Source organism: Myceligenerans salitolerans, assembly GCF_017349295.1.
GTDB lineage: Bacteria > Actinomycetota > Actinomycetes > Actinomycetales > Cellulomonadaceae > Myceligenerans > Myceligenerans salitolerans.
In genome coordinates this window covers 114433-172103 of record NZ_JAFMPK010000044.1, presented here as the reverse complement: position 1 = coordinate 172103, position 57671 = coordinate 114433, and the positions used below count along the sequence as shown (strand labels likewise).

47 protein-coding genes and 1 riboswitch (2 of these 48 only partly in view) are annotated in these 57671 nt (G+C 71.8%); of the genes, 29 read left to right on the top strand and 18 right to left on the bottom strand.

The window, feature by feature from the left end; all coding sequences use genetic code 11:
* Positions 1–2296, top strand: the 3' portion of a protein-coding gene (gene clpB, locus J0911_RS11845; RefSeq protein ID WP_207275644.1) for an ATP-dependent chaperone ClpB. The gene continues 323 nt to the left of window position 1, outside the view; the window shows 2296 of its 2619 coding nt (coding positions 324–2619); its start codon lies beyond the left edge, outside the window; the stop codon is at positions 2294–2296.
* A gap of 105 nt (positions 2297–2401) precedes the next feature.
* Here clpB and pyrE read toward each other — a convergent pair whose 3' ends face one another.
* From pyrE to J0911_RS11830, 3 genes are all read right to left on the bottom strand, one after another.
* Positions 2402–2977, bottom strand: a complete 576-nt coding sequence (gene pyrE / locus J0911_RS11840; RefSeq protein WP_207275643.1) for an orotate phosphoribosyltransferase — start codon at positions 2975–2977, stop codon at positions 2402–2404.
* 50 nt (positions 2978–3027) lie between these two features.
* The gene (locus tag J0911_RS11835; protein ID WP_207275642.1) at positions 3028–3795 is read right to left on the bottom strand and encodes an SDR family NAD(P)-dependent oxidoreductase; all 768 of its coding nucleotides are present in this window, start codon (positions 3793–3795) and stop codon (positions 3028–3030) included.
* Between the two features lie 105 nt (positions 3796–3900).
* Positions 3901–4347, bottom strand: coding sequence for a rhodanese-like domain-containing protein (locus tag J0911_RS11830; protein ID WP_207275641.1), 447 nt, complete (start codon positions 4345–4347; stop codon positions 3901–3903).
* Between the two features lie 70 nt (positions 4348–4417).
* Between J0911_RS11830 and J0911_RS11825 the strand changes: the two genes are divergently transcribed.
* The 7 genes from J0911_RS11825 to fbaA all read left to right on the top strand — a co-directional run bounded on the left by J0911_RS11825 (position 4418) and on the right by fbaA (position 12566).
* Complete coding sequence (locus J0911_RS11825) at positions 4418–5392, top strand: helix-turn-helix domain-containing protein (RefSeq protein ID WP_207275640.1); 975 nt, start codon at positions 4418–4420, stop codon at positions 5390–5392.
* Positions 5393–5496: 104 nt separating this feature from the next.
* Positions 5497–6363 carry an exodeoxyribonuclease III gene (locus tag J0911_RS11820; RefSeq protein WP_207275639.1) on the top strand — a complete coding sequence of 289 codons (867 nt, stop codon included), beginning with the start codon at positions 5497–5499 and terminating at the stop codon, positions 6361–6363.
* 129 nt (positions 6364–6492) lie between these two features.
* On the top strand, positions 6493–8733 hold the full coding sequence (locus J0911_RS11815; RefSeq protein WP_207275638.1) for a septum formation family protein: 2241 nt from the start codon (positions 6493–6495) through the stop codon (positions 8731–8733).
* 113 nt (positions 8734–8846) lie between these two features.
* Positions 8847–9575 carry a type III secretion system chaperone family protein gene (locus J0911_RS11810; RefSeq protein WP_207275637.1) on the top strand — a complete coding sequence of 243 codons (729 nt, stop codon included), beginning with the start codon at positions 8847–8849 and terminating at the stop codon, positions 9573–9575.
* Positions 9576–9668: 93 nt separating this feature from the next.
* Positions 9669–10622 carry a DUF368 domain-containing protein gene (locus J0911_RS11805; RefSeq protein WP_207275636.1) on the top strand — a complete coding sequence of 318 codons (954 nt, stop codon included), beginning with the start codon at positions 9669–9671 and terminating at the stop codon, positions 10620–10622.
* Positions 10612–11322: a TrmH family RNA methyltransferase gene (locus J0911_RS11800; RefSeq protein ID WP_207275635.1), complete on the top strand. Its 711-nt coding sequence runs from the start codon at positions 10612–10614 to the stop codon at positions 11320–11322. The genes J0911_RS11805 and J0911_RS11800 overlap by 11 nt, the downstream gene beginning before the upstream one ends.
* Positions 11323–11546: 224 nt before the next feature.
* Entirely contained in the window at positions 11547–12566 is a 1020-nt protein-coding gene (fbaA, locus tag J0911_RS11795; RefSeq protein WP_207275634.1) for a class II fructose-bisphosphate aldolase, read from the top strand.
* 66 nt (positions 12567–12632) lie between these two features.
* Here the strand turns inward: fbaA and J0911_RS11790 are convergent, their stop codons facing one another.
* Positions 12633–14831 (bottom strand): ATP-binding SpoIIE family protein phosphatase, encoded by a 2199-nt coding sequence (locus J0911_RS11790; protein ID WP_207275633.1) that lies wholly within the window; start codon positions 14829–14831, stop codon positions 12633–12635.
* Between the two features lie 408 nt (positions 14832–15239).
* On the opposite strand from J0911_RS11790, the gene J0911_RS20345 reads away from it, so the two are divergent.
* Positions 15240–15668, top strand: a complete 429-nt coding sequence (locus J0911_RS20345; protein WP_307865050.1) for an STAS domain-containing protein — start codon at positions 15240–15242, stop codon at positions 15666–15668.
* Positions 15669–15708: 40 nt separating this feature from the next.
* Here the strand turns inward: J0911_RS20345 and J0911_RS11780 are convergent, their stop codons facing one another.
* Entirely contained in the window at positions 15709–16104 is a 396-nt protein-coding gene (locus J0911_RS11780) for an STAS domain-containing protein (protein WP_207275631.1), read from the bottom strand.
* 117 nt (positions 16105–16221) lie between these two features.
* On the opposite strand from J0911_RS11780, the gene J0911_RS11775 reads away from it, so the two are divergent.
* The 3 genes from J0911_RS11775 to purD all read left to right on the top strand — a co-directional run bounded on the left by J0911_RS11775 (position 16222) and on the right by purD (position 19415).
* A complete protein-coding gene (locus tag J0911_RS11775) occupies positions 16222–16710 on the top strand; it encodes a DUF3151 domain-containing protein (protein WP_207275630.1) in 489 nt (162 codons plus the stop codon).
* Positions 16711–16796: 86 nt separating this feature from the next.
* Positions 16797–18095, top strand: a complete 1299-nt coding sequence (locus tag J0911_RS11770; protein WP_207275629.1) for an adenylosuccinate synthase — start codon at positions 16797–16799, stop codon at positions 18093–18095.
* A 24-nt stretch (positions 18096–18119) separates the two neighbouring features.
* Complete coding sequence (gene purD, locus J0911_RS11765) at positions 18120–19415, top strand: phosphoribosylamine--glycine ligase (protein ID WP_207275628.1); 1296 nt, start codon at positions 18120–18122, stop codon at positions 19413–19415.
* 139 nt (positions 19416–19554) lie between these two features.
* Here the strand turns inward: purD and J0911_RS11760 are convergent, their stop codons facing one another.
* The gene (locus J0911_RS11760) at positions 19555–21351 is read right to left on the bottom strand and encodes a glycoside hydrolase family 6 protein (protein WP_307865049.1); all 1797 of its coding nucleotides are present in this window, start codon (positions 21349–21351) and stop codon (positions 19555–19557) included.
* A 175-nt stretch (positions 21352–21526) separates the two neighbouring features.
* Positions 21527–22669: a LacI family DNA-binding transcriptional regulator gene (locus tag J0911_RS11755; RefSeq protein WP_207275627.1), complete on the bottom strand. Its 1143-nt coding sequence runs from the start codon at positions 22667–22669 to the stop codon at positions 21527–21529.
* Between the two features lie 61 nt (positions 22670–22730).
* On the opposite strand from J0911_RS11755, the gene J0911_RS11750 reads away from it, so the two are divergent.
* From J0911_RS11750 to J0911_RS11735, 4 genes are read left to right on the top strand one after another with little or no spacing between them, the layout of a single operon-like run.
* Positions 22731–25061, top strand: coding sequence for a substrate-binding domain-containing protein (locus J0911_RS11750; protein ID WP_207275626.1), 2331 nt, complete (start codon positions 22731–22733; stop codon positions 25059–25061).
* Between the two features lie 39 nt (positions 25062–25100).
* Positions 25101–25385 carry a phosphoribosylformylglycinamidine synthase subunit PurS gene (gene purS / locus J0911_RS11745; RefSeq protein WP_207275625.1) on the top strand — a complete coding sequence of 95 codons (285 nt, stop codon included), beginning with the start codon at positions 25101–25103 and terminating at the stop codon, positions 25383–25385.
* Positions 25385–26098 carry a phosphoribosylformylglycinamidine synthase subunit PurQ gene (gene purQ / locus J0911_RS11740; RefSeq protein WP_207275624.1) on the top strand — a complete coding sequence of 238 codons (714 nt, stop codon included), beginning with the start codon at positions 25385–25387 and terminating at the stop codon, positions 26096–26098. Before purS ends, purQ begins: the two co-directional genes overlap by 1 nt.
* Positions 26099–26153: 55 nt before the next feature.
* The gene (locus tag J0911_RS11735) at positions 26154–26681 is read left to right on the top strand and encodes a GNAT family N-acetyltransferase (RefSeq protein WP_207275623.1); all 528 of its coding nucleotides are present in this window, start codon (positions 26154–26156) and stop codon (positions 26679–26681) included.
* A 52-nt stretch (positions 26682–26733) separates the two neighbouring features.
* On the opposite strand, the gene J0911_RS11730 is transcribed toward J0911_RS11735, so the two are convergent.
* Positions 26734–27357 (bottom strand): TetR/AcrR family transcriptional regulator, encoded by a 624-nt coding sequence (locus J0911_RS11730; protein ID WP_207275622.1) that lies wholly within the window; start codon positions 27355–27357, stop codon positions 26734–26736.
* A 114-nt stretch (positions 27358–27471) separates the two neighbouring features.
* On the opposite strand from J0911_RS11730, the gene J0911_RS11725 reads away from it, so the two are divergent.
* Both J0911_RS11725 and J0911_RS11720 read left to right on the top strand, forming a co-directional pair.
* Complete coding sequence (locus J0911_RS11725) at positions 27472–28377, top strand: SDR family NAD(P)-dependent oxidoreductase (RefSeq protein WP_207275621.1); 906 nt, start codon at positions 27472–27474, stop codon at positions 28375–28377.
* Entirely contained in the window at positions 28377–28790 is a 414-nt protein-coding gene (locus J0911_RS11720; RefSeq protein WP_207275620.1) for a nitroreductase/quinone reductase family protein, read from the top strand. The genes J0911_RS11725 and J0911_RS11720 overlap by 1 nt, the downstream gene beginning before the upstream one ends.
* A 20-nt stretch (positions 28791–28810) precedes the next feature.
* On the opposite strand, the gene J0911_RS11715 is transcribed toward J0911_RS11720, so the two are convergent.
* The 4 genes from J0911_RS11715 to J0911_RS11700 all read right to left on the bottom strand — a co-directional run bounded on the left by J0911_RS11715 (position 28811) and on the right by J0911_RS11700 (position 35204).
* Positions 28811–29665 (bottom strand): MBL fold metallo-hydrolase, encoded by an 855-nt coding sequence (locus tag J0911_RS11715; protein WP_207275773.1) that lies wholly within the window; start codon positions 29663–29665, stop codon positions 28811–28813.
* A 318-nt stretch (positions 29666–29983) separates the two neighbouring features.
* Positions 29984–33283 carry a S8 family serine peptidase gene (locus tag J0911_RS11710; protein WP_207275619.1) on the bottom strand — a complete coding sequence of 1100 codons (3300 nt, stop codon included), beginning with the start codon at positions 33281–33283 and terminating at the stop codon, positions 29984–29986.
* A 182-nt stretch (positions 33284–33465) separates the two neighbouring features.
* Positions 33466–34728, bottom strand: a complete 1263-nt coding sequence (locus J0911_RS11705) for an O-succinylhomoserine sulfhydrylase (RefSeq protein ID WP_207275618.1) — start codon at positions 34726–34728, stop codon at positions 33466–33468.
* Complete coding sequence (locus tag J0911_RS11700; RefSeq protein WP_207275617.1) at positions 34725–35204, bottom strand: rhodanese-like domain-containing protein; 480 nt, start codon at positions 35202–35204, stop codon at positions 34725–34727. The genes J0911_RS11705 and J0911_RS11700 overlap by 4 nt, the downstream gene beginning before the upstream one ends.
* Before the next feature lie 216 nt (positions 35205–35420).
* Positions 35421–35536, top strand: a riboswitch (SAM riboswitch).
* 30 nt (positions 35537–35566) lie between these two features.
* On the opposite strand from J0911_RS11700, the gene J0911_RS11695 reads away from it, so the two are divergent.
* The 3 genes from J0911_RS11695 (at position 35567) to J0911_RS11685 (ending at position 39101) form a co-directional block, all read left to right on the top strand.
* The gene (locus tag J0911_RS11695; RefSeq protein ID WP_207275616.1) at positions 35567–37033 is read left to right on the top strand and encodes an aminotransferase class V-fold PLP-dependent enzyme; all 1467 of its coding nucleotides are present in this window, start codon (positions 35567–35569) and stop codon (positions 37031–37033) included.
* 153 nt (positions 37034–37186) lie between these two features.
* A complete protein-coding gene (locus J0911_RS11690) occupies positions 37187–37927 on the top strand; it encodes a mechanosensitive ion channel family protein (protein WP_207275615.1) in 741 nt (246 codons plus the stop codon).
* A 190-nt stretch (positions 37928–38117) separates the two neighbouring features.
* Positions 38118–39101, top strand: a complete 984-nt coding sequence (locus J0911_RS11685; protein ID WP_207275614.1) for a helix-turn-helix domain-containing protein — start codon at positions 38118–38120, stop codon at positions 39099–39101.
* Between the two features lie 33 nt (positions 39102–39134).
* Here the strand turns inward: J0911_RS11685 and J0911_RS11680 are convergent, their stop codons facing one another.
* Positions 39135–41279, bottom strand: a complete 2145-nt coding sequence (locus J0911_RS11680; protein ID WP_207275613.1) for an acyl-CoA dehydrogenase family protein — start codon at positions 41277–41279, stop codon at positions 39135–39137.
* Positions 41280–41338: 59 nt separating this feature from the next.
* Positions 41339–41926 carry a TetR/AcrR family transcriptional regulator gene (locus tag J0911_RS11675; RefSeq protein ID WP_372434871.1) on the bottom strand — a complete coding sequence of 196 codons (588 nt, stop codon included), beginning with the start codon at positions 41924–41926 and terminating at the stop codon, positions 41339–41341.
* Positions 41927–42181: 255 nt separating this feature from the next.
* On the opposite strand from J0911_RS11675, the gene J0911_RS11670 reads away from it, so the two are divergent.
* The 3 genes from J0911_RS11670 to J0911_RS11660 are packed head-to-tail and all read left to right on the top strand — an operon-like array spanning position 42182 to position 45941.
* Complete coding sequence (locus J0911_RS11670; protein ID WP_207275611.1) at positions 42182–43519, top strand: acetyl-CoA C-acetyltransferase; 1338 nt, start codon at positions 42182–42184, stop codon at positions 43517–43519.
* A gap of 56 nt (positions 43520–43575) precedes the next feature.
* Positions 43576–44919, top strand: coding sequence for a 3-oxoacyl-ACP reductase (locus J0911_RS11665; protein ID WP_207275610.1), 1344 nt, complete (start codon positions 43576–43578; stop codon positions 44917–44919).
* Positions 44916–45941, top strand: a complete 1026-nt coding sequence (locus tag J0911_RS11660; protein WP_307865048.1) for a MaoC/PaaZ C-terminal domain-containing protein — start codon at positions 44916–44918, stop codon at positions 45939–45941. The genes J0911_RS11665 and J0911_RS11660 overlap by 4 nt, the downstream gene beginning before the upstream one ends.
* A 27-nt stretch (positions 45942–45968) precedes the next feature.
* Here J0911_RS11660 and J0911_RS11655 read toward each other — a convergent pair whose 3' ends face one another.
* Together J0911_RS11655 and J0911_RS21120 are read right to left on the bottom strand one after the other, a co-directional pair.
* On the bottom strand, positions 45969–46301 hold the full coding sequence (locus J0911_RS11655; protein ID WP_207275609.1) for a hypothetical protein: 333 nt from the start codon (positions 46299–46301) through the stop codon (positions 45969–45971).
* A 311-nt stretch (positions 46302–46612) separates the two neighbouring features.
* Positions 46613–47365, bottom strand: a complete 753-nt coding sequence (locus J0911_RS21120) for a DUF2599 domain-containing protein (protein ID WP_207275608.1) — start codon at positions 47363–47365, stop codon at positions 46613–46615.
* 103 nt (positions 47366–47468) lie between these two features.
* Between J0911_RS21120 and J0911_RS11645 the strand changes: the two genes are divergently transcribed.
* A complete protein-coding gene (locus J0911_RS11645; RefSeq protein WP_207275607.1) occupies positions 47469–48107 on the top strand; it encodes a DUF222 domain-containing protein in 639 nt (212 codons plus the stop codon).
* Here the strand turns inward: J0911_RS11645 and J0911_RS11640 are convergent.
* Complete coding sequence (locus tag J0911_RS11640; RefSeq protein WP_207275606.1) at positions 48056–48820, bottom strand: T6SS immunity protein Tdi1 domain-containing protein; 765 nt, start codon at positions 48818–48820, stop codon at positions 48056–48058. The genes J0911_RS11645 and J0911_RS11640 overlap by 52 nt on opposite strands.
* 365 nt (positions 48821–49185) lie before the next feature.
* Between J0911_RS11640 and purL the strand changes: the two genes are divergently transcribed.
* Both purL and J0911_RS11630 read left to right on the top strand, forming a co-directional pair.
* Entirely contained in the window at positions 49186–51507 is a 2322-nt protein-coding gene (gene purL / locus J0911_RS11635) for a phosphoribosylformylglycinamidine synthase subunit PurL (RefSeq protein WP_207275605.1), read from the top strand.
* Between the two features lie 152 nt (positions 51508–51659).
* Complete coding sequence (locus J0911_RS11630) at positions 51660–53354, top strand: RNB domain-containing ribonuclease (RefSeq protein ID WP_207275604.1); 1695 nt, start codon at positions 51660–51662, stop codon at positions 53352–53354.
* Positions 53355–53392: 38 nt separating this feature from the next.
* Here the strand turns inward: J0911_RS11630 and J0911_RS11625 are convergent, their stop codons facing one another.
* Positions 53393–54508: an endonuclease/exonuclease/phosphatase family protein gene (locus J0911_RS11625; RefSeq protein ID WP_207275603.1), complete on the bottom strand. Its 1116-nt coding sequence runs from the start codon at positions 54506–54508 to the stop codon at positions 53393–53395.
* A 37-nt stretch (positions 54509–54545) separates the two neighbouring features.
* Between J0911_RS11625 and J0911_RS11620 the strand changes: the two genes are divergently transcribed.
* Entirely contained in the window at positions 54546–54914 is a 369-nt protein-coding gene (locus tag J0911_RS11620) for a sterol carrier family protein (RefSeq protein ID WP_207275602.1), read from the top strand.
* A 271-nt stretch (positions 54915–55185) separates the two neighbouring features.
* Positions 55186–57671, top strand: partial view of an ExeM/NucH family extracellular endonuclease gene (locus tag J0911_RS11615; protein ID WP_307865047.1) — the 5' portion only. The gene runs 1552 nt beyond the window's last position; only the first 2486 of its 4038 coding nucleotides appear in the window; the start codon lies at positions 55186–55188; its stop codon lies off the right edge, out of view.

The following is a 57671-nucleotide window of genomic DNA, read 5'->3' as shown; positions in this document are numbered from 1 at the left end:
CGAACACCTGCTCATCGGCATCGCCGCCGGGCAGTCACCCGCCGCCCAGATGCTGTCCGACGCCGGAGCGGGCGCGGACGCCCTGCGCGCCGCCCTCCCCGCCGTGCGCGGCTCCGGCCGCGTCACCAGCCCGAACCCCGAGGGCACCTACAAGGCGCTGGAGCAGTACGGCACCGATCTCACGCGGCGCGCGCGGGACGGCGCCCTCGACCCGGTGATCGGCCGCGACGCCGAGATCCGGCGTGTCGTCCAGGTCCTGAGCCGCCGCACCAAGAACAACCCCGTGCTGATCGGCGAGCCCGGCGTCGGCAAGACCGCCGTCGTCGAGGGACTTGCCCAGCGCATCGTCGACGGCGACGTGCCCGAGTCCCTCAAGGGCAAGCGCCTCGTCGCCCTCGACCTCGCGGGCATGGTCGCCGGCGCGAAGTACCGCGGTGAGTTCGAGGAGCGGCTCAAGGCCGTCCTCGAGGAGATCACCGCCTCCGACGGCGAGGTCGTCACCTTCATCGACGAGCTGCACACCGTCGTCGGCGCGGGAGCGGGCGGCGAGGGCGCCATGGACGCGGGCAACATGCTCAAGCCCATGCTCGCCCGCGGCGAGCTCCGGATGGTCGGAGCCACCACCCTCGACGAGTACCGCGAGCACATCGAGAAGGACCCCGCCCTGGAGCGGCGGTTCCAGCAGGTGTTCGTCGGCGAGCCGTCCGTCGAGGACACCGTCGCGATCCTGCGCGGTCTCAAGGAACGCTACGAGGCGCACCACAAGGTGACCATCGCCGACAGCGCACTCGTGGCCGCCGCGGCGCTCTCCGACCGCTACATCACCGGCCGCCAGCTCCCCGACAAGGCGATCGACCTGGTCGACGAGGCCGCCTCGCGCCTGCGCATGGAACTCGACTCCTCGCCGGTCGAGATCGACGAGCTGCAGCGTGCCGTCACCCGGCTGGAGATGGAGGAGGTCGTGCTCTCCGACTCCGAGGACGCCGCCTCCCGCGACCGGCTCGACAAGCTGCGCGCCGACCTCGCCGACAAGCGGGAGGCGCTCGCGTCGCTGACCGCACGCTGGGAGGCGGAGAAGTCCGGCCGGAACCTGATCGGCGACCTGCGGGCCAAGCTCGACCAGCTGCGCACGGACGCGGACCGCGCCGAACGCGAGGGCCGCTACGAGGACGCCGGCCGCCTGAGGTTCGGCGAGATGCCGGTCGTGGAGCGGCAGATCGCCGAGGCCGAGGCCGTGGAGGCCGAGGAGACGGCCGAGGGCGCCGCGCACGCCGAGGCGCCGCTCGTCGCCGACAAGGTGTCGGCCGACGAGATCGCCGAGGTCGTGTCCGCGTGGACCGGCATCCCCGCGGGACGCCTGCTCCAGGGCGAGCAGGAGAAGCTCCTCCACATGGAGGAGGTGCTCGGAAGGCGCCTGATCGGCCAGAGGTCTGCCGTCGCCGCCGTGTCCGACGCCGTCCGGCGCTCGCGGGCGGGGGTCGCCGACCCCGACCGTCCCACGGGCTCGTTCCTGTTCCTCGGGCCCACCGGCGTGGGCAAGACGGAGCTGGCCAAGTCGCTCGCGGACTTCCTGTTCGACGACGAGCGCGCCATGGTGCGCATCGACATGTCGGAGTACGGCGAGAAGCACTCGGTCGCGCGCCTCGTCGGCGCGCCCCCGGGATACGTCGGGTACGAGGAGGGCGGTCAGCTCACCGAGGCGGTCCGGCGTCGTCCCTACTCCGTCGTGCTCCTGGACGAGGTGGAGAAGGCGCACCCCGAGGTCTTCGACATCCTGCTCCAGGTGCTCGACGACGGGCGCCTCACGGACGGTCAGGGCCGCACCGTGGACTTCCGGTCGGCGATCCTGGTGCTGACGTCGAACCTCGGATCGCAGTTCCTGGTGGACCCGACGCTCGACGAGACGGCGAGGCGGGACTCCGTCATGACGGCCGTCCGCGCCGCGTTCAAGCCGGAGTTCCTCAACCGGCTGGACGACGTCGTCATCTTCGACGCGCTCACTCTCGACGAGCTGGGCCACATCGTGGACCTGCAGGTCGACGCCCTGGCGAAGCGCCTGGCGGACCGGCGGATCCTTCTGGAGGTCACCCCGGCGGCCCGCGAGTGGCTGGCGCTCGAAGGCTACGACCCGGCCTACGGCGCCCGGCCGCTGCGCCGGCTGGTGCAACGAGAGATCGGCGACCGCCTGGCGAAGCGCCTGCTGGCCGGGGACGTCGCGGACGGCGACACGGTCGCCGTCGACCGCGTCGACGGCGAGGACGGGCTCGGCCTCACGACCGCACGGGTGCCCGCCTGAGCCGACCCCAGGGCTGCCGGCGAGCCGTGGGTCCGTCGGCAGCCCGTGGCCGGCGGTCCTGCGTCGGCCGGCGAGCGGCCACCGGCCTTCGCCGGTGCACCGTGCTCATGCCAGGCCCAGGTCCTCCAGGCCGATCGGGAAGTGGTACCCGAGGCCGAGGGCCTCGATCTTCTGCTTGGCGCCGGTGTCCCGGTCGACGAGCGTGGCGACGCCGGCCACCTCCGCGCCCTCGGCCCGCACCGCGTCGACGGCTTGAAGCAGGGACCCGCCCGTCGTGGTCGTGTCGTCGACGACGACGACCCTGCGCCCGGCGATGCCCGGACCCTCGATGCGCCTCCCCGTGCCGTGCGACTTGGCCTCCTTGCGGATCACGAACGCGTCGAGGTCCTGCCCGCGCGACGCCGCTGCGTGCAGCAGCGCGGTGGCGATCGGATCCGCGCCCATCGTCAGCCCGCCGACGGCGTCCACCTCCGCCGTCCCGAGGCCCGCCTCCTCCAGGTGGTCCAGCAGCACGTGCCCGATCAGCGGGGCGGCTCGGTGGTGGAGCGAGACCCGGCGCAGGTCGACGTAGTAGTCCGCCTCGCGACCAGAGCTCAGGGTCACCTTGCCGTGCACGACGGCGAGTTCCCTGATCAGCTCGATCAGCTGCTCGCGGGGAGTGGGGGAGAAATCAGCGCTCACGGGAGCAAGCCTACGTGGCGGCGCTCCCGGCAGTACCACCGGTCAACGCCTCAGCGGACCTTGCCCACCGCCCGGACCGCCCAGCGCGGCGCGGCGCGCAGCAGCGCCGACGCCACCTTGTAGCGGACCGAGGGAGTCGAGATCACGACCCCGCGACGCACGTCGGCGAGTGCCTGCTTGACCACCGGCGGAGCGTCGAGCCAGGCCCAGTCCGGGATGGCGGTCTCAGGGATGCCCGCGCGCTCGTGGAACTCGGTATGCGTGAAGCCGGGACACAGCACCGTGGCGGTGACGCCTGTCCCCTTCAGATCGACGGCGAGGCCTTCGGTGAACGACCGGACGTAGGCCTTCGCGGCCGCGTAGGTGCCGCCCGCGGTGAGCGCGGCGACGGAGGCGACGTTGAGGATCGCTCCGCGTCCGCGTGGCACCATCTGGTGGACGGCGGCGTGGCTGAGGCGCACCAGCGCACGGATCATGACGTCGATGCCCCGCAGCTCGCTGCTCGCCCGGCCGCGCGTGAAGTCGCCGGGGGTCGCGAACCCCGCGTTGTTGACCAGCAGGCCGACGGGAGCCGGTCCTTCGTGGGCCCCCGTGGCGGCCAGGCGGTCGGCCACGCGCTCGACGTCGTCGGGGACCGCCAGGTCCGCGGGCAGGACCTCGACCTCCACGCCGGCCACGGTCCGGATGTTCTCCGCGATCTGGTTCAGCCGTTCCTCGTTCCGCGCCACCAGCACCAGGTCGTGCCGCGCCGCGGCGAGCTGCCATGCGAACTCGAGTCCTAGCCCGGCGGACGCGCCGGTGATCAGTGCGGTACCCATGAGGGGCAGCGTAGATGCTGTGGCCGAGGAGGGCCGGAGCGTGCGGTCATACGGGTTCGTCACCTGCCCCGCCGGCCGCACGACCCGTCCTGGTGCGCCCGGGCCTCAGGCCGGGTGCGGTGGGGCGCTCAGGGGGTCGGGGTCTGGCTCGACGCGGCCGGTTGCCGTGTCGTACGCGAAGCCTTCGCGGACCCAGTACTCGAAGCCGCCGAGCATCTCCTTGACCGCGTAGCCCTGCTGCGCGAGTTCGTGGGCGGCCTTGGTGGCGGCGTTGCAGCCCGGGCCCCAGCAGTAGACGACGACGGGCCGGTCGCGGGGGACGGTCTGCTCGGCACGCAGGCGGATCTTGCCGCCGGGCAGGTGCACGGCGCCGGGGAGATGCCCGGCGTCCCAGGCTTCCGGGGGCCTGACGTCGACCAGCGTGAACTCCGTGCCGCCGTCGAGCGCGGCGCGGACGTCGGCCACGTCCGTCTCGAAGGCGAGCCGGGCGCCGAAGTGCGCGACGGCGGCCGTGCTGTCGTAGGTGGCGGTGAGGTCCGCGGTGATCGTCATGCCTCGATCCTCACACCGGGTCGCCCGCGGTGGGAGGGGCAGGAATGACTGGTATCGCTAAGATCCTGCCATGGACGCCGTCGCCGCCCCGGCTCGCCCGCATCGTGTCGCCACCCTGGTCACCGAGGGCATGGCGCCGTTCGAGCTGAGCTCCGTGGTGGAGGTGTTCGGACTGCCTCGTCCCGAGGTCGAGGGCTCCTGGTACGCGCTGGACGTGTGCAGTGACCGGCCGGGCGTTCCGCTGCCGATGACGGGCGGCTTCTCCCTGTCGGCGCAGCACGGTCTCGACGTGCTCGCGGGTGCGGACACCGTGATCGTTCCCGCCGTGGTCGATCCGCGCTCCGGCCCCGGGGACGAGGTCGTCCAGGCGATCCGCTCGGCCCACGCACGCGGGGCTCGGGTGGTCTCGATCTGCTCGGGTGCGTTCGCTCTCGCGGCGGCCGGCCTGCTCGACGGGCGCGAGGCGACCACGCACTGGCGGTACGCGGGACTCCTCGCCGAACGCTTTCCCGCCGTGTCGGTGCGCCCCGACGTGCTCTACGTGGACCATGGGGACGTCCTGACCAGCGCCGGCAGCGCAGCCGGCCTCGATCTCTGTCTTCACCTGGTGAGAACGGACCACGGCCCGGCGGTGGCGAACACCGTCGCTCGCCGTCTCGTGGTCCCGCCGCACCGGGAGGGCGGCCAGGCTCAGTTCATCGAGTCGCCGGTGGTCCCCGTCGAGGCGCGCGACGACGTCGGTGAGGTGCTCGTCTGGGCGCTCGACCACCTGGCGGAGCCCATCACCGTCGACATGCTCGCCGAGCGGGCTCACCTGGCACCGCGCACGTTCGCGCGGCACTTCACGCGCCGCACGGGGACGTCACCGATGCGCTGGCTCATCACCCAGCGGGTCCAGGCGAGCCTTCCGCTCCTGGAGGCCGGGGAGTCGGTGACGCGGACGGCCGCGCTGGTCGGTTTCGAGAGTCCGGTGACGTTCCGCCACCACTTCACGCGCGCGATGGGCACCAGCCCGGCCGGGTATCGCCGGGCGTTCCACGGGTAGGTATTCCGCCACCGTCGGCCGGTCCGGTTCCGGTTCCGGTTCGGTTCGGTTCGGGGCAGGATCGTTCCGGGGCCTGGTGCCGCCGGTCGCGTAACCTGGCCCGCGTGCGGATCGCCACGTGGAACGTCAACAGCCTTCGCGCGCGGATCGACCGCACCCTCGCGGTTCTCGAACGCTGGGACCTCGACGTCCTGGCGATCCAGGAGACGAAGTGCCGCGACGAGCAGTTCCCCGTCGGCGCCTTCGCCGACGCGGGGTACGAGGTGGCGCACACGGGCCTGAACCAGTGGAACGGCGTCGCGATCGCCTCCCGGGTCGGGCTGACGGATGTCGCGACGTCCTTCCCCGGCCAGCCAGGATTCCTGAAGCCGGAGCCGGGCGGACACGGAGACCAGGACGCCGAGCTGCCCGCGGCTTCGGCCCCGTCCGCGCCCCTGCTGGACCTGGAACCGCCGCCCGAGGCTCGCGCCATCGGCGCCACCTGCGGGGGCGTGCGCGTCTGGAGCCTGTACGTGCCCCACGGCCGCGCGCTCGACGATCCTCACTACCGGTACAAGCTCGGCTGGTTGGAGCGGCTGCGGGACGCCGCGCGAGGCTGGGCGGCCGAGGAAGGCGCCCAGGTCGCGCTCCTGGGCGACTGGAACGTGATCCCGCGGGACACGGACGTGTACGACGTCGCCGACTTCGCCGGGAAGACCCACGTCTCCCCGCTGGAGCGCGCCGCGTTCGAGGCCTTCGCCCCGGCGGGGTACACGGAGGTCACGCGCGAGCACGTACCGGCCGAACACACCTACACCTACTGGGACTACCAGCGCCTCGCCTTCCCGCGGAACAAGGGGCTTCGTATCGACTTCGCCTGGACGACGTCGACCGTGGCGCAGCGGGTCCGGGGCGTGTGGATCGACCGTGAGGAACGCAAGGGCAAGGGCGCCAGCGACCACGTGCCCGTGGTTCTCGAGCTGGCCGACTGACAAACAGGCGACTGCCGCGGGGCCCGCCACGGCCGCGCCTCGCAGCGGCCATGGGGAGATCTGGTGTGATGTGGCGGGAGTCACCCGTAGATTCACCCGATCGGAGCGGAAATCGATAGGTTGGCCCCCATGACGTCGCCCGACCAGCCCGAGGTCAACGAAGAGGTCAACGAACCGGAGGAGCCGACTTCGGCCGGCGATCCGGTCGAGGCTGCGGGAACGAGCCGGACGGAGACCGGCGAGGAGGCCGGCGACCAGGTCGACGGGGACGACGCCGGGGACGAAGCCGTCTCGGCGGCTGTGACGGAGCCTCACGAGGACACGGACGGTGCCGGCTCGGCAGCGGACGGCGAGGGCCCGGGAGCCGCCGCGCCGTCGGACACCGATGCGACGGAGTCGGCCGTCGACGCCGTCGTGCGTGCCGATGCCGACGGCGTACCGAGCGCCGGCGAGGGCACACCCGCTCCCGGGGAACGGGCCGACGGCGCACCGCCCGCCCGGGCACGGCTGTCGGCACGACGTCCCGGCGGCACCGCCGGGCGGCCGCAGCCGCGGGTGGAGTCGGAGCCGCGGGTGGAGCCGCAGCCTCACGCGGAGCCGCAGGGCGAGGCTCAGCCCGCGCCCGATGCCGACGCGCCGGGGGGCGCGGCGGCCGCGGAGCCCGGCTCCGGGCGGGCGGGTCAGGCCGCCGCCTCCTTCGAGGATCTCGCCCTGCTCGCCATCTCATCGGCACATGGCTCCGGCTCCGGTCCCCGCACGGTCGCGCAGCCCACCGACGGCGACGGCAGGCCGCCGGAGCCCGAGGGCTCTCCCGCCGGGACTCCGGAAGCCGACGCGGCGGACGCCGGCGGACACGGTACCGAGGGCGAGGACTCGCCCCAGCCCCGGCTCCAGCCTGAGACCGGGGCGACGTCCGAAGCGGGGCCCGAACCCCGGGGTGCGACCACGCCCGGGGCCGAGACCGGGACAGCGGCCGAGACCAAGCCCGGACCCGGGCCCGTGGCCGCACCCGGGACCGAGGTCGAGAGCGAGGCCGAGCCTGCGACCGAGGTCCGGCCTGAGCCGCGAACCGCGACCGAACCCGAGGCCGAGGCGAAGCGCACCGGGGCCGAATCCGATTCCGGGACCACCGGTGCCAGGGCCGGAACCGATTCCGAGACCACCGGTGCCGGGGCCGAATCCGACTCCGACCTCACCGGTACCGCGGCTGAACCCGAGGCCGAGTCCCGGGCCGCGACGGAAGCCGGAAGCGGCTCCGGTTCTCGGCCCCAGCCGGAACCGGGGCCGAAACCGCGAACGGCACCCGCATCCCATGGTGCAGCGACACCCGAGCGGTCCGCGGATGACCAGCCCGCGGTGGCGGCGGAACCGCCGGCCACCGGCATCTCCACCGAACCGAGCGAGCCCACCGGACCGGCCGAGCCGGCCGAGCCCACCGCATCGGTCGAACCGGGCGAGCCGGCCGAGCCCGCCGCACCGGTCGCACCGGCCGAGCCCACCGGACCGGCCGAGCGGGCCGAGCCTGCCGAGCCACCGGCGCGGTTCGGGACGCCGCCGCCTCCCCCCGTCGCGCCCGGCGAGCCGGAGTTCGCGCCGCCGAGCGGCCCGTGGCCCGTGGCTCGGCCAGGTACGCCGTCCCCGTACGCGCCCGTACCTCCGGCCGGGCAGGTGCCACCACCGCCACCGCCCCGGACCTCGCCGCCACCGGCACCACCCGGACAGCCGTCGTTCCCGTCCACCGACGCGGGCGCTCCGCCGTCGCCCGGCGCGTTCACCCGGCAGACCGAGTTCCCGCCGACATGGGACCAGTCGCAGGACTACGCGTCCGGGACCTCGTACGCGGGGTGGTACCCGGCCGACATCGCCGCCGCCAAGAAGCGCCGGCGGAGGAGGCTGGGACTGGTCGGCGCGGGCGCCGCGGTCGTGGTGGTGATCGCCGTCGTCCTCACGGTCATCGGGAACACCGTGACCCAGCGCGGGTGGGAGCCGGTCGCGCCCGACATCGCCCAGGCCCGGGAGGTGAACTCGGTGCAGCTCGTCCTCGGGTCGTGCATCGACAAGATCCCGCTCGACGGGGAGGTGGACAAGGTGCACGTGGTCCCCTGCGACACACCGCACGAGGCTCAGGTCGTGGGCCGCACCGACTTCGGCCAGGATGCCCTGTGGCCGGGCGACGGGACCGCGGGCCGGAAGGTCGCCCAGGTCTGCGGTGCCAAGCAGCTGAACGCGGAGGTACGCGGGAGCGAGCAGGTGCAGCGGCTGCGCTACGTGGTCTGGACCCCGACGGAGTCCTCCTGGGACGACGGCGACCGGGTCGGCCTGTGCGTCGCGGTGAGCGACACGGCTCTCACGCGGTCGTTGCTGGACTGAGGCCTCGACGGCGTTTGTCGAGGCCCTACAGCCGCGCGTGACGTACGTGGAGGACCTGCACTGATATTGCCGCAGGTGAGGACATGGGACTCGCTTGACGATACATTTACGCCATGGAGCCTTTTGTCCTATTCCTGGCCGTGGCTGTGGTGCTCGTCGGCGGCATCCTGATCACGCGGCCGCTGCGCGATCGTCGTCGTGTGAAGGACATCGCGGAATGGGCCGACATGAACGGGTGGGAGCGGCCGGAGGCCGAGTCCGACCCGGACCTGCCGCGCCGCTGGCAGGGCGGGCCGTTCCTGCAAGGTGTCTCCCAGCCGGCCACGGATGTGCTCTACGGCGAGGTCTCGGGGCACCGCATGATCTCGTTCACCCATACGTGGCGGACGGGCACCTCGGAGTCGAGGTTCTCCCGCAAGCGCTACGCTCACGTGATCGCGCTCGACGAGGAACCGTCGGAGCCACGCCTGGAACTCACACCCGAGGGCTGGCGGGACAAGCTGCAGAAGGCGTTCGGCGGTCAGGACGTTCAGGTGGGCAACCCGGCCTTCGACGACGCCTGGCGGGTTCGCGCGTCGGACGACGGGTTCGCACGCCGCGTGCTCGACCCGCGCTTCATGTCGATGCTGATGCTGCCCGACTACCAGACCACCCGGATCCGCGTGGACGGCCCGTCGGTGATGCTGTGGACCTCGGGACGCACGAGCGCGGAGAACCTCGCCCAGCTGTCGACCCGGCTCGTCGAGGTCGCCCGCCTGACGGTGCCCTTGGAGAAGGGGCAGCCGGTTTTCGAGCAGGGCGGGGACATCGATCTCCCCGGGATGGGCTTCGAGAAGATCTGAGAGCCGCTCCGGAGCCGGGTTACCGGCGCCCCACGACCGCGCGGGGCAGGTCTTCCACCCTGGGTGTCGGACGAGGCCAGTACGCTGCGTGTCGTGACTACCCAGCACGAGGCATCGTCCCCTCGCCACGCCACCTCGTCCACGAGCCGTGCCACCTCGTGGTCGTCCGCTCCGTGGAACGCGGTGCGCGGAGGGCTCGTCGGCGCCGCCGAGTCGGTCCCCGGCATCTCGGGCGGCACCGTCGCGCTCGTCGTCGGCCTGTACGACCACCTCATCGACGCGGCGAGCCAGCTCGTCCACGCCGTCCGCGAACTCGTCACCGGGATCTTCCGCGGGCGTGGTGCGGGCGCCGGGCTGCGTGCGCTCAAGGAGATCAACTGGGCGCTCCTGGTTCCCGTGCTGATCGGCATGGTCGTGGTGCTGCTGCTGTCCCTCAAGCTGATCGCCCCCCTGCTCGAGTCGAACCCGGTACCGACACGTGCCGTGTTCTTCGGCATGATCGCGGTCAGTATCGCGGTGCCGCTGCGCATGATGCCGCGCCGGTTCGGCCCTCTCGAGGCCGCACTCTTCCTCGCGGGCGCCGTCGTGGCGTTCGTGCTGACCGGTCTGCCGGAAGCGCAGGTCGGCGAACCCGAGCTCTGGTACGTGTTCATCGGCGCGGCCCTGGCGATCAACGCCCTGGTGCTCCCGGGCGTCTCGGGTTCCTTCCTGCTGCTGGTGATGGGCCTGTACGTCCCGGTTCAGCAGGCGCTCGAGGCGCGCGACCTCGGGTTCGTCGGGGTCTTCCTCCTCGGCGCCGTGGTGGGACTCGGCAGCTTCGTCAAGGTGCTGCGCTGGCTGCTGCACCACCGCCGCCAGGGCACGATGGCGGTCCTGGCCGGCCTGATGCTGGGCTCGCTGCGTTCCCTCTGGCCGTGGCAGAGCGAGTCCAACGAGCTCCTCGCGCCGACGGGGTCGGTCGCCGGCCCGCTGCTGCTCGCGCTGGCCGGTGCGGGCATCGTGCTGGTCGCGGTGCTGTGGGAGTCCCGGGTGGCTCGTGACGCCTGACCCGGCGGGCGCGGCGTCCGCCGAGGGTGCCGCGGACGGGCCCGCCGCCGTCGGCGTCGGGCCGTGGCCCGGCGGCCCCGAGGCGTGGCCCACGGTGGACGACGGCGACGGGCCACGCCCTGACCCCCGCTACGACCCCGAGCTGCTCGCCGCCGGCGACCGGCGGAACGTCGCGGACCACTACCGCTACTGGACGGTCGACGCGATCGTCGCGGACATGGACGCCCGCCGGCCGGCGGACCGGCAGCTCCACGTCGCGATCGAGAACTGGTCCCACGACCTGAACATCGGGTCGGTGGTGCGGACCGCCAACGCGTTCAACGCCGCCGGCGTGCATGTCGTGGGACGACGGCGGTGGAACCGCCGCGGGGCGATGGTCACCGATCGCTACCTGCACGTCCACCACCACCCCGACGCGCGCACCCTGGCCGGCTGGGCGGCCGGTCCGGAGCCTGCCCGCGGCTCCCGCCTCCCGGTCATCGGGATCGACAACGTCCCGGGGTCCGTGCCGATCGAGGGGCATCCCCTGCCGCCGCGTTGCGTCCTGTTGTTCGGACAGGAGTCCACGGGACTGACCCCGGAGGCGCAGGACGTGTGCGACGTCGTCCTGCACATCACGCAGCACGGTTCCACGCGCTCCGTGAACGCGGGGGCCGCGGCGGCGATCGCCATGTACGCGTGGGCCGCCCGGCACCTGTGACGTGTCCGTGGCGCCATCGTCCCGGGTGCCCGGCCCTCGGCCTTGCACGCGGCCGTGCCGCTGGCCGGCGCGAGAGGTGGCCGGGAACCGCAAACCGCGGCCGGGGTTCTTGTCGTGGACGGTCACGACGCGGTGCCCCGGCGTGCATAAGATCGTGGGTGCATACCCGGGCGGACCTGGAAGCGACGGCCGCCCACACCACGAGCCACTTGGAGCTGGAGCAGATGCCCATCGCAACCCCCGAGGTATACGGCGAGATGATCGACCGGGCGAAGGCCGGCAAGTTCGCCTACCCCGCGGTCAACATCACGTCGTCGCAGACGATCACCGCCGCCCTGCGTGGCTTTGCCGAGGCGGAGTCGGACGGCATCATCCAGGTGTCGGTCGGTGGCAGCGAGTACGGCTCGGGCGCCACGGTCAAGGACCGCATCGCCGGATCGCTCGCGCTCGCCGCGTACGCGACCGAGGTCGCGAAGAACTACCCCGTGAACATCGCGATCCACACCGACCACTGCGTCAAGGAGAACCTCGACTCCTGGGTGAGGCCGCTCCTCGCGATCGAGGCGGAGCAGGTCAAGAACGGCCAGAACCCGACCTTCCAGTCGCACATGTACGACGGCTCGACCGTGCCCCTCGACGAGAACCTCGTCATCTCCGCCGAGCTCCTCGAGCTCTCGCAGGCCGCGAAGACGATCCTCGAGATCGAGGTCGGCGTCGTGGGTGGCGAGGAGGACGGCCACGAGGCCGAGATCAACGAGAAGCTGTACACCACCCCCGCCGACGGCCTGGCCACGGTCAAGGCGCTCGGCGCGGGTGAGAAGGGGCGGTACCTGACCGCGCTGACCTTCGGCAACGTGCACGGTGTCTACAAGCCCGGTGCGGTCAAGCTGCGCCCGTCGATCCTCGCGGACATCCAGAAGGCCGTGGGCGACGAGATCGGCAAGGAGAACCCGTTCGACCTGGTCTTCCACGGTGGTTCCGGGTCGACCGAGGCGGAGATCGCCGAGGCGGTCGACAACGGGGTCATCAAGATGAACATCGACACCGACACGCAGTACGCGTTCAGCCGCCCGGTGGCCGACCACTTCTTCAAGAACTACGACGGCGTCCTGAAGGTGGACGGCGAGGTCGGCAACAAGAAGGCGTACGACCCGCGCGCGTGGGGCAAGCTGGCCGAGGCCGGTATGGCCGGCCGCATCGTCGAGGCCTGCCGGCAGCTGCGGAGCGCCGGCACCAAGATCTGAGCCGGAACGTGCCGGGGGCGGCGGTGACCGGCCGCCACCCCGGCACGGCCACGGGTTCGGCGTGAGCTACTTCGCCTGGTCGCGGAGCTTCGCCCACACCAGCTTTCCCGTGCCGGACGGACGCCAGCCCCATTCGGCCAGGCGGTCCACGATCTGCATGCCGAATCCGCCCAGCCGGTTCGGATGTCCGTCCGTCGCGACGGGGGGCGCCGGGTTGGAGTCCTCGACCTCGATCCGCAAACCCTCGCCGGTGTCGTAGAGCCGCAGGGCGATGTGCCCCCATCCGTGCAGCACACCGTTCGCCACCAGCTCCGACACCACCAGCTCTGCCTGCGCGGACTCCTCGATACCCCAGGCCTGACAGGTGCGGAGCACCGCGTGCCGGGCCCGCCCGATCGACGACGGCTCGCTCGGCAGCATCCAGCGCCGCCACCGCGGCGACAGCGTCGGCTGAGCCCGGTCACCCTCGGGATCGGGAACCCGCACGACGACGATCGCGACGTCGTCCTCCGGCTTGTCGGCCAGCCGCGCCAGCAGCTCCTCGCCCACCCCCGCCGCGTCCTTCGCCTGGATCGCCGCGGCGGTCTCCAGCAGTGCCTCCAGCCCCAGGCGCAGAGGCCGGTCGCGCCGCTCGATCAGCCCGTCCGTGTAGAAGAGCAGGGTGTCGCCCGGGCGCAGGTCGTGCGTTCCCGTGGTGCGCTCACGGGACCCGAAGCCGACCAGCGCACCCCCGCCCTGGTCCAGGGTGATGACCTCGCCGCCACGCAGCAGCAGGGGCGGGAGATGTCCCGCCCGGGAGTACTCGATCGCCTGGCACTCGGTGCCCTTCTTGCGCAGTGCCGCGTACACCATGCTGGCCGAGCGCGGGATGCCCATCCCGGCGACGAGCTGGTCGACCTTCTCGAGCACCTGGCCGGGGGAGAACAGCTCGAACGCGTACGACCGCACCACGGAGCGCAGCTGCCCCATGGTGGCGGCGGCCTCGACGTCGTGCCCGACGACATCGCCGATGACGAGGCCGACGACCTCGGTCGAGATCTGCAGGATGTCGTACCAGTCGCCACCCACCTGGGCGTGCTCGGCGTTGGGCGCGTAGTAGGTCCACACGTCGAGGCCGGGCACGTCGGCCTGCTCCGGCAGCATCGCGCGCTGCAGGGTCTCGGCGAGCCGGTGCTCGCGGGCGTACAGGCGGGCGTTGTCGATCGCGTTCCCGGCCCGGCGCGCGACCACCTCGAGCACCCCACGGACCTCCTCGGACTCGTCGGTGCCCTCGTAGAACAGCACCTCGTCCGCACCGGCGTCGGCCAGCCACACCACCAGCAGGCCCAGCGTGCTCTTCCGCCCGGCCACGGGGTGCACGACGACGCTGCGGGGAACCCCGCCCATCTCGTCGGTGAGGCGCCGGTTCAGCTCGCGCTGCAGCCAGCCGGACGCGGAGTACTGCGCGTGCGGGATGTCGAGATGCAGGGTGACCGGCTCGTCACCCTTGCCGTCGAGAAGGTCCTGGACGTTGTCGACCACCTCGAGAAGCCGGCCCGGGGCCACCGTCGTCGCGTCACCCGCGGAGGTGGTGTCACCGAGCTGGTCCTGGACACCGCGGTGCGGGCCGCCGCGCGACTGGTCGTCCCCGGCGACGTACCGGGCGTGCCGCCGGCCGCGGCCCGACGGCGGGTTCGCGACGTCGATGCCCTCGGCGGGCTTGAGGCCGTCGTCGTTCACGTAGAAGCCGGCCCACTTCACGACGTGGCCGAGCAGCTCGGCGATGTCGCGCAGGACGTACGGGTACTCGAGGTCCGCCAGCAGCTCCGTCGTCTGCGCGATGAGGTCGCTGTCCTCGCGCTGCCGGTTCTCCATGGCGAGGCTGGCGAGCTGGGCCGCCTGGCGCTCCATGTGCTCCGACACGTCCACGCTGATCCCGATCCAGTGCGTGACGCGGCCGTGATGGGCGGCACGAGCCGGGGTGAGGGTGAGCTGTACCCACCCGGACATCCCGCCGCGCAGGGCGGAGCGCGCCATCGTCTGCACTTCCTCGCCCGCGGCCAGGTGCTCCCGCAGCCTGTCGACGTCCTCAGGGTCGCCGAGGCGGTCGCCGAGTACCGAGAGTCTGCGGCCGGCGAGGTCGGTGAAACGCACGTCGGCGTATTTCTCGAATGCCTCGTTGGCCCACAGCAGTGGTAACCCGTCCTCGAAGGCACCCGTGAGAAAGACCGGCACCCCGATGCTCGCGGCGCCGCGCAGCACCAGGTCTCCGACGGACGGCGGCATCGGACGGCGAGCCTGCGGTGGATCGCCACGACGAGGGGCGGCGAGCGGTTCGTCATGGCCCGGAATGTCCGGTGAGACCGAGTTCTCCTCAACGGGCGACGTCGCGTCCGGGGCCGACGAGTTCGGGTTCACGGCCGAGTTCATCGGGCCGGCGGGAAGCGGGGGAACGCGCGGTGTGCGACCCTGACCTGGGCCGTCAGGGGGGACCGACCAGGACATGTTGCCTATCATCCTCGTCCCCCTTTCGACAATCTCTGCGTTGCCTCTGTTCCAACAGGACATTCAACCGTAGATTGGGACAGTCCGAGAGGTGAACGCCCGACCTCTATCATCTCAATGACATATCAGAGCCGATGGCAGCCCAGCCAACAGCGTGAGACCGCAGCCGATCGCCTCGGAAGGAGAACCGTGCAGGACGACCGCAACGACTCGACCCGCGAACCGCAGGCCGCGGGTCCGCGCGACCAGGCTGCCACCCCGCCGGCGCCGCAGGACGCACCAGGCCATCCTGACCTGGGTGAGCCGGCGAGCGTCCACGTCCTCACCGTCGACCAGCGTTCGCGGCTCGTGCTCGCCGGGGAGATCGACGCGAAGATCGCGGGCGACCTGCAGAACGCCATCAGCGAGGCCGAGGGGTCGCGACTCCCGGTCGAGATCGACGCCCATCACGTCACGTTCATGGACTCGTCCGGCGTGGCGTTCCTGGCCCGGCTCGCGAGCCGGAGCCCGCACAAGGTCCGGGTGCTCCGCGCCCCGCCGACCGTCCGTTTCCTGCTCGAGGTGACGCGGATCGGTGACCTGCTGGAGATCGTCGACGAGGACCTGGCGACGAACTGACGGTGTCTTCCCGAGCCGCCGGGCTCCGCCGCGCAGCCTGCTACATCGCTCGGCGGTCCACCCTGTCCGCGGCGATCATCCGTGGCGTGACGACGTGAAACCCCGTGGCCGGCGTCGCCGGTTCGCACCGGTGCTCGTTGTCGATCCGGAACAGGTCCATCGCACCGCACACCTCGAGGACGAAGAGGTCCCGCTCGTCGGCGCCGCGGATCACCGTCGCGCCGCCCCGCTTCGCGCCGGAATCCGCCAGCGAGATGAGGAACGCCGCGCCGGTCGAGTCCATGAAGGTGACCCGGCACATGTCGATCACCAGGAGTTGACGGCGTAGACCGACGACACGAGCCGCGATGCCTGGAAACTGGTCCCGTTCCTGCAGGTCGAGCTCTCCGGCGATCACGAGAGTCGTCGTCGTCGGTGACGTCGCGATCTCGATCATGTTCACGAGAGTAACCACAGATCGCCGATCGCACCGGCTGAGTGGAAGGATTCGCCCGGATCGGACCCTTCCGGGAAATATGGAACAGTCCGGGGCCGGAGAGGGGAGAATGTCCTCATGAGCCATGACAACCTGCTCGCGGGCCCTGCCCCGGTCGAGCTTCCCGACGACTTCCCCGACGTCCGCACCGGTCTCGCCGCCGGTGACGATCCCGCTGCCGTGGCGGCACGCCACCCCGCGTCGTCCCTCGCCTGGGCCGTCCTCGCCGAGCGCGCCCTCGCCGCGGGCAACACCGTGGGCAACGATGCGGGCAACAGTCCGGACGGCACGGGCAACACGCCCGCCGGGGCTGTCGAGGCGTACGCGTACGCGCGAACGGGCTATCACCGCGGCCTGGACGCCCTGCGCCGCGCCGGGTGGCGCGGCCAGGGTCCGGTCCCCGCCGCACACGTGCCGAACCAGGGCTTCCTCCGAGCGCTGCTGGCCCTCTCCGACGCCGCCGGCCTGATCGGCGAGACGGAGGAACGCGACCGCTGCCGCCAGTTCCTCCTCGATTCCGGTACGTCCGCGGACGAGGTGCGGGCGCTGGCCGGCGCACGCGGCTGACGCGGCCATGCCCGTCCTTCGTCGATGTCGGCCGTCGCAGGTAAACTCGCCGTCGCTCAACAAACTCCCGAGAAGGTGGGAAATCCATGCCAGGCGTGGTGCTCGTCGGTGCCCAGTGGGGCGATGAGGGCAAGGGGAAGGCAACCGATCTTCTGGGTTCGCGTGTCGACCATGTGGTGAAGTTCAACGGCGGGAACAACGCCGGCCACACCGTCGTCATCGGCGACGAGAAGTACGCGCTGCACCTGCTGCCGTCCGGCATTCTGTCGCCGGGCGTCACGCCGGTGATCGCGAACGGCGTCGTGGTCGACATCGAGGTCCTGTTCGAGGAGCTCGAGGCCCTCGAGGCGCGTGGCGTGGACGTCTCGCGGCTGCTGGTGTCGGGCAGCGCGCACGTGATCGCGCCCTACCACCGCACCATCGACAAGGTGACCGAGCGGTTCCTGGGCAAGCGCAGGATCGGGACCACCGGCCGCGGCATCGGTCCCGCCTACGCGGACAAGATCAGCCGTGTGGGCCTGCGGATGTGGGACCTGTTCGACGAGAAGATCCTGCGCGCCAAGATCGAGGGCGCGCTGGACCAGAAGAACCACCTGCTCGTGAAGGTCTACAACCGCCGTGCCGTGGACGTGGACGAGACGGTCGAGGAGCTGCTGAAGCATGCCGAGCGCCTGCGCCCCATGGTCGCCGACACGTCGGTGGAGCTGAACCGGGCGCTGGACGAGGGCAGGAACGTGCTGTTCGAGGCGGGCCAGGCGACGATGCTCGACATCGATCACGGCACCTACCCGTTCGTCACGAGCAGCAACGCGACGGCGGGCGGGGCGGTCACCGGTTCGGGCGTCGGCCCCACGCGGATCGACTCGGTGATCGGCGTCGTCAAGGCCTACACGACACGTGTCGGCGAGGGGCCGTTCCCCACGGAGCTCTTCGACGACAAGGGGGCGTTCCTCGCCAAGGCCGGGCACGAGTACGGCACCACGACGGGCCGCCCGCGCCGGTGCGGCTGGTACGACGCGGTCATCGCCCGCTACGCCTCGCGCGTCAACGGCCTCACGGATCTCGTGCTGACGAAGCTCGACGTGCTGACCGGCCTGGAGAAGGTGCCGGTCTGCGTGGCGTACGACGTCGACGGTGTCCGGCACGACGAGATGCCCACCGACCAGACGGCGTTCCACCACGCGAAGCCGATCTACGAGGAGCTCGACGGCTGGTGGGAGGACATCTCGGGCGCCCGTACGCTCGGCGACCTCCCGCCCGCCGCGCGTGCGTACGTCGACGCGCTGGAGCAGCTGTCCGGCACGCGGATCTCCGCGATCGGCGTCGGGCCGGCGCGTGACGCGATCATCCCGATCCACGACCTGATCCACGCGCGCGGACACTGAGCCGCGTCCCTACACTGGAGCCCCGTGAAGATCCTCGTCGTCGGGCCCGGCGCCCGTGAGCACGCCATCGTCCACGCACTCACCGCGGAGGCGGCGAGCGGCGAGGCCCACGAGATCCACGCCGCGCCCGGCAATCCGGGTATCGCCGCGGAGGCCACGTCTCACGCGGTCGATGCCGAGGACGGCGCGGCCGTCACCGCCCTCGCCCGCGAGATCGGTGCGGACCTCGTCGTCGTCGGGCCGGAGGCCCCTCTCGTGGCGGGCGTCGGGGACGCCTTGCGCGAGGCCGGGTTCCCCGTGTTCGGTCCTGGCGGTGAGGCGGCGCGCCTGGAGGGCAGCAAGGCGTTCGCCAAGGACGTCATGGCCGCGGCCGGCGTGCCGACCGCGATGGCGCACGTCTGCACCGACCTCGACGAGGTGGCCGCCGCCCTGGACGCGTTCGGGGCTCCGTACGTCGTGAAGGACGACGGTCTGGCCGCGGGCAAGGGGGTCGTCGTCACCGAGGACAGGGGTGCCGCGCTGGAGCACGCGCGCCTCGCGCTCGACGCCCACGGCGGTCCCGGCCGGGTGGTCGTCGAGGAGTACCTCGACGGGCCCGAGGTCTCGCTCTTCTGCGTGTGTGACGGCGTGACCGTCGTTCCCCTCGCGCCCGCCCAGGACTTCAAGCGGGTCTTCGACGGCGACGAGGGGCCGAACACCGGTGGGATGGGCGCGTACAGCCCCCTCCCGTGGGCGCCCCCGGGCCTCGTGGACGAGGTGGTGTCCCGTGTCGCGCGGCCTACCGTCGAGGAGATGGCACGCCGTGGGACTCCGTTCAGCGGCGTCCTCTACTGCGGCCTCGCGCTCACGTCGCGCGGCATACGGGTGGTCGAGTTCAACGCGCGCTTCGGGGACCCGGAGACCCAGTCGGTGCTGGCACGCCTCGTGACGCCGCTGAGCCGGGTGATGCTCGCCGCCGCTCGTGGCGAGCTCGCCGACCTGGAACCGCTGCGCTGGCGCGACGAGGCGGCGGTCACGGTCGTGGTCGCCTCCGCCGGCTACCCGGCGTCGTCCCGGAAGGGCGATGCGATCACGGGGATCACGGACGCGGAGGAAGTGGCCGGTGTGCACGTCCTGCACGCCGGCACGGGGCTGTCCGACGACGGGGAACTGGTCTCGGCGGGAGGCCGGGTCCTGTCGGTCGTCGCCCTGGGCGTGGACCTCACCGGCGCTCGTGACAAGGCCTACGAGGCAGTCGCGAAGATCTCTCTGGCAGGATCCCAGCACCGTACGGACATCGCGGCCAAGGCGGCCGCCGGGACCCTCACGGTGCCCGCCTGAGGCGAGCCCGGTACGGGCCCGGGCACGCCCTCGGACCCGTCGGTCCCCGGCGGGCACGTGCGAGACAGGATCTCGTCCCGCGTGCCCGCCGGGGACCGACGGGTCCCTCATGCCGGTGCGACAGGGTGTCAGACCTGGATCAGGAACACGTCACCGCGGTCGAGCTCGGTGCGGTGCCGTTGGCGGTGAAGCCGAAGGAGGTCGACTGGCCGGCGTTCAGCGTGCCGTTCCAGCCGACGTCGCTCGCGGTGACGGTGGAGCCGTTGACGGAGTAGTCCGCGTTCCACAGGCTGCCGATCGTCGTGCCCGTGGGCAGTGTGAACTGGGTGGTCCAGCCGCTGGTGCCGCCCGAGCCGCCGGTGACGGTGATCTGGCCCTGGAAGCCGCTGCCCCAGTCGTTCACCACCTCGAGCGTGGCCACGCAGTCACCGGTGCCCGGGTCGTCGGTGGGGTCGTCGGTGGGGTCATCGGTCGGATCGTCGGTCGGGTCATCCGTCGGGTCGTCGGTCGGGTCGTCCGTGGGGTCGTCCGTCGGGTCCGGGTCGGGACCGCCGTCGCCGATCGGCGGGTAGGCGTTCGCCACGAGCATCTCGAACTGGTCCTGGAACCACCAGCCCGACAGCGGGGCGTTCGGCAACGCACCCGTGTAGGCACCGCCGAGCTTGTCCGCCTGGTAGGTCGGGTCGCACATGCGGTCGAAGCTCTTGCCCTCGTCGTTCGGGATCTCCTCGGAGGCCCCGTCGGACTCGCCCGGCGGCTTCACCCACACGAAGGCGTGCAGGTGCGACTCCGCGTAGCCGGACGGCGACACGGTCGGACGCTCGCCGATGCCGGCGCCGTCGGGGTTGCACCAGGCACCGCGGTGGGTGCGACGGTCCACGCGGGACTCGTTCACGTAGGTGTTGAGATCGCTCGACGACGACACCGACGTCGGGCGCTCCGATCCGCCCCAGCCGTTACGGGACGTGTCGATCAGCATGCCGATGCGGGATGGAGCGCCCTGGGCCACCATCCGGTCGTACAAATCCGCGGTCCAGTCGATCTCGTCGAAGTCCGGGTTCCACTCGTAGTACTCCGCCGAGCGCACCTGACCGCTCCCGACCTGCAGGTTGGGGTTGGTGAGGAACGGCTCCTCGAGCGGCGTCGAGTTCGCCGTGTTGGTGACGAAGCCCGCCACGGCGTCCCAGCCGTAGGTCGAGCCCTCGACGACGCTCGCGAACTCCTGCGCGCTGCCGCTCGCGTTGTCCGGCCAGCCGAGCCAGCCCGAGTGTGCCGCGTCGATGTACGAGTAGACGTTGCCGACCTCGTGCAGCCGGTCGAGGGCGTACCGCACACCTTCGCGGTAGTACGGCGCCGCCTCCTGGCACGGCTGGTGGGACATGTTCGTCACCATGTTGGGCAGTGAGTCGGGCTCGATCACTGCCGAGATCCGCAGGTTCTCGTACTCCGGACGGTCGAGGATCTCGACGATCGCGTCGATGTACTCGGTCTTGTAACGCTCCATGCCCTCGTCCGTGGCGGGCAGTTCGCCGTTCGACGCCAGGGCGAAGCAGTCGCGGCCGGGCAGGTCGTAGATGACGATGTTGAAGACCAGCGGGCTGCTGCCGGCCTGCGCGACGGCCTGGTCGAGGTGCCATTCCAGACCGTGCTGCCGGTCGATGCCCTCAATGGCCTGGATGCGGTCCATCCACACGAACGTCGGCTCGTCCGCGATCGCGCGCATGTCCTCGCCGAGCGAGCCGCCGGCCACGTCGGCGGCCTCCAGAACATCCTCACGCCAGTCGGGGTTGACGTACTGCGTGGCCCCCTCGTAGGGGTTGCCCACTGCCGCGGTGGCGGACGGCGCGGCCGCCAGAGCCACCAGAGCCGACGCGGCGACCAGCGCCCCCGTCGCTCCGGCCGCGACTCCCGCGCGCACCTTCTTCTCTCGTTGCACGATGCCCTCCCGGGTCGTCCTGTTCGCACGCGCCGGCCGGCCCTCCTTCGCGGTGGGGCCGGTGGCGCGCGCACCCCGCAGGCCTTTCTGCGGTGGCGGGTGAATCGTTGCCCGGGCGATGACTTGGACGACACCAAACGAATCGTTTAACAGGAGACCGCTCTCTGGCGGTGGCTCACCTCGGATCCGGGGGAGCCGTGGAACCGCGCACCACCAGCCCGCCCGCGGCGACCGTGACGGACGGTGGCGCCTTCTCGTTCGGCGCCCCGTCGGCGCGCAGCACGCCGAGCAGCGCCTGCCCGACGGCTTGACCGAGACGTTCCACCGGATACGGCACGGCGGTGAGCGACGGTGTCGTGAGCCGGCACGCGGCGGCGTCCGTCCCGGCCACCACGGAGAGCTGCCACGGTACGGCGATCTCCAGCCGCCGCGCGACGTCGAGCACGACGCCGGCCGTGACGTCGTCGTCGGTCACGACGGCGGTCGGGTGGCTGCCGGAGGAGAGCAGCGAACCGACCGCGGCCGCCGCCCGGTCGACGCCGTCGCCCGTGACCGCGTCGAAATCGATTCCGGCCTTGCTCAGCGCGCCGGCGAGAGCCGTGGCCCGGCGGCGGGTCGCCAGGAGGCCCTCGGCTCCGGTGAGCATGGCGACCCGGCGGTGCCCCAGATCGGCGAGAAACTCGCCGACCTGCGCGAACGCCGTGGCGTCGTCGAACACGACGCTGCGCCAGGCTGGTGGTGCGGGTACGGACGGGTCGCCCACCATGACCGCCGGCGCGGGCAGGTGGCGCAGGGCGGCGAGGCGGGCGTCGTCGGACCGCAGGCCCGTCACGACGAAGCCGGCGTAGCGGCGCTCCGCCCACCAGCGGCGCATCAGGTGCGCCGCCTGCTCCACGGTGCCCGCCGTGTGCACGGCCAGGGTGACGCCCGCGTCGTCGAGCACCTCGGACGCGGCGGTGACGAGGTCGAGCGTCGACGCGGCCCGGGACCCGGCGGCGCCGTCGTGCACCGCCACGAGGGCGGCGGCGCCCGGGCCGGCGCGCAGCGAGCGCGCCGCCGTGGCGGGCCGCCAGCCGAGCTCGTCCGCCACCCGGAGCACACGCTCCCGGGTGACCTCCGCCACCCCGCGCCGACCGTTCAGGGCGTACGACACCACGGCCGTCGAGACGCCCGCCGCGCGGGCGACGTCGACGATCGTCGGTCGCCGCTTGCCCTCGCCCGAGCGCGGCCGGCCGCCCCGGGGTGAGGCCGGGATTCCACCCTTGCCGGTCGAGTTATCTGGATCTTCGTGATGATTCGGTCGCGCCGTCGAGACCATTCCCGTAGCATGCCCTGTTAGCCCATACTTTGCACAGCGTCGACGAGGACGGGGTGTGAGCATGACATCCGTAAGGGGCAAGTACTCGGTGGCAGTGCTGTCGCCGGTGGTCGGGGGGCACTACTTCGGGAAGGTTCTGGCCGGGGTCTCGCGCGCGGCGCGAGCCGGCGGGCACCGGGTCGTCGTCGTGCAGACGTACCCGGCCGATCTGGAGCGCGCGCAGTTCCCGGAGGAGCCGCCGGTCGGCGTGCCGGTCGGGCTCGACGCGGCGGACGGCCTGATCGTGGTGACGACCGCCGTCGACGCCGAGACGGTCGAGAGGCTGGGAGCGGAGGACCGGCCCATGGTGCTGGTCGGCGAGCACTCTCCCGTTGCGAAGGCTCCCGCCGTCGCGCCCGACAACGCCGGCGGGACGCGTGCCGCCGTCGAGCACCTCATCGCGCACGGACACGTCGAAATCGGTTTCGTCGGCAGTCTGCGCCAGTCCGACATCGTCGAGCGCTACGAGGCGTACCGCGCCACCTTGCGCGATCACGGCATCGAGCCGAGGGACGAGTGGGTCTATCACGCGTCGGACAACCAGGAGGCGGCGGGCGCGGCCGCCGCACGGCAGGCGCTGACCGCGGGGATGCCGACCACGGCGACGTTCGTCGCCACCGACCGCAATGCCGCCGGGTTCACGAGAATGCTCCAGGTCAGCGGTCTCGCGCTGCCGAAGCGGCAGGCGGTGGTCGGATTCGACCACTCCGATCTGGGCGCGCGTATGCGGCCCCGGCTGGCCACCGTGGACCCGCACCACGACGGAGTCGGCGAACTGGCCGTCTCGCTGCTGGTCGCCCAGATCAGGGGTGAGCGGCCACGAGGCCGGCACCTGTCGGCCGCGAGCCTGATCACCCGCGAGTCGTGCGGCTGCCGGGAGGCGAGCGTGGGACCGGTGCAGGGCACCGGCGAGGAGGCGGCGACGTCCTGGGCCCGGCTCGCCGGCGTCGCGGAGATCGTCCTCGACGGTGCGGGAGCCGCGCCGGGCATCGAGGCGTGGATGCGCAGCGTGCAGCGGATCGTGCGCGGCGCCGACGCCCTCGCCGTGCTGCCCGACGCCGACGCCCTCGCCTCCCTCGTGGACATCACCCGTGCGCTCCGGCCGCATCCTGAGGCGCTCGAGCAACTGGTGCCGGCGCTCCGCTCGGTCGAGGAGGAACTGGCGAAGGCACGCAAGGGAAGGACCCGCGCTCCCGGCGAGCCGGGGCCGACGGCCCGCCGCCGCGCCGTGGCCCGCGCCATCACCGATGTGATAGTCGCGCTCAGCACCGGCTGCACGCAGACCCTCCTGGCCCGGGCCGGCCGTCTCGAGCGGACGATCGGGGAGCAGTACGAACTCGACCTCGGACTCCTGCACGCGGACGCGCCCACCATCCGCACGCTGCGGTGGCTGCCCAAGGGCCACCGCGGGCCCGCGACGCTCGCGCTGTGGTCCGACGCCGCGGAGCGGCTCACCCACCCGCCCGTCCCCGACGACGTCCCCCGGCCGGGTCTGCGGGACTACGCGGGGGAGATCGACAGCCCTGCCCCCCGGCCCCCCGCCGGGACCGCGGCGGACCCGGCACGAGAACTCACCGTGGTCGGCACGACGGCGACATCGGCCCAGGCGCGCGCCCTGGTCGGCACCAGGCTGCCGGTCGCGTCCTTCCCCACGCGGGCCCTGCTCGACTCCGCGGACGGGATCGCCTTCGTCATCCCCGTCACCTTCGACACGAGCGACTGGGGGCTGCTGCTCATCGGCGGTGCCATCGACACCCACACCACCAGTGCCCGCGACAAGTTCGACCACTGGGCCGCGATGCTCGCCGTCGCGCTGGACCGGGAGGCACGGCTGGTGTCCCTGCGCACCCAGCGCGCCGCGCTGGCCGACATGGCGGCGCGTGAGCGGGCGCTCGCGCTGGACCTCCGGGCGGGTCAGGTGCGTTACCGCCTCGTCGAGGAGGTCGCCCTCGAGGGCACCTGGGACTGGGACATCACCACCGGTCACGTCTACTACTCGCGGACCTGGAAGTCGCTGCTCGGGCTGGCGGACGACGAGGTCGGCTCGGGCATCGAGGAGTGGACCAGCCGCGTCCACCCGGACGACCAGCGCGCGGTGCGGTCGGCGATCGCACGCCAGCTCGCGGGAGCGTGCGTGCCGTTGGACCTGGAGCACCGGCTCACGGCGGCGGACGGGCGCGAGCTCTGGGTCCGCGCCCGGGCCACGACGGTCACCGACGACGCGGGTGTGCGGGCGCGGATGGTCGGCGTCCTGATGGTTCTGGGCGCCGAGGGTTCGGGGGACGCGGCTCCGTGGCGTACCTCACGCGTGCGTCCACAGGCGGATGCCTCGCCGTTCTCCACCTCCCAGTAGACTCGGCCCCGGAATCCCCTCGTCTTTCAAGGAGCCCCCGTGGGACGCGTCGTCGTCGAGGTCATGCCCAAGCCCGAGATCCTGGACCCCCAGGGCAAGGCCGTGGTCGGGGCGCTGCCGCGCCTCGGATTCACGCAGTTCAGCGGTGTCCGCCAGGGCAAGCGATTCGAGCTCGAGGTCGACGGCGAGGTCACGCCCGAGATCCTCGAACAGGCTCGCAGGGCGGCCGAGGAAGTGCTGTCCAACCCGATCATCGAGGACGTCGTCGCCGTGACCGACGCGTCGGCGGACGCCGCGGTCCCGCAGCGCGCCGGGCTGGCCTGATGGGCGCGCTGAACAGCGCCCGGATCGGCGTGGTCACCTTTCCCGGCACGCTCGACGACCGTGACGCGGCCCGGGCGATCCGGCTCGCCGGCGGCGAGCCCGTCGCCCTCTGGCACGCGGACGCCGATCTGCAGGGCGTCGAGGCGGTCGTGCTGCCCGGCGGCTTCTCCTACGGCGACTACCTGCGTGCCGGCGCGATCAGCAGGTTCGCTCCGGCGACGGCCTCCGTGATCGACGCCGCGCGGGGCGGCATGCCGGTGCTCGGCATCTGCAACGGTTTCCAGGTCCTCACCGAGGCGCACCTGTTGCCGGGCTCGATGATCAAGAACGACCACCTGCACTTCGTGTGCCGCGAGCAGACCCTCGTGGTCACCAACGCCAACACGGCGTGGACCAACGAGTTCGCCACGGGACAGAAGATCACGATCCCGCTGAAGAATCAGGACGGGCAGTTCGTCGCGGACGACGACACCCTGGACCGGCTGGAGGGCGAGGGTCGCGTCGCGTTCCGCTACGACGGCTGGAACCCGAACGGCTCGCGCCGCGACATCGCGGGTATCACCAACGAGAAGGGCAACGTGGTGGGGCTGATGCCGCACCCGGAGCACGCCGTCGAACCGGGTTTCGGCCCGGCCGCTGCGGACGGCCCGCGCGCGGGCACGGACGGGCTCCCGTTCTTCCGGTCGGTGCTGGCCTCACTCGTCGGGGCGTGACCTTGCCTGCTTCGCCCCGGGTACCCGGACGCTCCGTCGTGGGCCAGGAGGACCGATGACGGAGACGACCAGGGCACGCGATGACATCTCCGAGGCGGCTTCGGCGGTCTCGGTCGAGAAGGTGCCGTTCGAGCACCCGGACGCCGTCGAACTCCGGCTCGCCGCGGTCACGGAACTCGGCGAACGCTACGGCGGTGACGAGGACGCGAACGAGTACATCGACCCCGCCACGATCGTCGTCACGGCCGTCGTCCGGGTCGACGGCGTCGCCGCCGCGGGCGGCAGCATCCGCGACCTGTCCGGGACGGACGACGGAGTCGGGGGCCGCCATCCCCGTGCGACAGGCGAGGTCAAGCGTGTCTTCGTGGACGCCGGGTTCCGGCGCCGCGGCTTCTCGACGCTGATCATGGAGACACTCGAGCGCTCCGCCCGTGAGGCGGGCATGACCCGGCTCGTCCTGGAGACCGGTACGGCGCAGCCGGAGGCGATCGCCCTCTACGAGAAGCTCGGGTACGAGCCGATCCCGCCCTACGGCAAGTACGCGGGCGAGGAAGACCAGCGCTGCTACGGCAAGGCGCTCTGACCCGGCCGCTCTGGGTCGCAGCGCCTCCACGGCGGACGCATGGGCTTCCGCCCTACGCGGTGCCGTAGCGGGCGACGGTCGTCGCCACCGCCTCGTCCACTGCGCTCTCGACCTGCGTGGGCGTGGGATCCCAGCCGACCACCATGAGCCGGGGCCAGAACACGTAGTTGCCGATCATGCCCAGGAAGTTGGCCGCCGCCATGAGGGTGTCGTCGACGCGAGCCGTCCCGGCGTCGTGCTCGGCCCGGAGGTAGCGCTGGACCGCGCGGAAGAACGGCATCTTCCCGGTCTCGAACTGGGTGTCGGCGATCTGGGGGAAGCGTGGCATCTCCGCGATCACCATCCGGTACAGGCCCACCATCTCGGGCCGTGACATGAGCGCCGCGTAGCGGCGGCCGTACAGGCGCAGCCCGTGTGCGAGGTCGCCGGGCTCCGGTGTCGTGCGGTCGTCGTCGGCCGCGTCCCATTGCTGTGTCACCACTGCCTCGAACAGGCTCGCCTTGGTGGGGAACTGCTTGAACAGGGTCGCCTTCGAGACGTCGGCGTCCTGGGCCACCCGGGCCAGCGACGTGCCCGCATAGCCGTGGGCCATGAACAGGCTGGTCGCCGCGTCGATGATCGCCGCCCGCTTCTGCTCCGCGAGCTGCTGGTGGTACGCACCCGTCCCTGCCGCCATGCGCCCATCATGCCGGACGGCGCGAGGTGAGCCACTTGACTCACAACCACGGGCCGACGTACCGTCTCGACAGAGGCGAGTCAGATGACTCGGAACCTGGCGAGAGGATGTGCCGTGGGGCGATTCAAGAACAAGACGGTCCTGGTGACGGGTGCGGGCGGCGGCATGGGTGTGAGCCACGTGCGCGCCTTCCATGCCGCCGGCGCGGACGTCGTGATCGGGGACCGGGTCCCCGAGCGGGGAACGCGCCTGGCCGCCGAGCTGGGCGACCGGGCCATGGCGGTCACCCTGGACGTGCGCGACGAGCGGCAGTGGGCCGACGCCGTGACGGCCTCCGAGCGCCGCTTCGGACCGGTGTCGGTACTGGTCAACAATGCCGGCGTGCCGCAGGCGGCCGCGACGGTCGAGCGCACCGAGCTGGCCGACTGGCAGCGGCTCCTGGACATCAACGTGACCGGGCAGTTCCTGGGGATACGCGCCGTCACCCCGTCGATGCGGCGGGGTGGAGGCGGCTCGATCGTGAACATCGCATCCTCCATGGCCAACACCGGCACCCCGTACTTCGCCGCCTACACGACGAGCAAGTGGGCTCTGCGCGGTCTGACCCGGACGGCAGCCATGGAGCTGGGCCGCGACGGGATCCGGGTCAACTCGATCCACCCCGGAGCGGTCTCGACCGCGTTCATCACGGAGCCGGCAGCTCCCGGCGCGGCGCCCATCGCGGCCGCCTACACGCCCGAGCCGTTCGCGATCCCGCGCGTGGGGAAGCCCGGTGACGTGACCAAGCTGGTCCTGTTCGTGGCGTCCGACGACGCCGCCTACGCGACCGGGTCGGAGTTCGTCGTCGACGGCGGGCTGCTGCTCGGGCCGGCCCTGCGGTACGAGGAGCAGCGGGGCGAGGATCAGCGGGGCGGGGGCCGGCGCAGCGAGCACGGGCAGCCCGGGGCCCCGCGGCGCGAGGACCAGCGCGGCGAGCACCGGCAGCCCGGGGCCCCGCACCGCGAGAGCGGGGAGGCCTGATGGACGAGGCGGTGCGGCGGGCCCTGGAGATCACCCCGGCCGCCACGACACGGCAGCGCATCGTCGACATCACGACGACAGGACGGCGCACGGGTCTGCCGCGGCGGATCGAGATCTTCTTCTACCACGTGGCCGGCCGCACGTACCTGTGCAGCGGCACGGTCGACCGGCCGAGCTGGTACGTGAACCTGCTGGCCGAACCCGCCCTCACGTTCCACCTCAAGGGCCGGGTGCGCGCGGACCTGCGGGCCACCGCCCGGCCGGTCACCGAGGAACCGGAGCGGCGTGCGGTCCTGACCGAGATCGTCGCCGACCTCAACCAGCCGGCGAACCCGGGCCACCTGGTCCAGCCGGTGGACCTGGAGGACTGGGTGCGCCGATGTCGGTTGGTCGAGCTGACGTTCCTCGACTGATCCGGCCCGTGCCGCCCGCCCTACTCCCCGCGCAGGTAGCTCAGCTGCGCCGTGACGCTCTGCCGGGCCGCGCCCAGAACGCTCGGGTCGACGTCGTCGTACACGATCCCCACCACCGCGTCGGCGAGCTCCGAGATCTCGGCGTCCCGGCCGTCGTCGGGCACGCCGAGCCGGTCCAGCGCGCGCCGCACCTGTTCCAGCCGCTCGATCCGGTGCGCGCGGTACAGGCGCACGGCCGCCGCCAGGTCACCGATGGGCTCGCCGTGCGCGGGGAGGCCGAGGGTGTCGGCGCCCGCGGACTCGAGGGTGTCGAGGCTCGCGAAGTAGTCGTGCAGTGAGCCGTCCGGCTCGGCGATCACGGTGGTGCCCTGACCGAGGACGGTGTCCCCGGTCAGCACGACGGTCTCCGTGCCCGACGACGCCGCCCCGCCGCCCGTGCCCGCCGCCGCCCCGCTCCCCGGGCTCCCGGCCCGGGGAGCGAGACCGTCGCCGACGCCCGCTCCCGGCCCGCTGACGACGAACGACACGGAATCCCGCGTGTGCCCGGGCGTCGCCAGCACCTCGATCCGCAGGCCGGCCGCATCGAGCACCTCGCCACCGCGCAGCGGCTCTCCGCCGAGGCAGAACTCCGGGTCGAGTGCCCGCACGGGCGCCCCGGTCCGTCGCCGCAACCCGGCCGACCCGGCGGTATGGTCCGGATGCCGGTGCGTGATCAGCACCAGTTCGACAGACCCCGCGCCGGCCAGCGCATCGAGGTGCTCGTCGAGCTCCGGCCCCGGATCCACCACCACGCACCCCACGGCGCCGGGCGCCCGCAGCACGTAGGACCGGGTCCCGTCGAGCGTCATCGGCCCGGGATTGTCTGCCCGCAGCATCGACACGAACGGCGTCACGATTCTCACGCCCCCACGCTACGCGCTCCCGGCGCCAAGGCACCGGACGTGGGCTCACCACCGGACGTAGGCCCGCCACCGGACCGAGGCTCGCCACCGAACCAAGGCCTGGCACTGGACGGAGTCCCGGCGGCGAACCTCATCGCGCCGGCAAGCGGCGCCCGCCAGGCGCGTCCGCCGACGAGCGGCGTCGGGGGAGCGGAACGCCGAGGCGGGTTCACCGCCTCGGCGTTCGCATCGGGCGCGGATCGCACCACGGCGCTCGGAGGTCGACGCCGACCATCCGCGCGCCCCCTCACCTCATCGCCGCTGTTTCACCGTGTACGCCCGCTCCACCGTCTCCCTCAGGGTGTTCCCCGCCGCGTCGGTCACCTCGGCGCGGAGCGACACCTCCGAGGTGCCCTTCGGGGCCTTCACCACGGCCACGCCGTTCCTGATCCTGGACTCCTTCCAGTCCCCGCCGTCGTTCGCGGACCACCACAGGCGCACCTCGGCGTCACCCTCGGTGCCGGTGACCTCGACCCCGACCTCGGTGCGCCGCGGTGCCGCGCCTCGCAGATCGATCCGCGCGACGTCGTACCGGACATCGGGCAGTTCCCTCGACACGATGTCGTCCTCCCCGACCGGCTCGGCGTGGAACGTCCACTCACCCGTGGCGCGCTTCGCGGTGAACCACCGTTCGGACGCCGGGACCCCACGGTAGGTGACCCGGTACTCCGCGCCGCCGGGCGGCATCGTCAGCTCGGCCCATCCGGGGGCGTCGTCCACGACCACCTCGCCGTCCTGCCACACGGTGAGGCGCTCGTCGTCCTCGCCCCAGCCCAGGTACGTGTTTCCGGCAGAGTCGGACCAGCCGCTCGGGAAGATCCCGAGCAGGTCTCCCAGCTGCGCCGCAGCGCCCTGCGGAGTGCGCGGCGCCCCGCCGATCGTCTCGTCGACGGTCGAACCGGGCTCGTACGCGGTCAGCGGCGAGTCGTAGCCGCCCAGTATCTCCTCCCAGTCGGGGGTGTCGTAGGACGTCGCATGGAGCCAGGTCACGTTCCGCGCGCTCACGTACTCGGTCCGGGTACCCAGGTCCACGGGGGACAGCACCGTGAAGGCGAAGCTGCGGCCTTCCGGCACGGCGCCACGGCCCGCCGAGATCACGACGCCCCGTGCCGGCTCCGCGTACGTCGTCCTCACGGCCGCCAGGTCCTCGCGGCGTGCGGTGAACGTCCCCGTCGTCACCGGGGACTGCTGGAACACCAGGTCGTAGGAGTACGGCCGGGCCGTCCGACTCGAGGCCGGCCGGTCCAGGTGTGCCGAGGTGACGTGGTCGAACTCGCCGATCGACACGGGCTCGGTCGGCGTGAGGAAGGCATCGACGTCGCCGACGGCGACCCCCGTCGACAAGCTGATGCCGTTCGCGTCGATCCGCTGCTCGTCCATGCCGAGATCCCTCACCGTTCCCTTGCGCGGCGTGGCGATCGACACCGGCACAGCCTCCCGCGCGTCAAGCGTCACGGTCGTGTGGGCGGTGACGGTGATCTCGGGCTCGATCGCGTCGGTGAGCTGGGTGAACTCGGTGTTCAACATGCTTGCCGCGACCGAGTAGTGGCCCGCGGGGACGCGCAGGGTGTGCGTCGCGCCCTCGGCGAGGTCGAAGGACAGGAACTGCTCGGCGTCGTCGACGTTCATGACGGCGAGGTCGGTGATGCCGTCGCTGAAGGGTTGCCCGTCCCGTCCGACGAACTCCACCTCCAGGTCGAACAGCTCGGGCTCCTTTTCCCAACCCACGGGGGTCCGCACCGTCGCGCCGTCCGGGCCTGTCGCCGTGACGGCGCCGGAGTACCGGCCGATGGCCCCGGGCACGCGGTCCACCGTCACGGTGATCTCGGTCGTGCCGTTCGCTGGAACCGTCACCCGGTCGTCGGAGACGGACGCGCCTTCGGCGGCCTCGCCGTCCGGGCCGGTCAGGGCGAGCTCCACGTCGAGGACGACGTCCTGGTCGCCGGTGTTCCGGTACGTGACCGTGCCCGTCGCCGTGCCGTCGTGCGGGTACTTGAAGGTGCCGAGCGAGACCGACGCCGGGTCGGCCAGGATCGGCTGCTCGATCGCGGTGGGCACGAAGACCCGCCCCGCACCCTCCTCGAACACGGACGCGCCGGTCGGGTCCGCCGACCCCATCAGCGCGGCCTTCAGCTCAGGGGCGGTCAGGTCGGGCCGAGCCTCCAGCACGACCGCCGCCGCGCCCGCGACGTGCGGCGCCGCCATCGAGGTTCCGCTCAGAGCCACGTAGTGCTCCCCGACGGGGCTGCCGAGCCGTGTCCCCGCCGCACGCGCCGCGACGATCTCCTCGCCGGGCGCGACGATGTCGGGCTTGATCGCGCCGTCGGTCCGCGGCCCGCGGCTCGAGAAGCCGGTCACCTGGTCGTCGTCGTCGACCGCGCCCACCGTGAGGGCCGACGACGCCGACCCGGGCGTCCCGATCGACTCGTCCATGCCGTCGTTGCCGGCCGCGATCACGAACAGTGCGTCGTGCTGGGCGGTCAGCTGGTCGACGGCGAGCGCCATGGGGTCCGTGCCGTCGGTGTACACGGACGCGCCGAGGGACATGTTGATGATGTCCGCGCCCTGCGAGGCGGCCCACTCCATGCCGTCGATGATCGACGACTCGTCACCGTACCCGTCGTCGTCCAGCACCTTGCCGACCATGATGCCGGCATCGGGGGCCATGCCGGAGTTCACGCCTCCCGACGCGTCGCCGGACCCGGCCACGATGGAGGCGACGTGGCTGCCGTGCCCCTGCCTGTCGACGGTGGACCCCGTGTCGGAGAAGTCCTCCTGTGCCACCACGACCTCGTCCAGGTCGGGGTGGGTCGCGTCGATGCCCGTGTCCAGGACGGCGACCGTGACTCCCTCGCCGGTGAATCCCGCCTCCCACGCCTGGGGTGCGCCGATCTGCGGTGCCGAGTCGGCGTCGAGCGCCTGCACCGGCGCGTCGAGCCAGACGCGCTCGATCGCGGGTGCTTCCTCCGCGGCGCGCGTCGTGGCGTCGCCGGCCTGTGCGCGCAGGGCGTCGATCAGTTTCGCGCCCGCCGCGGCACCGACGTCGTCGGACACGGCGCGGACGGACTCCAGGATGCGCTCCGGCGTGATGCCGGCCGGCTTCCAGTCGCTACGGGTCGCAAGGGTCGAGACGTCGCTCGGCCGCCCGGTCTGCTGCACGATGACCGGCAGGGTCGGACGCCCGCCGAACCCGGCGTCGGCCAGCGCGGCGACGTCGAACAACCGCTCGTCGAGCGTCTCGCCGACGAGCCCGGCGACGTCGGCCGGGATGACGTACAGGTGCTCGCCGTGGCCGCGCCGGAGGTACGGGACGTCCTCGCGTCCCTCGGCGCGGAGGACGGCGGCCGTGCGGCTTCCGTCCGGGGCCGTCGTGACGGTCACGCGATCACCCGTCAGGAGCGGGACCGTGACGGTCTCGGCCGGGCCGGTGGTGATGTCGACGGCAGCGCCGCCGGATGGACTGCCTGGCTGCGCGGCCGCGCCTGGGAGCATGCATCCGCTCGCGAGGAGCGCGGCGGCGACGGCCGCTACGGTGACTGATCGGGTGCGCAAGGGTGAGATCCCTTCGTTGTTCCGGAAAGCGGTCATCTACGACAGATCGGAACTTGCTCTCCGAACGTAAACCGAGTTACCGAAGGGGAACAACGAAAGTATTTGGGCTGCGCCGAACTATGGCCTGGATCACAAAGGCCGGTGTCCCGACCGTGGTCAGGACACCGGCGCGGAGCCTTCGCCTACGACGTGGCCAGTGCCTGCTCGACGTCCTCCACGATGTCCTGGACGTCCTCGAGCCCCACGGACAGCCGCACCGTGGTCTCGCTGATACCCACCTTGGCTCGGCCTTCGGCGCCCAGCTTCCGGTGGGTCGTCGTGGCGGGGTGAGTGACCAGCGACTTCGCGTCGCCCAGGTTGTTCGAGATGTCGATGATCCGCAGCGCGTCCAGGAACGCGAACGTCCGTTTCTTGGCGCCGTCGGCATCCGCCCCGGGCGGGACGTCCAGGTCGAACGTCACCACGGTCCCACCGCCCGACATCTGCGACCGTGCCAGCTCCGCCTGCGGGTGCGAGTCGAGGAACGGGTACCGCACCCCGGTGACACCGTCGAACCCCTCGAGCGCCCGCGCGACGTCCAGTGCCGCCGCCGTCTGCGCCGCGACCCGTACCGGCAGCGTCTCCAGCCCCTTGAGCAGGGTCCACGCGTTGAACGGCGACAGCGACGGCCCGGTGTTGCGGATCAGCGTCTGCACCGGCCCGGTGACGAACTCCTCGGTCCCGAGGATCGCCCCGCCGAGCACGCGCCCCTGCCCGTCGAGGTGCTTGGTCGCGGAGTAGACCACGACGTCGGCGCCGAGCTCGAGCGGCCGCTGCAACAGAGGCGTCGCGAACACGTTGTCGAGCACGACCGTCGCACCCGCCCGGTGTGCCAGCTCCACCACGGCCCGTACGTCGACGATGTCCTGCATCGGGTTCGACGGCGTCTCGAAGAACACGACGTCCGCCGGCTCCGCCAGGGCCTCCTCCCACTGGGAGGGAACGTGCCCGTCCACGTAGTCGGTGCGCACACCCCACTTCGCGAGGATCTCGTCGAAGACGACCACGCTCGACCCGAACAGGGCCCGGGCCGCGACGATCCGGGACCCGGACCGCACCAGTGCCGCCAGCGCCGTGAACACGGCCGACATCCCGGTCGCGGTCGCGTAGCAGGCCTGCGCGCCCTCCAGGACACGCAGGCGCTCCTCGAACGTGTGGACCGTCGGGTTCCCGTACCGGGAGTACACGAACCGGTCCAGGTCACCGGAGAACGCCGCCTCCGCGTCGGCCGCGGAGTCGTACACGTACCCCTGGGTCAGGAAGACGGCCTCGCCGGTCTCCTGGAACTCGGTCCGCGCGTGGCCGGCCCGGACGGCGAGGGTGCGGGGGCGGACGCCGGCCGGCAGAGGCCGTCGCCCGGAACCACCGGGCACGCTGCCGGGCGGGAACGCGCCGGTCGTCGTCATGCGCCGGCCTCGGTCCACGGGAGGTCACGGACCTTCCAGCCGCTGTGGTTCCGCACGCCGTCAGGTCCCGCCGGGCCCTCGAAGCCCTCGACGACGTTGTACGACGGCGCGATCCCCGCGCTGGTGGCCAGCCGGGCCGCGCCGATCGACCGCTGACCCGACCGGCAGAGGAACACGACGGGGCCGTCGGTCGCGCCGACGCCGGTCTTGAGTTCCTCCAGGAACGCCGGATTGGGCCGGCCGTCGGCGTGCACCCACTCGGCGAACACGACCTGCTTGCCGAGTGAGCGGACGTCGGGAACGCCGATCGTGCGCCACTCACCCTCGGTGCGGACGTCCACCAAGGTGGCGTCCGGGTCGCCGTCCAGGAGATCCCACGCCTGCTGCGGGGTGATGTCCCCGGCGTAGCCGGCGGCGGGCCGGGCTTCCACACGGTGGGCGGGCTCGGCGGTGGCGTCGGGTTCGGGGTTGCTCATGGCACTCCTCCCATCGGTCGTGGCGTTAGCACCCTGGTCCGAAGCCTCGCGCGACAGCGCGGGCCCGCGGGTTGCTGCGGGGTCGACGTGCCACGTCACTCGCCCGCTCGGGATGGTCGACGCGATCGTACGTCACGCGGAGGAGCGGATCACACAGTGAGACCAGAATATGGACGCTCGTTGACGTGACCGTCCGGGGATCGCAGGATGACGCCAGGTCATGAGCGCCAGCGACAAGCCCCGGCTTGCTGGCCGGCAACCCTCCTCTCGCGGTGGGGTGCCCCGGGTGACGACCTGGCCGCGTTCGAGACCGCTCGTGGCAAGCGCGGGGACCACTCCCCCAGGATCCGCTGGAGGGCGCCATGACGGCAACCACCGACACCACGACCACGGCCGGTACGGGCGGCGGCGCTCCCGACCCCGCGCCCGCCACGGTCGGCCGTATCGCACCGCTTCTCCCCGTCGTGGGGCATGACACCCTCGTTCCCCTCGTCGACGGGCGTCAGGTCACCTACTCCAACCTGGACGTCGCGGCGTCCGCCCCCGCGCTCGCCTCCGTCGCGGAACGGGTGGCCGAGACGCTGCCGCTGTACGCGAGCGTGCACCGGGGAGCCGGTTACCTCTCCCAGGTCTCGACCGCACTGTACGAGGCGTCCCGGCGTGCGATCGGGGAGTTCGTCGGTGCTCGTGCGGACGACCTCACCCTTGTCACGCGCAACACCACCGACTCGATCAACCTGCTGGCCGGCTGTGTCCCCGCCGATCCGGTCACCGGCGCACCGGGGCGTGTCCTCGTGCTCGACGTCGAGCATCACGCGAACCTCCTGCCGTGGCAGCGGGTCACCGACGCCACCGTGCTCACCGGCGGCGCGACCGTGGCCGAGACCCTCGTGCAGGTGCGTGACGAGCTCGCCGACGGCGCGTCTGCCGGCCGGCCGTACGCTCTGCTGGCCGTCACCGGTGCGTCGAACGTGACCGGCGAGTCGCTTCCGCTCACCGACCTGGTCGAGGCCGCTCACGAGCACGGCGCCCGCATCGTGCTCGACGGCGCCCAGCTCGTGCCGCACCGCCGGTTCTCGCTCGCCGACACCGGCGTCGACTACCTCGCCTTCTCCGGCCACAAGACCTATGCCCCCTACGGTGCGGGCGCGCTGGTCGGCCGCCGTGACTGGCTGGACGCGGGCACGCCCTACCTGGCCGGCGGCGGCGCCGTCCGCCGCGTGCGCACCGGTGGCACGGACTGGCACGACGGACCTGCCCGGCACGAGGCCGGTTCCCCGAACGTCATCGGCGCGGTCGCTCTCGCGGCGGCGTGCGAGGCCCTCGCGGCACTCGACCCGGCCGCGGTCCGGGAGCACGAGGGAGAACTGCGCCGCCGTCTGGTGAGCGGCCTCGAGGCGATCGACCGCGTGTCGGTCGTGCGCGTGTGGGACGACGCCGTCGACCCGGTGGGCGTGGTGACCTTCACCGTCGCGGGCTACGACCCGGGTCTCGTCGCCGCCTACCTGTCGGCCGAGCACGGCATCGGTGTCCGGGACGGGCGCTTCTGCGCGCACCCACTGCTCGGCCGTCTCGGGTTCGACGCGGGGGCCGTGCGGGCCTCGGTCGGTGTGGGCACGGCCGGGGAAGAGGTGGAGCGGCTCGTCGCTGCGGTGCGCGCCCTGGTCGCCGACGGTCCTCGGGCGCAGTACGACGTCGTGGACGGGCTGTGGGTGGTCGTCGACGACCCGCGGCCGGTGCCGGAAGGCTCCGGACTGGCCGGGCTCCTGGCGACCGCCGCGGCGGGTTATCTCGCCGATGTCGCGGCCTGCCTCCCCGACGACGTCTGAACCGGCATATCACTTCTGATTTCCCTTCACCATATTTCTTGGACGGGCGCGATATCTCCCCCGGGGATACCTTTGTGACGTGCCGGAAGTACCCCCGGAAGACGGACGGGTCTCCGGCAGGAGTCATATCTCAGGGGGAAGGGAAACACCATCATGGACTGGACGTCAGGTCTCACGAATGCGTGGCACTCGATCGCCAGCTTCGTTCCGAAGCTTCTCGTGTTCCTCGTCATTCTCTTTATCGGCTGGATCATCGCGAAGGCCGTGGCCAGGTTCGTGGGCATGATCCTCAACCGTGTCGGTTTCACGAAGCTGCTCGACAAGGCCGGTGCCGGAAGACTTCTCGCCGGGTCCGGAGTCGAGCCGATCTCGTTGCTGACGAAGATCATCTACTACTTCATCCTGCTCATCGTGCTGCAGCTCGCGCTCAGTGCTTTCGGTCCCACCAACCCGGTGAGCCAGATCGTCAACGAGATCGTCGGCTGGTTGCCGCAGCTCGTCGTCGCGATCGTGATCGTCGTGATCGCCGGTGCCATCGCGAACGCCGTCAAGGATCTGCTCATGTCGACCATGGGCAATGCCTCGTACGGTCCGGTCGTGGCGAAGACCGCACAGATCGCGATCCTTTTCCTGGGTATCGTCGCAGCGCTGAACCAGGTCGGTATCGCGGTGTCCGTGACGACGTCCGTTCTCGTCGCGGTCCTGGCGACCATCGCCGGCATCCTGATCGTCGGTGTGGGCGGTGGCCTCATCGGCCCGATGCGCACGAAGTGGGAGGGCTGGCTCGCCGGGATCAGTGAGATCGCCGACCAGAGCGGTACCCCCGGCAGTCGGGCCACCGGCACGCAGCCGCCGCCGGCCGGCGGCACCTACCCGCCGCCGAGCAACATCTGACCGCCCACGCCGGCTCCGGAAGGTACGAGGCCCCGCACTCCGACGACGGAGCGCGGGGCCTCTGCCCGCGCGGGGAACGGCCGGCAGGGGCGGAGGTGGCGTGCCATCACACGGTGCTTCGTGGCGGTAACCCGCCATGGCGTATCCTCGCCGCATCCTCGGTGCCTCGACATCTCCTGGAGGGTTGAGAATGTTCGGCAACGTGCTCGGCCTGTCTCAGGCGCAGGCGCTCGCCTACCGCGAGCTGGTCCGCTCCCCCTCGCTCGACGCGGGAGAACTCGCCCGGCGGATGGGTGTGGATCCCGGTGAGGCCTACGCGGTGCTGCAGGTCCTGGAGGAGCACGGGCTCGCGGCGCGGCAGGGCACCGACGACTCACGGTTTCAGGCGGCCCCACCCGAGATCGCGCTCGGTGCCATCCTCTCGCGGCGTACCGAGGAACTGCGGTCGGCACAGCTCGAGATGCTCGATCTCGAGGAGGAGTACCGGCGAGCGGCGGACCTGCGGCCCGCGAGCGACATCGTCGACCTGGTGCGCGGCTCCGACGCCGTGCTGCAGCGCATCCTGCAGCTCCAGGCGGGCGCGCACGAGACCGTCGAGACGTTCCTGCGCCCGCCCGTCCTCGTGATGGGCACCGAGGAGAACACGGCGGAGGACGACGCGGTCCAGCGTGGGGTGCGCTACCGGGCAGTGATGGACCGCTCGATGCTGGACGAAGGCCTTCTCACGGTGGAGGCCGCGGTCGAGGCCGTCCGCGCGGGCGAGGAGGTGCGCATCGCCGACGACGTCCCGATCAAGGCGTTCGTCATCGACCGGCGCCTCGCCATCGTCCCCGTTCAGAGCCAGCTGCGACCCGACGACGAGGTCGACACGGTCTCCGCGCTGATCATCCACGAGAGCGGGCTGCTCGACGGGATCATCGCGCTCTTCGAGGCGTTCTGGCGTGACGCCGTTCCGCTCCGGGTGCAGTCCGAGGGGGTCCACGGCGAGCTCGACGATCTCGACCTGAAGATCCTCGGGCTGATGCTCTCGGGCCTGACCGACCAGGCCGTGGCGAAGCACCTGGAACTGGGCCTCCGGACGGTCCAGCGCCGGGTGAAGTCCATGATGGACACGGCAGGTGTGGCGACACGGATCCAGCTGGGCTGGCACGCGGCCCGCAAGGGATGGCTCTGAGAGCCGGTCCACCCCCGGCGGGCCGCGCGGTGCTCAGGACCCCGTGCGGGACTTGCGGAGGGACTTCTCCGACGTGGGCGCCTGCCCGCTCGCGGCGAGGTCGCGGTAGTACTGTCGCGCCTCGTCCTGACGCACTCGTTCCGACCCGTCGGCGATCGGCGCGCGAAGGTGCCGCCCGCCGTAGCCGAAGGCGTCGACCAGGTCGACCGCGTGCGGCCGGATCTTCTTCAGCAGCCGATGGATCGTCGTCGTCACCGCCTTCGCGCGCGACGCCGACAGGCGCCCGTTGGCCAGGTACCAGTCGAGGTGGCGCTCGACGACGGTCAGGCCGTAGACGTCCCGGACCGTCGTCATGATCGCGCGCGTGCCAGGATCCTCGATCCGGGTGAGCGCCGCGGTGAAGGCGTCCCACCGGAAGAGCTCCGCCCACGCGACCGACGAGGTGATCAGCTCGACCTGGTTGTCGTCGAACACCTCCTGCGCCTTGGCCGGGTCCTTCATGCCCACCGCGGGACGCATGCCCATCGCCACCGCGTGGACGAGGCCGTCCACGCGGCCCTGGAGCAGTGCCCGCTGGACGGACGGGTCGAGCAGATTGCGCGCGGCGCCGCCGGCGTCGGCCACGTCCTGGCCGAGCTTTCTCAGCGGGGTCTTGTGCAGCAGTGCGTCCTTGACCTGCCCGGCGACCATTCCCGCCACGCCCGCGGGCGACTTCGCGGCCTTCGCGAGCTTCCTGCCGTGGTCACCCACCAGCCGCTTCGCGGCCAGCTGCAGGAGGATGTGGTTGTCGCCCTCGAACGTGGTGTAGACGTCGAGGTCGGAGCGCATCGACGTGAAGCGGTTCTCCGACAGGAAGCCCGCTCCACCGCACGCCTGGCGACAGGTCTGCAGCGTGTCCATGGCGAACCAGGTGGACGTCGCCTTGAGCGCGGCCGCCGTCGTCTCCAGGTCCTCCCGGTTCTCGGGGGTGTCCGTCGCACCGGAGAACACGCCGTGGAAGAGGTCGAGGAGCTCGTCATGCGCGAACGAGATCGCGTAGGTCTCCGCGATCCGCGGGAACAGGCGCTTGCGATGCATCGCGTAGTCGAGCAGGGTGATCTCGTCCTGTCCCTCGCCCGCGGCGAACTGCCGGCGCTCGTCGGCGTACTTCGTGGCGATCGCCAGGCCGACCTTCGCCGCCACCGAGGCGGATCCGTCCAGTGTCACGCGGCCCTGGACCAGCGCGCCCAGCATCGTGAAGAACCGGCGCCCCGGGCTGTCGATCGACGACGTGTACGTCCCGTCCGCGGCGACCTGGCCGTAGCGGGCCAGGAGGTCCCGCCGTGGGATCCGCACGTCGGTGAAGTGCAGCTTGCCGTTGTCGATGCCGTTGAGACCGCCCTTGTGGCCGTCGTCCTCGCCGCCGACGCCCGGCAGGAACTCGAGGGTCTCCGGGTCCCGGATCGGCACGTAGAAGCAGTGCACACCGTGGTTCACGCCCCGGGTGATCAGCTGCGCGAACACCGTCGCGGCGACGCCGTGCCGTGCCGCGTTGCCGAGGTACTGCTTCCACGCCCCGCGGAAGGGGGTGTTGATGACGAACTCCTCGGTCTCCGGGTCGTACGTCGCCGTCGTCCCGACGGACGCGACGTCCGAGCCGTGCCCGGTCTCCGTCATCGCGAAGGCGCCCGGCACGGACAGGTCCATCGCCCCCGGCAGCAGGCGGTCCTGCTGTTCCTCGGTGCCGAGGTGCAGGATCGCGGCCGCGAACAGGCCCCATTGCACGCCGGACTTGATCTGCAGCGACGGGTCCGCGACGAACAGTTCCTCGCAGCCCACGAGGTTCCCGCCGGCGTCGTCGTGCCCGCCGAGGCGCGCGGGGAAGGCCCGCCACACCTGGCCGGGCTCCTCCCGCGCCATGAACTTCATGATCTCGAGGGTGCGCTCGCGGTGCTCCTCCATGGAGATGCCGTCGATCTTCCAGATGTCGTCACGCTCGGCGACCAGGCGCCGGGCGTGCGAGCGCACGTCCTTCCAGCGGCCGAGCAGGAGGTGCTCCAGCTCGGCGACATCCACACGCGGCCCGTTCGGTGCCGGCCGTGCGGACGCGGTCCGGACAGGCGTCGCGGCGGCGTCGACGCCGGTCGGCGTGCCGGCCGCAGCCGATGTCGTGACGGGGGGTTCGGAGGTGGTCGTCATCGGTTCTCCTCGGGGGTCGGCGGCGGGTGGCCGCGAGGTTGAGGCGGGTACGGGGGAGATCACGCGGTGGTCGCCGTCGTGGACCCCGCGGGATGCAGGACGCCGACAGGGCCGTTCCAGAGCCAGAGGCTGACGCGCTCGGTGAGCTCCTCGCGGGTCACGGACCGCCCGGCGACGCGATGGCCGAGCCACCACTCGCCGGAACCGCGCACGAAGCCGACGGCGCCCGCCGCCCAGGCGGCGGCGTCCTCCGGTGTCACGTTGGCGGCCTGTGCGAACGGCTCGGCGACAAGTTCGATCACGGAGTCCAGATAGGCGCCCAGCGGAGCGTCCGAGGATCCGACGGGCGACGCCGTGGTCCGGGTGTCCCGCGGGCCCGACGGCGAGACCGGGTCGTTGCCACCGATCGACGTCCGGGTCACGAACCAGTAGACGTTCGGCGAGTGTTCGATCATCTCCAGGTAGACCCGGACCATGGCGCGCAACGCGCCCTCGGGCGTGGCGGCGCCGTGCGCGGCCTCCCGCAGGGTGTCGTGCATCTGGGCGACGACGGCCTCGGCCACGGCGAGCCGCAGGCCGGCCTTGTCGTCGAAGTAGCGGTAGACGATCGACTTCGACGTTCCCGCCTCGGCGGCGATCTCGTCCATGGATACCGTAGGACCAAGACGGTGTACGGCCTTCCGGGCCGCGCGCACGAGTTCTGCCCGGCGCGCGGTGCGGTGGTCCGCCCAGCGAGTCGATCGTCCGTCCGCGCCGACGCTCATCGATGTGCTCCTTCACGGGCCGTCGCTCTTGTGCTCCGCCTCACGAGACTGACAGTATCAGGTACTGTGAGTCTCGGACACCGTCCGAGTTGACATCCGCCCAAGAACTTCCCAAACGACGTGAAGGACCTGACGCACATGGCCTCTTCCATCCCCACCACTCGAGAGGCCGTCATCATCGGCGGCAACCGGATCCCGTTCTCCCGCGCCGGCAAGAAGTACGTCCGTACCAGCAACCAGGACATGTTCACCGCCGCCCTCGAAGGACTCGTGGCACGCTTCGGCCTGCAGAACGAGCTCCTCGGCGAGGTGGTCGGTGGCGCCGTGCTGAAGAACAGCCGTGACTTCAACCTGATCCGCGAGAGCGTCCTGGGCTCGTCGCTCGCGCCCGCGACTCCCGCGTACGACCTCCAGCAGGCCTGCGGCACCGGCCTGGAAGCCGCCATCGCCGTCACCAACAAGATCAAGCTGGGGCAGATCGAGTCCGCCGTCGCCGGCGGGACCGACACCATCTCCGACGCGCCGATCGCCGTCGGCGACAAGCTCCGCCGCGCCCTGCTCCAGGCGAGCCACGCGCGCGGTACCGGTGACCGTGTCAAGGCCCTGCTCCCCGTGCTGGGCCACCCGAAGTGGCTCGCGCCCGAGACGCCGGACACCGGAGAGCCGCGCACCGGCCTCTCGATGGGAGAGCACCAGGCCATCACCACCGCGAAGTGGGGCATCACCCGGGAGGCGCAGGACGAGATCGCGCTGAAGTCGCACCAGAACCTGTACCGCGCGTGGGAGGAAGGGTTCTTCGACGACCTCGTGACGCCGTTCCGCGGCCTGTCGCGCGACGACAACCTGCGGGGCGACACCTCCGCCGAGAAGCTCGCCACGCTGAAGCCCGTCTTCGGTCGCGGTCTCACCGGTGAGGACGGCTCGCCGCTCCCGGCCACGATGACCGCCGGCAACTCCACTCCCCTGACCGACGGCGCGTCGACCGTCCTGTTCGGCTCCCGTGACTGGGCCGAGGAGCGGGACCTGCCCGTCCTGGCGAAGTTCGTGGACGCCGAGACCGCCGGCGTGGACTTCGTCCACGGCCACGAGGGTCTGCTCATGGCCCCGGTCGCGGCCGTCCCGCGCCTGCTCACCCGGAACGGCCTCACACTCGAGGACATCGACTTCTTCGAGATCCACGAGGCGTTCGCGGCCACCGTCCTGACCACGCTCGCCGCGTGGGAGGACGAGGACTACTGCCGTGACGAGCTGGGGCTTGCCGGGGCGTTCGGCAAGGTCGACCGCGACAAGCTCAACGTGAACGGCTCCTCGCTCGCCGCGGGCCACCCGTTCGCCGCGACCGGCGGCCGCATCCTCGCCACCGCCGCGAAGCTCGTGCACGCCAAGGCAGCCGAGACCGGAACCCCCGCGCGCGCCCTGATCTCGGTCTGCGCGGCGGGCGGTCTGGGCGTCACGGCACTCGTCGAGTCCGCCTGACCACCTCCGGCGGCTCGTCCCCGTACTACTCGACCACCACGATCCAAGAGGGCACCGTGACCGACAGCTACACCCGATTCGCCAACGGCGGCCTCAAGCCGCTCGTCAAGAAGCTCGGACTTCCGCAGCCTGCCATCCTGCGACGCCACAAGCCCGGCAGCCCGCTCACGGTCGGCCCGGTCCTCGTCGTGTCCGACGACGCCTCCGCGGCCGACGCCGATGCCGTGACCACCGTCCTCACGAGCTGGGACCTCGACGTGCGGCGCTCGCCGGAGCTTGCCGAGGGGGAGAGGTTCGGCGCCGTCGTGCTCGTGCTCACGGGCGCCGAGCATCCGCAGGACGTCTCCGCGGCGGTGCTCACCGTCGGCGGCATCCTGCGCCGGCTCGCCGGCAACGGGCGCGTCGTCACCGTGTCCCGCGCCCCCGCGGCGGGGGATGCCCCGGCGCTCGCCGCGGCCCGCGCGGGCGTCGAGGGTTTCGTGCGTTCCCTCGGCAAGGAACTTCGCGGGGGATCCACGGCGAACGGCGTGCAGCTGGCCGACGGTGCGGCCGTCGACTCCGTGTCCGCCGTCGCGACGCTGCGGTTCTTCCTCTCCGCGAAGTCGGCGTACGTCGACGGACAGTTGCTCCCGGTGGGGCCCTCGACCTTCTCCGGTGACATCGACTGGGACCGGCCACTGGCGGGCAAGGTGGCGGTCGTGACGGGGGCGGCCCGCGGGATCGGTGCGGCCATCGCGAGGACGATGGCCCGTGACGGCGCCAAGGTCGTCGTCGTGGACGTGCCGCCGGCAGGTGAGGCGCTGTCCGCCGTCGCCAACTCGGTCAACGGCGTGGCGCTCCAGCTCGACGTCACCGCCGAGGACGCCGCCGACAAGATCCTGGCCGCCGCGAAGCCGCTCGGCGGACCGGACATCCTGGTCCACAACGCCGGCATCACCCGGGACAAGCTGCTGGCCAACATGAAGGCCGACCGCTGGGACTCCGTGATCGCCGTCAACCTCGCCTCCCAGCTGCGGATCAACGCCCGTCTCCTGGAGCGGGGCGTGGAAGGGCTGCGGATCGTCTCGCTGGCGTCGACCTCCGGCATCGCGGGCAACAAGGGGCAGACCAACTACGCCTACTCGAAGGCCGGTGTCATCGGTCACACGGCGGCCACCGCTCCGCTGGTCGCTGCCGCGGGAGGCACGGCGAACGCCGTAGCACCGGGCTTCATCGAGACGGAGATGACCGCGCGGATCCCGTTCGCCACCCGCTCGGTGGCACGGATGCTGCCGTCACTGGCGCAGGGCGGGGAACCCGTCGACATCGCGGAGGCGATCTGCTTCCTCGCCTCCGACCCGGCGTCGGGCGTCAACGGCCAGACGCTGCGCGTGTGCGGCCAGCACCTGGTGGGCAAGTGATCGCGGTGACCGGTGCCGGTGGCGTCGGATCGGTGGCCGGCGCCGGGGCCCCGCCGTCCTACGCCGTCACCGAGCTCGCCGAACTGCCCGCGCTCGGCGGCCTGTACGCGCGGGGCGCGGTGGGCTCCGTGGCGAAGCGTCCGCGGGCCGACGTCGCCCTGCCACCGGCGGCCTACCGTGTCACGGACGTCGACACCACCGGAACGGGCCCCCGGCTGGCGGCGTACCAACGAGTGGTGGGCGAGCCGGCGTCCGACGTGCTGTCGGCCGGCTTCCTGCACGTGCTCGCGTTCCCGCTGGCGACCGCCGTCATGGTGCGGCCGGACTTCCCCCTCGGGCTCCTCGGCATGGTGCACCTGCGCAACGCCGTGCGCGTCCTGCGGCCGGTTCGCCTGGGAGACGACGGCGTGGAGGTCACGGCCTGGGCGGAGAACGCGCGCGCTCATCGGCGGGGTGTGCAGGTGGACCTGGTCGCGGAGATCCTCGCGGCGGGCGAGCTCGCCTACCGCGGGGTCTCGACGTACCTGGCCAAAGGATTCACGCTGCCCGGCGTGGGGGCCGCGGAGCCGGGTCGGCCGGGCGGCTCGGCCGACGACGGCGCCCGGCCTCGGACGTCCGGCGCCGGGCGGGACTCCTGGGTGCCTCCGCTGCCGACGGCGCGCTGGCGACTCGGGAAGGACATCGGCCCGGCCTACGGGGCGGTCTCGGGCGACCGGAACCCGATCCACCTGTCCTCCCTGGGGGCGAAGGCCTTCGGGTTCCCGCGGGCCATCGCGCACGGGATGTACACGGCGGCGCGGGCGCTGGCCGAGGTGGGCCCGGCCCGGCGTGGTGACGCGTACGAGTGGACCGCCGAGTTCTTCAAGCCGGTGCTCCTGCCCGGCTCGGTCGACCTCGCCATCCGCTACGCGTCGGACGCCGGTGCCGACGTCCTCCCGGGCTCGGCGGGTGGTTTCGTCTACGACGGCTGGCGTACCGGCCGAGCCGTCCGCCACCTGGCGGGGGCCGTCGCGCCGCTCTGAGCGAAGCGCTCAGAGCGGCGACGGGTGTCAGGCGGCGTGGGGAATGGTCCGGTCCCGATCCAGCGCCAGGAGCGCCGGCGCGGGCGCCGGAACCGGTGTCTCGTCGGTCGCCGCAGGAGTGTCCAGCTCGTCGAACTCGTCCTCGAGTTCGACCGTCGGGCGGACGACGGGACCGCTCAGGGTGACGGGTGCGATGGTGGGCGCCGGTTCCGGCACGGTGAGAGCGACGACGGTCGCTCCTCCCACGCCGAGAAGCAGTGCGCCGGCGGCGAGCATCCACTGGCCGTATGCGAGCGTCAGGCCGAGGAGTACACCACAGCCGATCGCGACGATGGTTCCCAGGGCGAGTACACGAGTCATGGGGAGCCCTCCCTGCCGAAGGTTCTGCCGTGCCGGTGTTTTGTGACCCCTGCACGGGGCTCCACGTGGTCTGGGGACGCGGGGGTTGTGCTTGCCACGACCCGAGGGCCGTACAAGGACCAGCTGGGGGGTTGCTGTCGACGTCCTTCCGGTGCCGCGACGCCCTCTGCCGACGTCCGCACCTCCTTCAGGAAACCTGATCACAGCTTGGCTCGCACGCCGAATCGAGGTGTGCTAAGTCACGATCCCATCACAGCGGCGTGTCGTCTTGTGAGGGTGGTTCCCTATCGGTCGTTCGCCCCACCGGTGGACTACGAATCCGTCGGGTTGCACCGTGCGGCGATCGTTCCGAACATCCCGACATCGGGCCGCCATGGCTCCAGGTTCCACGAAGCCTTGTCGGGCGCGCCGAGGTGGTGACAGGCCAGCTGGTCGCGCATGGTGTCGCTGTCCGTCTCGGGCTCCGCCGCGGCCAGCTGAGCAGCCAGGAGGTCGAGCGTCGCCTCGCCGCCGCCCCGCACCCACGACGCGGGGACGACGGCGAGGGACAGGCCGCCCTCTCCCTCCCGCTGAGCCCAGGCCGTCGAGTCGAGCGCGTCGTCGCCGAGCGTGAGGACGGTGGCGCCCCGCGAGGGGGACCCGGTGCCCCCGGCCGTTTTCTCGCCTCGCGCCGCGGGTGTCAGGGCGGCGACGGGCGTGCCGTCGCGGAGCACGGTGACGCTGCGGTCGCCGTGCTCGGTGACCTCCGCGCCGGGAGTCCCGGTCCCGTAGGCGGGGGCACCGGACGTGGTGATCGTGCGGGTCCCGTCGGCGCGCTGGTCGCCGACGGTGACCTCGGCGGCCGTGATCTCCAGGTCGACACCGGCGACCACGACGGAGTGGCGGTGCGGTGGCGTGGGATCGGCCGGCGGCTCGGGCGCGACGGACCGGGTCGCCGCCGCCGTCCCCGTCGGTGCGGGTGCCGCGGAGCCTCCGGTGCCGTCGCCGAGTTCCGTGCGGGACGCGACGATCGCGGCCAGGACGAGGGCCGCGACCCCGAGGGCGACGACATGTGAGGCTCGCACATCGCCATTCTCCCCGAGTGTCGCGGTGGCGCTCCCCGAGGACCGGCGCTACTGTTAGAACACATGTTCGAACAACGTGGGAGAAGAGGCGAGCAGCATGGGCGTGAGTACCTCCATCAGCAGATCGGCCGCCGTGGCGAACGGTGCGGCCACGGCGGAGCCTGGGCGGGACGGATTCCGCTCGCTCGCGGAGGCGGTCGACGCGGTCGGGGCGGTGGAGGCTCTCCTGGCGTCTCTCGCTGCCTCGCGTGCGGTCCTGCTGCACGAGGTCGGCGCGTGGGCCGAGGCGCACATCGAGGAGATCCTGCCCGAGGGGGCGGACGGCGGTCGAGCGGTGGCCGGCGAGGTCGAGGGCGTCGCCGCCGGTGTGGTCGCGGGCCGGCTCGCCGACGTCCTGCGCGTCTCGCCGGAGGCCGCGGCGGGTCTCGTCGAGGAGTCACGCGCTCTGGTGCGCAGACACCCGCGAACCCTCGCCGCGCTGCGGGGTGGCACGATCTCCTACGGCCACGCCCAGACGATCCTCGGGTACACGTGCGGACTGCACCGCGGAGGGCGCGCCGCGCTGGAGACGCGGCTGCTGCGACAGGCGCGAACGGCAACCGTGGCCGAGCTGAGCCAGATCGCGCGGACGGAGCGGGAGCGTCGGCTGCGAGTCCCCAGAAGGCGCCGTACCGAGGAGGCCTCGGCGCGTCAGCGGCGCCAGATGTCGTCCCAGGCCGGCGGCTCGGCGGACTGCACGTAGGGCCGCGGGTCCTCACGCGGTGCGGGCGTGGCCGCGAGATGCTGGCCCGTCATGGGCGGGGGGTCGTACGCTGTCTGAGGGGCGTAGTGGGGAAACGTTCCGGTGTCGGCCATGTGGTGGGCGCCGGTCGCGACCCGCGAGCGGTCGCCGTACGGTCCGGTGATCGCGAACGATCCCGTCGGCGGATGCGGTTCGGCGTAGGCCGGATGCGCCGTGTCGACGCGCACCGGCGGTGCCTCGACGACCCAGTGCGTGGCCGACGGCGCCTGTGGTTGCGCCGCGGAGTGCAGCGGCTCCTGCCGGAGCTGCTCGTGCATCGTCCCGGCCCAGTTGAGCGCGAGGCTGAATCGCATCGTCGTGAGCCGGTCCGCCGTCATCTCACCGCCGAGTGCGGGATGGGGGTTGAAGGTGAAGACATCCTTGCGGCCCAGCCTCAGGCCACGCTGCTCCGCCTCCCGGACGATGTCGTCCATGAGGTAGGTCGCGCGGCCCTCGGGCGCCTCGAGCTCGGCGTACATGTCGACGGCTGTGGTCCAGCGAAGCTCGAGCGTCCCCTCCATCGTGTCCAGGAACCACCACCCCTCGAGCGACTCGAGGAAGACGTCACCGAAGCATGTGGTGAAGCGAGGGGTCTTGCCGCTGATACCCAGCCATCGCCAGGAGGCCAGCCCGAATCGGAAGGCATCCTTGGCAAAAGTGCGGAGCATCTGCATGGGCGCATCAAACCACTTTATGGTATGTGCGCGAAACCCTCTGGCCAGGACGGGTTTCTTCGGCACTCGGCAAGGTCGGCGAAGACCGTAAATCTCACATATCGGACCGTCCGTGGTCGGATGTGGTGTGCGCGACACCGTGATCTTGGTCGATGAGGTGTCTCACACTCCTCCCTCGATGTGGCGCACACCGTGGGCCTCGCGCCGCCCCACCGCCGATTCGCCACCTCTGACCTGGTGCGACGTGACGCAACGGCATGATCGGGGCGTATCCGTCCTGCGGCGGATAGACTGTGCGCGCGCCTTCCGCGCAACGTTCCCGCGCAGCCGTTGCACTGCGCTCCCCCACTGCACGCGAGGGATACATGACCGCGCCCGCGTCCCAGGCCGCCCGCCCCGTTCTCGACACGGTCGAGAACGCGAAGGCCACGCCCGAGGAGGTCCAGCCGTTCGGCGAGCTGGGCCTGAAGCAGGACGAGTACCAGCGCATCCGCGACATCCTCGGCCGCCGCCCCACGGCCGCCGAGCTCGCGATGTACTCGGTGATGTGGAGCGAGCACTGCTCCTACAAGTCGTCCAAGGTGCACCTGCGCAAGTTCGGCGAGAGAGTCACCGAGGAGATGAAGCGCAATCTCCTCGTCGGCATCGGCGAGAACGCCGGCGTCGTCGACATCGGCGACGGCTGGGCCGTGACCTTCAAGGTCGAGTCGCACAACCACCCGTCCTTCGTGGAGCCCTACCAGGGCGCCGCGACCGGCGTCGGGGGCATCGTGCGCGACATCATCTCGATGGGCGCACGGCCCGCGGCCGTCATGGACCAGCTGCGGTTCGGGGACGTCAACCATCCGGACACGCCCCGCGTCGTCCATGGCGTGGTCAGCGGAGTGGGCGGCTACGGCAACTCGCTCGGACTGCCCAACATCGGTGGCGAGCTCGTCTTCGACAGCTCCTACCAGGGCAACCCGCTCGTCAACGCGCTCTGCCTCGGCGTGCTGCGGCACGAGGACATCCACCTGGCGAGCGCGTCCGGCCCGGGCAACAAGGTGGTGCTCTTCGGGGCCCGCACCGGCGGCGACGGCATCGGCGGAGCCTCGATCCTCGCGAGCGAGACCTTCGAGGACGGTGTTCCCGCGAAGCGGCCGTCCGTCCAGGTCGGCGACCCGTTCATGGAGAAGGTCCTCATCGAGTGCTGCCTCGAGCTGTTCGGCGCGAAGGTCGTGGAGGGCATCCAGGACCTCGGCGCGGCAGGCATCTCCTGCGCGACCAGCGAACTCGCCTCGAACGGCGACGGCGGGATGCACGTCGACCTCGACGACGTCCTCCTGCGCGATCCCACCCTGAACGCGGGCGAGATCCTCATGTCGGAATCGCAGGAGCGCATGATGGCCGTGGTCCGCCCCGAGAAGCTGGACGAGTTCCTCGCCATCACGCGGAGGTGGGACGTCGAGACCGCCGTCATCGGCGAGGTCAACGACAGCGGCCGGCTGACCATCGACCACCACGGGCAGCGCATCGTCGACGTCGACCCGAGGACCGTCGCCCACGAGGGCCCCGTCTACGACCGACCGTACGCGCGCCCGGAATGGCAGGACGAGCTCAACGCCCAGGGGAACGCCGCCGTGGGCCTGGCCCGCCCCGAGTCCGGCGACGAACTGCGTGAGACGGCGCTGCGTCTCCTCGGATCCCCCAACCTCGCCTCCAAGGCGTGGGTGACCGATCAGTACGACCGGTTCGTGCAGGGCAACACCGCCCTCGCGCAGCCCGACGACGGAGGAGTGGTCCGCGTCGACGAGGCCACCGGTCTCGGCGTCGCACTCGCGACCGACGCGAACGGCCGTTACGGCAAGCTCGACCCCCGCACCGGCGCCGCGCTGGCGCTCGCGGAGGCGTACCGGAACGTCGCCACCGTCGGTGCCGAGCCGCTCGCGGTCACCGACTGCCTGAACTTCGGGTCGCCGGAGCACCCCGACTCGATGTGGCAGCTGGTGGAAGCCATCGAGGGCCTCGCCGACGCGTGCCAGACGCTCGGCGTGCCCGTCACGGGTGGCAACGTGTCGCTGTACAACGGCACGGGGGAGCCGGGGCAGATCGACTCGGCGATCCATCCCACCCCGGTGGTCGGCGTGCTCGGTGTGCTCGACGACGTCCGCACGGCGCTGCCCTCGGGCTGGCGCACGGAAGGGCTGTCGGTGATGCTGCTCGGCACCACACGCGACGAGCTGGACGGGTCGGCATGGGCCGACGTCGTCCACGGCCATCTGGGCGGACTGCCGCCGCAGGTGGACCTCGAGGCCGAGCGGGCGCTCGCGGCGCTGCTCGTCGCCGCGCGCAAGGACGAGCTGGAGGTCGCGGCCCACGACCTGTCGGAGGGTGGGCTCGCGCAGGCGGTGCTCGAGGCGTCACTGCGGTTCGGCGTCGGTGCCAAGATCGCTCTCGAAGGCGTGACCGGGCGCGACAAGGTGGATCCGTTCGTCGCACTCTTCAGCGAGTCGACCGCCCGGGTCCTGGTCGCCGTGACACAGGACCACGAGGGTGACCTCATCCATCTCGCCGACGAGTACGGCGTCCCGGCTCTCCGGCTCGGTGTCACGGGTGGTGACTCGGTCGAGATCGAAGGGCACTTCACGATCTCGCTGGACGAGGCACGCGAGACCCACGAGGGCACGCTCCCGAGAATCTTCGGCTGACCGGACGGGCGCGCTCGGCCGTGCGGGACGGCGGCGGATCCCTCGTCCGGCGAGGCCGCTGCGGGGAGGGTTCCGGCGACGGCACGGTCCTCGGACGGGCCGGGGTCCGCCGACAAGTCGCGAGTTTCGCCACACGCTGTAGTTTCGGCAGCATGCCGAACCGCCAGATGCGCATCGCACCCGCCGCGCCGGACGACGTCGTGAGCGCCCTCGCGGCGTTGCGTGCCGAGATCGGGCTCCCCGCGATGTTTCCCGCCGACGTCCTCGACGAGTCGCGTGCCGTCGCGGAACGCACGATCGCGCCCGACCCGGACGGCGGCCACGGTGGTCCCGTGCGGCAGGACCGCCGTGACATCGAGCTGGTCAGCATCGACCCGCCGGGTTCCCTCGACCTCGACCAGGCCGTGCACGTGGCCCGGTCGGGGGAGGGCTACATCGTCCGGTACGCCATCGCGGACCTCGGTGCCTTCGTCGAGCCGGACGGCCCGCTCGACGCCGAGGTCCACCGTCGTGGGCTGACGGTCTACGGCCCGGACACGAACACTCCTCTGCACCCGAAGCCCCTCTCGGAGGGCGCGGCAAGCCTGCTGCCGGACGAGGACCGGCCCGCCGCCCTGTGGACGGTCGGGCTCGACTCGCGGGGCGAGATCACGTCGGCGACGGTCGTCCGCGCCGTCGTCCGCAACCGCGAGCGGCTCACCTACGCGGAGGTGCAGTCCGCCCTCGACGACGGCACCGCGAGTGAGTCGCTGCAGCTCCTGGCCGACGTCGGACGACTGCGCCAGGAACTCGAGCGCGAGCGCGGCGGCGTCTCGCTGGACGTGCCCGAGCAGGAGGTCGAACGGGCCGACGACGGCTCGTTCGCGCTCAGATTTCGGCGCAACCTGCCGGTCGAGGGCTGGAACGCGCAGATTTCGCTGCTGACGGGGATGGCCGCGGCGACGATGATGCGCGAGGCGGGCGTGGGTGTCCTGCGGACCCTTCCCCCTGCCGAGGAGCGTGACATCGCACGGCTCCGCCGTACCGCGCGGGCGCTGGAGATCGACTGGCCCGACGACCTGCCGTACGCCGAGCTGATCAGGACGCTCGAGTCGCGGGTGCCGCAGGAGGCGGCGTTTCTCAACGAGGCCACGACGTTGTTCCGTGGCGCCGGCTACGTGGCGTTCGGCCATCCCGGAGACGACGGAGCCGGCCCCGTCCCCGTTCCCGCCGACACGCGCCACCACGCGCTCGCGGTCGACTACGCCCACGTGACCGCGCCCTTACGGCGGCTCGTGGACCGCTACACCACGGAGATCTGCCTCGCCCTGGCCGCGGGTGACCCCGTTCCGGACAGGGTGCTGTCACGGCTCGGGGCGCTCCCCGGGGAGATGGCGCAGGCGGGACGTCGCGCGGCGGAGTTCGAGCGCTCCGTGGTGGAGCTCCTCGAGGCCACTCTCCTCGCCGGCCGCGTGGGGGAGGAGTTCGACGGTGTCGTCGTGGAGGTCGCGGACGGCGGTGAGCGAGGGACGGTCGTCCTGTCCGCGCCCGCCGTCAGGGCTGCCGTCGTCGGTTCCGGCCTGCCGCTCGGGGAACGCGTCCGGGTACGGCTCGCGCTGGCCGACATCGAGACGCACACGGTCGAGTTCGAGTTCGTCGGTGAGCAGGCCGAGCCGGGCGAGGAGTCCGCCGAGACCGATCCGCTCCGGCCGGCGCGGGCGGCCTCGCTGAGGACAGCGCAACGGCAGGCGCAGGAAGAGCCGGAGAGCACCACGGGGACCCGGTCGCCCGATCTTCCGGCGTCAGGTGTCACCGCGGCCACCAGCGGGAACGTGCCTCTGCCGCAGGAGTGGACCAGGGCACGCTGACCGACACCGCGGGCTCGGCAGGCGCCTCGCCCGCGCGGTCACCGCACGACGATCGTCGACAGGACCGCGCGGTGGTCCGAGCCAGGGACGATGCGCGAGTGGACGTCCGCCACGCGCATCGAGGCGTCCACGACCACGTGGTCGACCGCGATGAGGGCGGGGACGCGTGTGCCCAGCACCGGAAGGGTCTTGCCCTCGGGCCAGGTGCGCTCCAGCCCGGCACCCTTGTCGCGCCAGGCGTCGTGGAAGCGGTCGCCGAGGACGTCACGGAAGGACGCGTGGTCGTACGTCGCGTTGAAGTCCCCGATCATGATCTGGGCGGTGGTGTCCGAGCGCGTCACCTGGCGCAGCTGTCGCAGCTCCTGTTTCCACGTCGCGATGTTCCCCGGCATCGGGGGTACCGGGTGGACGTTGCGGATCCGCACGTCCACACCCCCGACGTCGACCACCGCCGACGGCATCGCGAACGTCGACGACTCGCCTTTCTCCTGTTCCGTCAAGGTCAGCACCGAGTAGAGCCCGCTGCCCGCCGCACTGCCCGCTTCCACCTTCCCGGTCAGGCGGTTCGGCAGCACTTCGCCCATGCCCGCGGCTCCCAGCGCCTGCTCGAACTCCGGCGTGAGCTCCTGGACCGCGAGGACCTCGACACCCTCGGCACGGACCGTCCGGACGATCCATTCGGGGTCCGCAGACCCGTACAGCGTGTTGACCGTCATGACCCGGAGCGTTCCTTCGTCGAAGGGGTCCGCGGTGATCGCCTGCCGTTCGGCCGGAAGGAAGGCCGACGTCACGACGTAGCCGCCGACGGTGACTCCCACCAGCAGGAGGAGCGACAGCAGGTATCGCCTGCCCGTGACGGCGAGAACCAGCAGCGGGACGGCTGCGAGCACGGCGTACGGGAAGAACGGGACCAGTTGCGCGACGGGGGTGATCCCGTCGTCGGGCATCGCACGGGAACCGAGGACGGCGAGCACGGGGGCCGCGCAGATCCACAGGAACCAGGCGACGAAGCGCTGCCAGGCGCTCGGGCCGGGTCGCAGGTCCCGCCGGTGTGCCTCACCGTGGTCCGTCGGGCCGCCGAGGTCGCCGTAGCCGTGCGGACCGGGCTCGGGGAAGGCCGGCGGCGGCGCGTAGGCGTCGCTGTGGTGGGTCATTCGCGAAGGGTGCCACAACTTTCCCTATGCTGACCGCATGCCTACGCGTCGCCGTACCGACCCCGCGCGCGGTCGTGCCGCTCTGGTGGCGTGGGCCGACGGCTCGGCCGAACGCCGCGACGTCACGACTGCGGTGCGGTTCACGCTCGAGGAACTGGCCGAGGTCGCGCCCGGCCATGCTGTCGAGGTGCGTGTTCCTCCTGCCGGCGTGGTTCAGGCGGTGGCGGGTCCCCGCCATACGCGCGGCACGCCCCCGAATGTCGTCGAGACCGACCCCGAGACGTGGCTCGGACTGGTGACAGGGCGTGTGACCTGGACGGACGCGGTGGTCGCCGGATGGGTCACCGCCTCGGGCGAGCGTTCCGACCTCTCGGAGTTCCTGCCGTTGCGCCTGCGCGTGAGCTGACGCGAAACCGCCTCTCACGTGTGGATGTCGGTGTCCGCCACTACCCTCACGGTTGCGTGATGGAAACGGTGTTCGTCCGCTGCGCAGGGCGGTCTTCTCTCGCTCGTAACCGGTGGTTCACGGTGTGGTGGTTGATTTGACCCGTGTCAGGGCCCGGCAGTGTGTGCTCCTGCGGTGCGACGGGCCGTGGCGGCGCCGATCGACGTCGCGCATACCAGGCAGAGCTGTTCCCCCGGCCGCGTAGCGGCCCGCTATTGAAGAAGGAGTCAGCGTGAGACCCAGCACGCTCCGGTCGCCCCGACCGGTCAAGCGCCGGAGGGCCGTGGCGGCAGGCCTCGCGGCCGTCCTCGCCCTTCCCGCCACCGCCGTCTTCGCGTCGCCCGCCCTCGCCGACGAGGAGGACGTCACGCCGATCGCGGAGATCCAGGGCACCGGGGACACGTCCCCGCTGGCCGGACAGACGGTCACCACCCGTGGTGTCGTGACGGCGGCCTATCCGACGGGCGGGTTCAACGGCCTGTACGTGCAGACGCCCGGCACGGGCGGCGATCCGGCCGCCGACCCGACGCCCGGCGCGTCGGACGGCATCTTCGTGTATTCCGCGGCCGCGGCCTCGGAGCTCGCCGTCGGGGACTCCGTCGAGGTGACCGGCGCCGTGTCCGAGTACTACGGCCTGACCGAGATCACCCCGGAGTCCTGGACCGTGCTCGGCGACGGTGCTTCCGTCGAGCCGCTGCTCACGGGTTGGCCGGCTACCGACGCCGAGCGCGAGGCGCTCGAGGGCATGCTGCTGGCGCCCCAGGGCGACTTCACGGTCACGGACAACTACCAGACCAACTACTACGGCACGATCGGCCTGGCGGCCGGCGACTCGCCGCTGGTGCAGCCGACCTCCGCCGGACGCCCGCTCTCGGCCGAGTACGAGAAGCAGCTCGCGGACAACGCGGCCCGCGAGCTCCTGCTCGACGACGGCTCCTCGTGGAACTACAGCTCGTCGTCGAACACGTCGAAGCCGCTCCCGTGGCTCACCGGAGGTGCGCCTGTCAGGGTCGGTGCGTCGGTCGAGTTCACCACGCCGGTGGTGCTCGACTACCGCTACAGCGCCTGGGGTCTCCAGCCTCAGGGGCACCTGACGCCGGCGACGGCGGACGACGTCCAGCCGGCCGCCTTCGCGGACACCCGCGAGGCCGTGCCCGCCGAGGTGGGCGGCTCGCTGAAGGTCGGTACGTTCAACGTGCTGAACTACTTCACGACCACGGGCGACGAGCTCGAGGGCTGCACCTACTACAGCGACCGAGCGGGCGATCCCGTCACCGTGTCCGGTGGCTGCGATGCTCGTGGGGCTGCCGAGGACGAGGACCTCGCGCGGCAGCAGGCCAAGATCGTGGGCGCGATCTCCGCGCTCGGCGCGGACGTCGTCTCGCTCGAGGAGATCGAGAACTCCGCCCATTTCCTCGGTAAGTTGCGGGACCAGGCCCTCGCGGACCTCACCGACGCGCTGAACGCCGTCGACGGTGCGGGCACGTGGGCCTATGTCGCGTCGCCGGCCGAGGTACCCGCCGACGAGGACGTCATCCGCAACGGGTTCGTCTACCGCGCCGCCGTGGCCGAGCCGGTCGGCGAGTCGGTCGTCCTCCTCGGCGACGAGGCCTACGGCAACGCGCGTGAGCCGCTGGCGCAGGTCTTCCAGCCGGTGGGCGGCGACGAGGACGCGAGCGACGACGTGCTCGTGGTCTCCAACCACTTCAAGTCCAAGGGCTCCGTCGGGCCGTGGCCCGGCGACGAGGACCAGGGTGACGGCCAGGGGAACTCGAACGAGTCCCGCGTGCGCCAGGCGACATCACTCGTGGCGTTCGCCGAGGAGCAGGCCGCCGCGGCGGGCACCGACAAGGTGCTGCTCGTGGGTGACTTCAACGCCTACGAGAAGGAGGATCCGATCCAGGTCATGGCCGACGCCGGCTATGTCGACCTCGGAGCCGCCACGGGCGAGTACTCCTACAGCTACGACGGCCAGGTGGGCTCGCTCGACCACGTGCTCGCCTCGCCGGCCGCGGCCGAGATCGTCACCGGGACCGACATCTGGAACATCAACGCGTACGAGCCGGTCGCGAACGAGTACAGCCGGTACAACTACAACGCGACCATCCTCTACGACGAGACGCCGTTCCGGTCCTCCGACCACGATCCGCTTCTGGTCGGCCTCGACCTGGCCGGCGGCACGACCGACCCGGGCACGGCGACGATCGACCTGGTGGACATCAACGACTTCCACGGCCGGATCGACGGCAACACCGTCGCGTTCGCCGGAACGGTCGAGGAGATCCGCGCGGAGAACCCGGATGCGACGGCCTTCATCTCGGCGGGCGACAACATCGGGGCCTCGCTGTTCGCCTCGGCGCTCCAGCAGGACCAGCCGACGATCGACGTGCTGAACGCGCTCGGGCTGACCGCTTCGGCGGTGGGCAACCACGAGTTCGACCAGGGGATGGACGACCTCACCGGTCGCGTCACCGACGCGGCGGACTGGGACTACCTGGGCGCCAACGTCTACGACGAGACCACGGGCGAACCGGCACTGCCCGAGTACGTGGTGCGCGAGATCGGCGGGATCGACGTCGGGTTCGTCGGCGTCGTGACCGAGGAGACGCCCACGCTCGTCACCCCGTCCGGGATCGAAGGGCTCGAGTTCGGTAACCCGGTCGAGGCGATCAACCGCGTGACCGACGAGCTCCTCGACGGCGACGTCGACAACGGCGA

What these genes read in the sequence shown, in the direction of transcription:
- J0911_RS11680 (WP_207275613.1), bottom strand. Translation starts at nt 41,279, where the DNA reads ATGACGACCACCTCCGAACCCCCCGTCACGACATCGGCTGCGGCCGGC.
- J0911_RS11815 (WP_207275638.1), top strand. Translation starts at nt 6,493, where the DNA reads ATGACGTCGCCCGACCAGCCCGAGGTCAACGAAGAGGTCAACGAACCG.
- J0911_RS11625 (WP_207275603.1), bottom strand. Translation starts at nt 54,508, where the DNA reads ATGACCCACCACAGCGACGCCTACGCGCCGCCGCCGGCCTTCCCCGAG.
- J0911_RS11640 (WP_207275606.1), bottom strand. Translation starts at nt 48,820, where the DNA reads ATGCAGATGCTCCGCACTTTTGCCAAGGATGCCTTCCGATTCGGGCTG.
- fbaA (WP_207275634.1), top strand. Translation starts at nt 11,547, where the DNA reads ATGCCCATCGCAACCCCCGAGGTATACGGCGAGATGATCGACCGGGCG.
- J0911_RS11825 (WP_207275640.1), top strand. Translation starts at nt 4,418, where the DNA reads ATGGACGCCGTCGCCGCCCCGGCTCGCCCGCATCGTGTCGCCACCCTG.
- J0911_RS11735 (WP_207275623.1), top strand. Translation starts at nt 26,154, where the DNA reads ATGACGGAGACGACCAGGGCACGCGATGACATCTCCGAGGCGGCTTCG.
- J0911_RS11830 (WP_207275641.1), bottom strand. Translation starts at nt 4,347, where the DNA reads ATGACGATCACCGCGGACCTCACCGCCACCTACGACAGCACGGCCGCC.
- J0911_RS11770 (WP_207275629.1), top strand. Translation starts at nt 16,797, where the DNA reads ATGCCAGGCGTGGTGCTCGTCGGTGCCCAGTGGGGCGATGAGGGCAAG.
- J0911_RS11690 (WP_207275615.1), top strand. Translation starts at nt 37,187, where the DNA reads ATGGACTGGACGTCAGGTCTCACGAATGCGTGGCACTCGATCGCCAGC.
- purL (WP_207275605.1), top strand. Translation starts at nt 49,186, where the DNA reads ATGACCGCGCCCGCGTCCCAGGCCGCCCGCCCCGTTCTCGACACGGTC.
- J0911_RS11730 (WP_207275622.1), bottom strand. Translation starts at nt 27,357, where the DNA reads ATGGCGGCAGGGACGGGTGCGTACCACCAGCAGCTCGCGGAGCAGAAG.
- J0911_RS11670 (WP_207275611.1), top strand. Translation starts at nt 42,182, where the DNA reads ATGGCCTCTTCCATCCCCACCACTCGAGAGGCCGTCATCATCGGCGGC.
- J0911_RS11790 (WP_207275633.1), bottom strand. Translation starts at nt 14,831, where the DNA reads ATGCCGCCGTCCGTCGGAGACCTGGTGCTGCGCGGCGCCGCGAGCATC.
- J0911_RS11695 (WP_207275616.1), top strand. Translation starts at nt 35,567, where the DNA reads ATGACGGCAACCACCGACACCACGACCACGGCCGGTACGGGCGGCGGC.
- J0911_RS11720 (WP_207275620.1), top strand. Translation starts at nt 28,377, where the DNA reads ATGGACGAGGCGGTGCGGCGGGCCCTGGAGATCACCCCGGCCGCCACG.
- J0911_RS11810 (WP_207275637.1), top strand. Translation starts at nt 8,847, where the DNA reads ATGGAGCCTTTTGTCCTATTCCTGGCCGTGGCTGTGGTGCTCGTCGGC.
- J0911_RS11675 (WP_372434871.1), bottom strand. Translation starts at nt 41,926, where the DNA reads ATGGACGAGATCGCCGCCGAGGCGGGAACGTCGAAGTCGATCGTCTAC.
- J0911_RS11705 (WP_207275618.1), bottom strand. Translation starts at nt 34,728, where the DNA reads ATGACGACGACCGGCGCGTTCCCGCCCGGCAGCGTGCCCGGTGGTTCC.
- J0911_RS11750 (WP_207275626.1), top strand. Translation starts at nt 22,731, where the DNA reads ATGACATCCGTAAGGGGCAAGTACTCGGTGGCAGTGCTGTCGCCGGTG.
- J0911_RS11775 (WP_207275630.1), top strand. Translation starts at nt 16,222, where the DNA reads ATGAGCCATGACAACCTGCTCGCGGGCCCTGCCCCGGTCGAGCTTCCC.
- J0911_RS11630 (WP_207275604.1), top strand. Translation starts at nt 51,660, where the DNA reads ATGCCGAACCGCCAGATGCGCATCGCACCCGCCGCGCCGGACGACGTC.
- J0911_RS11655 (WP_207275609.1), bottom strand. Translation starts at nt 46,301, where the DNA reads ATGACTCGTGTACTCGCCCTGGGAACCATCGTCGCGATCGGCTGTGGT.
- J0911_RS11835 (WP_207275642.1), bottom strand. Translation starts at nt 3,795, where the DNA reads ATGGGTACCGCACTGATCACCGGCGCGTCCGCCGGGCTAGGACTCGAG.
- J0911_RS11780 (WP_207275631.1), bottom strand. Translation starts at nt 16,104, where the DNA reads ATGATCGAGATCGCGACGTCACCGACGACGACGACTCTCGTGATCGCC.
- J0911_RS11755 (WP_207275627.1), bottom strand. Translation starts at nt 22,669, where the DNA reads ATGGTCTCGACGGCGCGACCGAATCATCACGAAGATCCAGATAACTCG.
- J0911_RS11700 (WP_207275617.1), bottom strand. Translation starts at nt 35,204, where the DNA reads ATGAGCAACCCCGAACCCGACGCCACCGCCGAGCCCGCCCACCGTGTG.
- purQ (WP_207275624.1), top strand. Translation starts at nt 25,385, where the DNA reads ATGGGCGCGCTGAACAGCGCCCGGATCGGCGTGGTCACCTTTCCCGGC.
- J0911_RS11715 (WP_207275773.1), bottom strand. Translation starts at nt 29,665, where the DNA reads ATGCTGCGGGCAGACAATCCCGGGCCGATGACGCTCGACGGGACCCGG.
- J0911_RS11620 (WP_207275602.1), top strand. Translation starts at nt 54,546, where the DNA reads ATGCCTACGCGTCGCCGTACCGACCCCGCGCGCGGTCGTGCCGCTCTG.
- J0911_RS11685 (WP_207275614.1), top strand. Translation starts at nt 38,118, where the DNA reads ATGTTCGGCAACGTGCTCGGCCTGTCTCAGGCGCAGGCGCTCGCCTAC.